This is a genomic window from Kitasatospora sp. NPDC050463 (assembly GCF_040655255.1).
In the GTDB taxonomy this organism is placed as follows: domain Bacteria; phylum Actinomycetota; class Actinomycetes; order Streptomycetales; family Streptomycetaceae; genus Kitasatospora.
Window position 1 is genome coordinate 115,344 of the sequence record NZ_JBFAJO010000004.1, and the last position, 57,671, is coordinate 173,014.

A 57,671-nucleotide genomic window follows, 5' to 3' on the forward strand; every position below is an offset into this window, starting at 1 on the left:
AGCCCGGCGTGGACGTTGCGAATCGACCCGTCGGTCTGCAGGGTCCACTTCTGGTTGTCCAGACCGCTGCAGGGCCAGATGATGACCCGGGTGCCGTCGGTGGTGCCCTGGCCGGAAGCATCCAGGCACTTGTCGCCGTAGACGCGGATCTCGCCGCCGGCCCACGTGGTCCACAGCTGGTTGGCGGCGGTGTGGCAGTCCCAGATCAGCGTCGTCGTCCCGGCCGTCGTGGAGGCCCGGTCCACGTCCAGGCACCGGCCGGACCCGGTGCCGCGCAGGCGTGCGGTGGTGGAGGCCAGCGGGCTGCCGCCGGTCATCTTGAACACGGCGACACCGTGTGCCGGGACGCTCGCCGATATCTGGCCGGACGTGTTCGACGTGCCGCCGGTCCACAGGTCGGTGAGGGTGAACGGCCCTCCGGTGAGGCCGACCTGCGCGGCCGTGGCGGTGACGGTCGCGGTGCCGCTCCCCCGGTTGAACAGGCCCACGGCGACCGAACCGTCGGACAGGGGCTTGGCGAACACCTCGGTGTCGCCGTCGTCGCGCACCCGGCGGCCGCCCGCGCCGAGCGCGTCCTGGTTCACCGCCAGCAGGCGGGGGTTGCGCAGGATCGCGCTCACGTCGCTGGACATGGTCCGGATGTCGTTGCCCGCGATGAGGGGCGCCGAGAGCAGCGACCAGAGGGCGAAGTGGGAACGGGACTCGGTCAGTGACAGACCGGGGCGGCCGACCACGAGCATGTCGGGGTCGTTCCAGTGGCCACGGCCCGACTGAGCGGCCAGCGGCGCGTCGATGTCGAGGACGTTGCCCACGCCCATCGGGTAGCTGTTGGTGTTGCCGTTCTGCCAGATGTCCAGCAGGTCCTCGGTCGTCCGCCACAGGTCCGCGACCTGACCCCAGTTGTACGAGGAGCCGGTGATGGCGTGCAGGCTGTTGGGGTTGATGCTGTAGACGATGGGACGGCCGGTGGCGCGGAGGCCGTCGCGCATGAGGGTGAACCGTGCGACCTGCTCCTCCAACGTGCCGCTGGAGGAGCACCAGTCGTACTTGAGGTAGTCCACGCCCCACGAGGCGAAGGTGGTGGCGTCCTGGGCCTCGTGGCCCTTGCTGCCGGTGGAGCCGGAGTAGGAACCCACGGCCTGTGCGCACGTGCGCTCGTTGGGCGCCTGGTAGATGCCGAACTTCAGGCCCTTGCTGTGGATGTAGTCCCCGAGCGCCTTCATGCCGCTGGGGAACTTGGTCGGGTTGGACCGGAGGTTGCCCGCGCCGTCACGCTGCGGGTCGAACCAGCAGTCGTCGACGACGACGTACTGGTAGCCGGCGTCCTTCATGCCCGAGGACACCATGGCGTCGGCGGCCTGGCGGACCTGTGACTCGTTGACACCGCACCCGAAGCTGTTCCAGCTGTTCCAGCCCAGCGGCGGGGTGAGTGCAGGGCTGCCCGGTGCGGTCGCGGCGGTCGTGGAGGCCTCGGTGGTCGCGGCGGTCTCGGCGGCTTCGGCGGTCGCGCCGGTGGCTGCGGTGACGCAGGCGGTGAGCATCAGTGCGGTGGCTGAGAGAAGACGCAGCCGTCGTCCGTGGGACCGTAGGGAGAGCATGGAGGGCTCTTTCCTGGAAGGCGCCCGGCCGCAGGTGGGGACCGGCGGCCGGGCGGGGCGGGGGGTGGTCAGGAGGCGGTGCCGGTAACGGTGTTGCCGGACTTGGTCACGTGGTAGGTGAGGGTGGCGCCGGTCCAGAAGCGGAAGGTGAGCGTCACCGGGGCGTCGTCCTTGAGCGACTTGAGGAAGTCGGCCTTGACGGTGGTGGTGTCGGCGCCGTAGTCGGCGCGGTAGTTGTCGAACGACTGGAACGTGGTCCAGGAGGCCGGGCCCGCCGCGGTGCCGTCGGCGTAGGTGGACTCCACGTTGGCCATCAGGTCACCGTTGAACCGGGTCGGGATGGTGAGCCCGTCGGCCGTTCCGGTGGCGTCGGACAGCGCCGGCTTGTCGTACGAGCGCACGAAGAGCTTCCAGGGGACGCCGTCGGAGTACCGGATCTCGATGGTCGAGTTGAGCCCGTGGGCACGGTCGCCGGCGAGCCGGGTGAGGGCGTCCGCCGTCAGCGTGAGCTGGTCGCCGTTGAGGGTGTAGTCGAGGTACGGGATCAGCGGGCGATCGCCCTGCCACAGCCCCGTGAACCAGAGCCCGTTGCGGTTCAGCGTGACGGTCTGCGCCGTGATGGGGCCGGAGGCCGGCAGGAAGACGTTGTCGGTGGAGGCGGTGCCCGAGCGGGTGGTCCAGGAGGACTTGATCAGCGCCTTCATCTCGGGGACCATCCACTGCATGGTGCCGCGGTTCAGGAAGTCGTTGGCGGCGTCCCAGACGGCGGAGGTCATGCCGTTGCGCCGCGCCTCGTAGTTGACGTGCTCGAAGTACTTGAGCATCTCGCCGCGCTCGACCACGCCGGAGTAGGGCGAGGTGAGCAGGCCGTACTCGCCGAGGTAGACGGGGATGCCCTTGGCGACGAAGGTGTCGTGCACCCGGGCGAAGCCCTCGGTCAGGTCCGACTGGGCCTTCGCGTCGTAGGTCGGGCCGTTCGCGATGTTCACGCTGAACGGGTACCAGCTGTAGTAGTGCACGGTGGCGACCAGATTGCGGTCCTTCAGCGAGCTCATCGTGGTGGACAGGTCGTCCAGCCAGTGCTGGGCGTTGTTGGTCTCCTCCGAGGGCAGGACGAGCAGGCGGTCCTTGTTCTGCCCGCCGGAGTTGCGCACGATGCTGTGGAACGAGGTGTTGAGCTCGCGCAGGTACTGGGTCTTCTGCGCGTCGGTCGCGTTGTCGAACTGCGGCTCGTTGATGCTCTCCATGAGCAGCGCGCGCGGCTCGTCCTTGAAGGTGGTGGCGATCTGCTGCCAGGTCGCGTTGAACCGCGTCACGATGTTGTCGTGGTCGGTGGACATGTACTTGATCCACTGCCACGAGTCGTGGTGGACGTTGATCTCGACGTAGAGGCCGGTGGAGAGCGCCATGTCGACCACCTGCTTGACCCGCGTCATGTACGCCGGGTCGATGGTGTACGGGGCGGTGGCGGACTGGTGGGTGTACCAGGTGACGGGGATCCGGACGCTGCGGAAGCCCTGGGCCCGGAGGCCGTCGAACGTCGCCTTGGTGGTGAGCGGGTTGCCCCAGGAGGTCTCGTCGGGGATCGCGTCGAGGGTGTTGCCGAGGTTCCAGCTGGGCTGCATCTGGGCCACGGCGGCCATCGGGTCGCTCGGAACCCTGACCGCCTGTGCCCCGCCCCGGGCCGGGGCCTGGTCGGCCGGTGCGGCGACGGCCGTGCCGCCGGCGACACCGCCCACGGTGACCAGCGCCACCAGGAGGGCGGCTGTCCGGTGGAGACGGCGGCTTCGCGGGCGGGCGGTCTGCTGTGCGTCGTTCACGGGTGTCCCTTTCGTGTGAGACGGGGTGCGGATCTCCGCTGACGGGTGGTCAGGGAAGCGGGAGCGGCTCGTAGTCGAACCGGTCGAAGTGGACGGTGCCGGTCGCGGCGTACATGCCGATGACCCGGCCGGTGAAGCCGCCGGCGACCTCGGTGGACAGGTAGCGTCCGGCGAGGGTGGCGAGCACGGTGAACGTGCCGTCGGTCTCCTCGATGCCGAAGGAGAGGGTGTCCGGCCCGGTCCGCGCGCCACGTGGGGGTTCCGGAGCGATCTCGACGCCGAGCACCACCGCCCCGGCGGGCACCGGCCGGACGGCGACCTCGGTGCGCAGCGGGCCGATCCGGGCGAAGACCTTCACTTCGCCGTCGGTCGCCTCGATCTCGTAGTGGTGATCCTCGTCCAGGCGGACGGCCAGGCCGCCGCTGCCGTCGGCGGGGTCGATCAGGGTGCGGGCCCGGCAGGCGAGGTGCTGCTGTCGCCGGCCGACGAACACCGCGTCGTTGTCGTCCAGCGAGGCGCCGACGGCGCGCAGGGTGAGCCAGCCGGATCGTTCCTTCGTGGTGCACGAGCCCTCCGGGCGCTCGCGCACCGAGACCCACCGGGGGTGCAGTTCGGCCTGGTCGAAGTCGTCCCGGACCGGTACGGCGGGGGTGGGGTGCAGCGGCCAGGCCGGGCCGGGCAGTTCCGAGGTCACCTCGCCGACGACCGGCCAGCCGTCCACCCACTCGACGGGGGCGAGGAAGGTCTCCCGGCCGAGCACGTACCAGCCCGGGGTGCCGCCGCGCGGCCGGACCGCGAGCAGCACCATCCACCAGGAGCCGTCGGGCGCCTGGACGAGGTCGGCGTGCCCGGTGTTCTGGATGGGGCTGGCGACACCCCGGTGGGTCAGGACCGGGTTGGCCGGGCACGGCTCGAACGGGCCGGAGGGCGTCAGGCCGCGGGCGATGGAGACGCCGTGGCCGCGTTCGGTGCCGCCCTCGGCGATCATCAGGTACCAGTAGTCGCCGATCCGGTACAGGTGCGGGGCCTCGGGAGCCATCGCGCCGGGGGTGCCGGACCAGATCCGGTACGGTTCGCCGTCGGTCTTGCCGGTGTAGGGGTCGAGGCGGACCTGGGAGATCCCGGCGACGGTGCACCAGCAGGTGCCGTCCTCGTCCCAGGCGAGGTCCGGGTCGATGCCGGGGACGCCGGGGAGCCGGACCGGATCCGACCAGGGGCCGGCCGGGTCGGTGGCGGTGAAGAGCATGTTGCCGTCGTCGCCGACGTTGGTGACGATCAGCCAGAACCGGCCGTCGTGGTGGCGCAGCGTCGGCGCGAAGATGCCGCGGGAGGAGGGCATGTCGCGCGGCAGGCGCAGCTGGCTGGGCCGGTCCAGGGCGTTGCCGATCTGGGTCCAGTTGACCAGGTCGCGGCTGTGGAAGACCGGGATACCGGGGAAGTACTCGAAGCTTGAGCAGACGAGGTAGTAGTCCTCGCCCACGCGGCAGACGCTGGGGTCGGGGTGGAAGCCGGGGATCACCGGGTTGGGGACGGTGCCGCCCGGCTGGGGCTGGTCTGACACGTGGTCGGGTTCCTTTCGGTGGTTCGCGCGGGTGGTTCGCGCTGGAGGGGTGCCCCGGACCTCGGGGAGTCCGGGGCACCACCGGCTCATCGGTCAGCCGATCGCGCAGGACGCGCCGTTGAACCAGAAGGCGGGGGGACCGGCGTCGCCGGTGGACCAGGTGGCCCTGAAACCCCACTGGTCGCTGCCGCCCTGCGGGACGGCGGCGTTGTGGGACACGTTCCCGGCGGTGCCGGGCCGCGGCGGCCTGCCCGAGTTCCCTCTTCGGACTGGTCACATAGGTGAGCCGGGGTGAGTGCTGCTCGGCCAGCGGGTCGGGGCAGATGGGGACGACCGCGGCGTCCTCCGGGACGGTCCGTCCGCTGGCGCGCAGCAGGCTCAGCAGCGGGCCGATCGCGTCCTCGTTCTGCACGACGAACCCGGTGGTGTCCGGGCGGTCCGCGATGATCCTGGTCGGCCCGCCTCCTTCCAGACCGCCTGGGAGGTGAGCAGCAGCGCGAAGGTGTCCGGGTCGGTCGCGATGTCCCAGGTGCGGATGTCGTGCTGGCGCAGGAACTGGTTGAGCATGCCGGCGCCGCCCGGCATCTGCTGGAAGATCGTGATCGCCGGCACCCACGAGAAGAGGTGCGCCAGGTGGACGACGGACTGGAAGAGGTTGCGGATCCTGTCGCTCCACGGAGTTGAGCAGCAGGGCCAGTGCGATCGAGATCGGGATCGGGGAGAAGAGGATCAGCTGGACGAGACCGAGGTACAGGGTGTTCTTCGACTCCGCCGGTTGAGCCGTGCGGGGCCGACCGGGCGCTCCGGTGCCCCGGTGCTCACTGGCCGGTGCCGTACTTGTCGAGGACGTTGTCGGTCATCCACTGCTTGAGCCGGTCCCCGGGGCCGGAGCGCCAGCTGGCGATGACCTCCTGCACCTCGGAGACCTTCTTCTTGCCGTGGTAGCAGTCCGTGATGGCGTCGTTGACGCTCGTCGCGGCCGCGGCCGAGGCGATCGCCTGCGGCATGCTGAGGTTCATGCCCCAGAAGGGCGGCTTGGTGAGGTACTTGACGTTGGCGGCCGACCAGCTCGAGTAGTCCTTGGTGATCTGCTCGCCGCCCGGGTTGCTGATCACGGAGGCGGAAGCGGCCAGGAACGGGTAGGTCGTCGCCTGAACGTCCTTCTTGCCCTCCTCCGTGAAGGTCGGCACGCCGTTCACCCGGGTGTGGTGGACGCCTTCGACCCCGAAGTTGACCAGGGTGTACTCGGCCGTGCCGTAGGGGGCGGCGAGATAGTTCGCGACGGAGAGCAGTTCCTCGATCTGCGCGGGCTTCAGGTCGGCGTTGAGGTAGCTGATCATGCTGGCGGCGGCGCCCATGTAGATGACGGGCGTGCCCGTGCCGCCGGCGGTGATGGCGTTGAACGCGCCGCGCCGGTAGTTCGGGTCCGCGGCGGTGCCGGACTGGTGGTCGGACAGGTTCCAGGCGCCCAGTCCGCCGCCCGCGATGAGCACCTTGCCGCTGTAGAAGCGGGTGGCCCCGTTGGCGACGTCACCGGCGAGCGTGTCCGGGTGCATGTAGCCCGTGGCGGCCAGGCGGTTGTGCCAGTCGAGGGCTTCCAGGAACTCCTGGGTCTCGAACGGGTGGACCAGCTTGCCGTTGTCGACCCTCCAGTTCATGGGGACGTTCCAGGCGGTCTGGAGGTAGGTCCACACGTCGTCGAAGGCCCACACACCCCGCTTGGCGGCGGTCAGTTCCTTGCCGAGGTTCATCAGGTCGTCGGCGGACTTGATCTGGTCGGCCGTGATGCCCCGGGCTTCGAGGATGTCCCGGCGGTAGAAGGTGGCGCCGGGGATGCCGAAGCTGGTGGAGAAGCAGGGGATCCCGTACAGCTTGTCGCCCCAGACCCCGTTCTGCCACGCGCCGGTGGGGAGGGCGGCCAGGTTGGGGTACTTCTTGATGTTGTCGCCGGACAGGTACGGCGTGAGGTCCGCGAGCTGGGTACCGGCCAGCCCACCGGTGTTGAAGCTGCTGTTCAGCCAGGACGGCAGGTTGATCCAGTCCGGCAGTTTCTTGGCGGCGGTCATCGTCGGGATGATGGTGCTGTAGTTGATCCCGTCCGCCGGCTTGACGGTCAGGTCGATCCCGAGGGCCTTGTTCATCGCCTGGTAGAAGGAGTTGCCGACGGGCGGGTTGGTGCCCCACATCGGGGTGATCGCCGTGTAGCTGCCGCCCTTGCCCGGAACGCCGGAGACGGTGACGGGCGGGGAGGCCGGGTAGGAGAGGAAGGCGGGGTCGGTAGCGGCGCCGGACCCGCCCTGCACGGGGGCAATGTCCGGCTTGACCGCGTTGCCGTTCGGCACATAGCTCGGCAGCGCCGCCTTCAGGCCTTCTCCGGTGTTCGCACCGGACTTCTTGGTCGAGCCGCTGCCGCAGGCGGACAGGAGCGGTGCCATCGCGGCGGCCCCCGCGACTGTGGCGGCAGTGCTCAGGAAGCTCCTGCGGTTCAAGCCGGATCTCATGGCGCGGGCCCTCTCCGTCGAAGTGTCGAAGCGGTTCTATGTTGCGGCGAGACTAACGACGCGTTACCAATTAAGCAAGAGACTGAACAAATGCAAATTCTCCTGAACGCCTGGGTAGTTGATAGGCCCAATGGGGAGCGTGTCAGCGTCGAACCGCTTCGACGAACGCCACCGCGCCCGCCGCCCGACGGGTTCTCCGTCGACTTCCCGTTCCGTGTCCGCAGCCGAGCTGCATCCGTTCCGCGACCCGGATCCGGAGGAGGCCCCGAAGAAGGGCCACGACAGAGAGGAACCCCAGTCGACGCACGACTGGGGTTCCTCATGGTGGTGAGTATCGGTCAGCAGGTGGAGTCGCCCACGCCGTAGACCCCTCGTCTACGAGCCGGCGGACCGCACCACGTCGCGATCACCGTGGATCTGGCGGGTCAGCGCTGCAGGCTGAGGAGGCCCGGCCGGTACGGCAGCTTCTCGTAGGGGGTGGTGTCCCCCGGCGCGCCGGGGGTCCTGCCCTGGTAGAGCAACTGCAGGTTGCAGGCGTCCACGGTCATGGTCTGGTCGGGGTTGTTGCGGACCAGGTCGCCGTGGCTGATGTCGTTGGTCCAGGTGGCGCCGCTGTTGGCCTTGCCCGCGAAGGGGTTGGACTCGGTGGCGGCCTGCGGGGTCCACGTACCGTCCAGGCTGGAGGCGGTGAACGAGCGGAAGAAGCGCTGCTCGGACGCGCCCCGAGCCTCGACGATCATGAGGTACTGGTTCTGGCCCTGGACCTTGTAGACCTGCGGCGCCTCGAACAGGTTCTTCTCCGTGTCGCTCATGATCGTCGTGTACGACGAGCCGAAGCTGCTCGGGAAGTTTCCGATCGGCATGCTCGCCCGGTAGATCTTGCCGTTGTCACCGGCGAAGAACAGGTACATGTTCTGGCCGTCGGCGATCAGGGTCGGGTCGATCGGGACGCCGCCCTCGCCGGCGGGGAAGCTGGCGGTGAACAGGTTCTGCGGCGCGGACCAGCCGTTGGGGTTGGTGGGGTCGCTGGACGTGCGGTAGGTGAAGGTCCAGTTGGTGCCCCACCCCAGGGAGGCCAGTACCCAGATGTTCTTGGGTGCGAAGTAGAACAGCTGGGGTGCCACCGCGCCCTGGTTCATCTTGGTCTGGGTGGCCGTCGCCATGTCCGACCAGTTCGTGAAGGGGCTGAAGCCCATCGAGCCCCAGTTGCCGTCGGAGTACGTCGCGTAGACCAGGTGCTTGCCGTTGTACGTCGTGGTGGTGAAGTCCTTCAGCGCGGCCCACCCGTTCGCCGGCTGCGCCAGCGCGCCGGTCGAGCTCCACCGGTAGGTCGACGGAAGCGAGCACGTGGTCGTGGACAGGCCGGTCCACTTCTGGTTGCCGGCGCCGGTGCAGTTCCAGAGCTGCACCGCCGTGCCGTTGGCCGTCCCGGCGCCCGAGACGTCCAGGCACAGCCCGGACTCCACGGCGACGATCGTGCCGTCGGCGTTCGCCCGCCACTGCTGGTTCGTCCCGCCGCTGCAGCTCCAGATCGCCACCCGGGTACCGGCGGTGTTGGCGTGGCCCGGGACGTCCAGGCACTTGCTGCCGTACACGGTCAGCTGGTTGCTGTCCGTCAGCGTCCACTGCTGGTTGGTCGCGCCGTTGCAGTCCCAGATGTTCAGGAGCGTGCCGTCGGTCTGGCTGGCGCCCGGCACGTCGAGACACCGGCCGGAAGCCACACCGCGCACGGCGCCGGTGGTGGCCGCCTGAGCCGGGCCGGCGGCGAGCATCGCCGCCAGTGCGGCCAGGACCGCGAGGGCGGCGGCGAGCACCGCGAACGGATGTGTGCGGCTGACATCAGGTCTGAACATGGTGAACTCGGCATCCTTGAGCAAGCGACTCGGGTGGGGGAGGGGAGGCCGCGGCAAGATGTTAGCGCTAACAAATTGCGGCAGGGGAGAGCAGTGGTGGGGTGAGGGGTTGATTCCACGTTTATAGACCCGGCGCCTCGATCATGTCCAGGGATGTGCACGCGCTGTCTTCGGTCCACTTCCTCGTGCGGGCCGGCGGTTGCGGCAGGTGTTGCCGTCGCACCGGCCGGGCGGCGGCGGTGAGTGCCACGTGACGTGGGGGCGCGCAGTCGCCCTCGTGGATCCGGCCTCGCCCTTGCTCGCGTCGGATGCCGTGAACGCTCGTACGGTCTCGGAGTCCTGCGGCCGCCTCAGGCGCCGGCTGGTGCCGAGGCCCGGCCTCCTGCCGAAGCCATCGGCAAGCTCGCCGCCTGGCGGGCGGGGCCCGCCTCCACCGGCATCGCGACAGACGGCCGTACAGCCGGATCGGCGAATGCGCGCGCTAACAATCCGTCCATGCGCGATGTCTTGACCGCGCCCCGACCTCTGGCCATAGTGATGGCCATTGCGACGCGACCGAGGTGTCGGCTCCACGCTCACGGCACACCCCTCTTCTCGGTCACGATTGTTAGCGCTAACAATGAACCGCCTTCCTTCTTCCACCCCGCGAAGGACCGTTCATGACCATGCGAACGTGGCTGCTCCGTGCCCGGCGGGCGCTGCTGGCGGCGGGAACGACCGCTGCGCTCGCCGCCGCCCCCTGGAGCTGACCGGCGGCCCCGCGCCGGGGCGGGTGCCGAAGACCGCCGAGTCCGCACCGGCCCTCGGGGGCGTCAACCCGACCCGCGCCGCCCGCACGACCGGGCGGCGGGAGTTCGTCGAGCTCACCTCACACCCCACCCTGTGAAGGAGTACTTCATGAAGAAACCACCGTGGATCCGCCGCGCCGGACGCGCGCTCCTCGGGGCCGGTACGACCGTGGTGCTCGCCGCCGGCCTGCTCACGGTCGCGGCCACCACCTCGCAGGCCGCCACCCAGGGGCCGTGCGACATCTACGCCGCGGGCGGCACCCCGTGCGTCGCCGCGCACTCCACCACCCGGGCCCTCTACGCGGCGTACAACGGCCCGCTCTACCAGGTCAGGCGCGCCTCCGACGGCACGACCAAGGACATCGGCGTACTGAGCGCCGGCGGATACGCCGACGCCGCCGCGCAGGATTCCTTCTGCGCGGGCACCAGCTGCGTCATCACCGTCATCTACGACGAGTCCGGCAAGGGCAACCACCTCGCCCAGGCGCCCAGGGGCCACTTTCCCGGTCCGGCCGCGGATGGGAACGACAACCCGGCCAACGCCTTCGAGGCACCCGTCACGGTGGCCGGCCACAAGGCGTACGGCGTCTACGTGGCCCCCGGGACCGGCTACCGGAACAACAAGACCAACGGCATCGCCACCGGCGACCAACCGGAGGGCATGTACGCGATCTTCGACGGCACGCACTTCAACGGCGGCTGCTGCTTCGACTACGGCAACGCCGAGACGACCGGCAACGACGACGGCAACGGCACCATGGAGGCCCTCTACTTCGGCGACAGCAAGGGCTGGGGCTGGGGCAGCGGCAACGGCCCCTGGGTCATGGCCGACCTGGAGAACGGCCTGTTCTCCGGGGTGAACCGCGGCTTCAACGCGGGTGATCCCAGCGTCAACAACCGGTTCCTGACCGCCATGCTCAAGGGCGGCCCGAACCAGTGGGCCATCCGCGGCGGCGACGCCCAGTCGGGCAGCCTGTCCACCTACTACAGCGGCGTACGCCCCAACGCCCCCGGCTACAACCCGATGAAGAAGCAGGGCGCGATCATCCTCGGCATCGGTGGCGACAACAGCAACGCGAGCGCCGGCACCTTCTACGAAGGCGTCATGACCTCGGGCTACCCGTCGGACGCCACCGAGAACGCCGTCCAGGCCAACATCACCGCCGCCGGCTACACCAGCGGCTCGACCAGCACCGGAACCCTCACCCCCGGCTCCCGGATCTCCCTGCAGGCCACCACCGCGCCCTGCTGCACCTCCCACTACCTGCGCCACAACGATGCCGACGACAAGGTCGTCATCTCCGCCGTCAACTCCTCCAGTTCGGCGATCGACAAGGCCGACGCCACCTGGATCGTCCGCGCCGGTCTGGCCAACACCTCCTGCCTGACCTTCGAGTCCGCCAACAAACCCGGCCAGTTCCTGCGCCACTTCAACTACGAGCTCTACCTGAGCTTCGACACCGGCTCCGGCACCTTCGCGCAGGACGCCACCTTCTGCCCCACCACGGGCAACAGCGGGGTCGGCCGCTCCTTCCAGTCCGTCAACTACCCGACGAAGTACATCCGCCACTACAACTTCACGGCCTACATAGCCGGCAACGGCGGCTCCAACAGCTGGGACAGCAGCACCAGTTGGGCCGCCGACACCAGCTGGCTGGTCGACCAGCCCCGGGGCTGAGCCGCCGGGCCCCACCCTCGCGCACCGGCCCGCCACCGCTTCGCCGGCGGTTGCGGGCCGGTGCTTCGAGCCGGCTCACGGGTTGCTGCCGACTCGCCGTGGTGGGCCGGTTCCCGTCGTCGGGCGCCGTCGCCAGGGCTCGTCAGAGTCAGCGTCCGTGCCGGAATCGTGCCGGGGTGGTTCCGCACGCCTCGGTGAAGACCCGGTAGAAGCGGCTGACCGAGCCGAAGCCTGCGGCCACGGCCACCTGGCTCGCGGGAAGGTCGGTGGTCACCAGCAGTCGGCGTGCTTCGGCGAGCCGGTACAGCTTCAGGTACTCGCCGATCGTGGTGCGCACGACCTTGCGGAACTGGGTCATGGCGTACGTCGGGTGGACGTTCGCCGCTGCGGCGACGTCCGCCACCGTGACCGGCTCGCGGAAGTGACCGGCGATGTACCGCGCCATGGACACCGCCTGGCGCAGGGCGGGATCGTCACCGGCGTACCGGTGTGCCGGGTCGCCGACCGCGGCGAGCGCCAGGCGCCGGACGCGCGCCTGCACCTCCAGCATCGCGATGCGGTGCAGTTCCTCGTCGCCCGCGGCCAGATCGACGGCCCACTGGGAAAACTTCACCGGGTCGCTCGCGTCGGCGCGGGCCGCGGGAGTGATCACCGGCACCCCGGAGAGCACGCGGGCGAGGAGCGGTTGCGGCAGCCCCCAGGCCAGGAACTGGTCGAAGGGCACGTGCAGCCAGTGCACGCGAGTCGCCCGGCTCGCCACCAGCTGGTGCGGGATCGCCGCCCAGAACACGGCGAGGCCACCCGCCTCGACTTCGAGGAGTTCGCCGCCGTAGAGGTAGAGCATCGACCCGCCGTCGGCCACGAAGTTGATCTCCAGGTCGTCGTGCCGGTGCGCCGTCGACATCAGCACCGGGCGCCCGGACCAGACGCGCAGGTATGACGGTTCGTCGATCAGCGTGCCCTGAGGATCCAAGAAGTTCTCGCTTCGAAACGGTGCAGACGTCGCATCTGCTCGGATCCTATCGTCGTGGGCAGTGCCGGTACTCGCGCCGTCCTGCGATCGGCAGCAGCTCACATCCCCTCTACCGTTCCTCTGGAGCTCCGCGTGTTCTCACTTGGCATCGTCGGTGCCGGCCAGTTCGCCGGTTCGTTCGCCAAACTCTGGCACCTGCACCCGGACGTCGGTGACATCAAGGTCACCGACCTGATCCCGGAGCGTGCCGAGCAACTGGTCACCGACTACGACCTCGCCGGCACGGTCCCCTCGTTCGAGGACATGCTCGATTCCGATCTCGACGCCATCGCGCTCTTCACCCAGCGCTGGACGCACGGCCCGCTCGCCGTGCGGGCACTGCGCGCGGGCAAGGACGTCTACAGTGCGGTGCCCATGGCCGTGACCGAGGCCGAGATCGCGGACATCATCGCCGCGGTCGAGGAGACCGGTCGGATCTACATGATGGGTGAGACGAGCCACTACCACCCGGCGACGGTCTACGCGCGCGCCCAGATCGCCGCGGGAGCGTTCGGTCGGGTCTTCTACGCGGAGGGCGACTACGTCCACGACATGGACTGGGGCTTCTACGACGCGTACAGGTACAGCGGCGGTGAGAACTGGAAGTCCACTGCCAGCTATCCTCCGCTGCTCTACCCCACGCACTCGATCGGCGGGGTCCTCGGCGCCTGGCAGACCCACGCCGTGAGCGTCTCGGCGATCGGTGTCCCGGACGAGCGCGGCGATGGCGTGTTCGACCGCGAGATCAGCCAGTTCGACAACGACTTCTCCAACGCGACCGCATTGTTCGAGGTCGCGGGCGGCGGGAGCTTCCGCACGAACGAGTTCCGCCGGGTCGGATACATCGGCAAGGAGTCGCGCTTCCGCTTCTTCGGCACGGAGGGAGTCTTCGAACAGCTCGGTTCGGTGAGTCTGTGGCAGGACAAGAAGGGCGAGTACGACCTCACCGAGCACCTGCACCCCGCACCCACCCTGGCCCCGGACGACCCGACCCTCGCCCACGTCGCCCCGGAACTGCGCGGCGCCTTCGCCTCCGGCACCGCACCGGTCCACGACCGCTCCCGGCTGCCGCGAGAGTTCGAGCACGCCCCCAACGGCCACGAAGGCAGCCATCACTTCCTCGCCGACGACTTCGCCGTGGCGGTCACGACGCGAACGCCCCCGGCGCTGCACGCCTGGACCGCCGCCCGTTACACGCTCCCCGGCATCATCGCCCACCAGTCCGCCCGCCAAGGTGGAGCGCGCCTGCCCATCCCCGACCACGGAGACGGACCCCGGACCGCGTAGCACCACCGGACCCAGGTGTCGGCGCACTGATCCGGGGAGGCCGGTGCCGTCGGGTGTCGCAGGTGGCACCGGCCACCGTGGCCGTGGCACCCGCACGGCATGCGTCCGGGCGGCCGAGACGAACAGAGGAACAGACCCTTGTCCTACAGCATTCGCGCGGGCGCTCTGGAGCGGCACACCGCGGCGGAGATCCTCCGCATCGAGCCCTGGGGACCGGACGCCGTCCGGGTGCGGGCGTCGTCCGGGACCATCGACCCCGCCGCCCCCGGCGCGCTGGAGAGCCCCCCGCCCTGCCCGCCCGCCGAGCTGTCCGTGTCGGACGACGGCTGTGCCCGGCTGGTCAACGGCGGCCTGGCCGTCGAGGCCTCGGCGGACGGCCGGCTGAGGTTCCGCCACGCCGTCTCGGGCCGCGAACTCCTCGCCGAGCGGGGCCCGTACGCGCATCACGACGGCTCGCGCGTCCACGCGGCGGGCGGCCGGACGGAGCAGTCCTTCGAGGCCTACGACGGTGAACGGCTGCACGGTCTGGGGCAGCACCTGCACGGGCGCCTGGACCAGAAGGGCTGTGTGATCGACCTGGTCCAGAGCAACACCGTGGCGGCCATCCCCTTCCTGCACTCCTCGCGCGGCTACGGACTGCTGTGGAACAACCCCGCCACCGGCCGGGTCGAACTGGGCGCAGACACCACCCGGTGGACCGCCGACGCCGGCGGACGCGTCGACTACTGGATCACCGCCGGCGACACCCCGGCCCGGATCCTGGACTCCTACACCCGGGCCACCGGCCGCCCGCCCCTGCTGCCCGAGTGGGCGTCCGGCTTCTGGCAGTCGAAACTGCGCTACCGCACCCAGGACGAACTCCTCTCGGTGGCACGGCAGTACGAGGAGCTCGGACTGCCGCTGTCCGTCATCGTCTGCGACTTCTTCCACTGGCCGAGGATGGGCGACTGGCGTTTCGAGGAGAGCGAGTGGCCCGACCCCGCGGCCATGGTGGAGGAACTGGCGGACCTGGGCGTGAAACTCGCCGTCTCGGTGTGGCCCACCGTCGAGCCCGGCAGCGACTCGTACGACGAGCTGCGCTCGGCCGGACACCTCGTACGGGACGCCGGCGGCGGCCTGCTCACCTATCCGTGGCCGTCCCGGCACAGCGGGCACGCGCTGATCCGCCCCATGGCCTACTACGACGCCACCCACCCCGGCGCACGCGCCGCACTGTGGCAGCGGCTGGACGACAACTACCGTTCGCTGGGCGTGGCGTGCTTCTGGCTGGACGCCTGCGAGCCCGACCTGCCCCGGGACCTCGCCGAACGCGCCGTCTACGCGGCCGGGCCGGCCGCCGAGGCCGCGAACCTCTACCCGCTGCAGCACACCCGCGCGGTCGCCGACGGCCTGCGCGCGGCGGGCGAGGAGCGGCCGCTGTCGCTGGTCCGCTCCGCCTGGGCGGGCAGCCAGGCCCACGGGGCCCTGCTGTGGTCGGGCGACATCCCCACCACCTTCGACTCCCTGGCCCGCCAGATCAGGGCCGGGCTGAACGTCGCGATGAGCGGGATTCCCTGGTGGAACACCGACATCGGCGGCTTCTTCGGCGGCGACCCGGACGATCCGGCGTACCGCGAGTTGCTGATCCGGTGGTTCCAGTACGGCACCTTCTGCCCCGTCATGCGGCTGCACGGGGACCGCGCGCCCAATCACCCCGCCTTCTCGGCGGACATGACCGGCGGGCCGAACGAGGTCTGGTCGTACGGGGAGGAGGCGTTCGGCATCCTGCGCGACCACCTGCTGCTGCGCGAGCGCCTGCGCCCGTACCTGAGCAGGCTGTCCGAGGACGCCCACCGCACCGGTGCCCCGCCGATGCGCCCGCTGTTCTTCGACTTCCCCGAGGACGAGCGCGCCTGGGAGGTGGACGACCAGTTCCTGCTCGGCCCGGACGTGCTGGTGGCACCGGTGTACGAGGCGGGCACCCGGACGCGCCGGGTGTACCTGCCGTCCGGCGCGCGTTGGTCCGACCCGGTCACCGGACGGGTGGTGGAGGGCGGAACGACGCACGACGCCGAGGCCCCGCTGGAGCGCATCCCGGTCTTCGTGCGGGAAGGGGCCGACGTCGCAGCCCGGTTCGGCTGACCTCGCCCGAAGCCTTCGGCGCAGGGCCGAGCATCACGTGCCCGGACGGATCGGCGATGCCGTGCCCTCGGGCCGGGGCCGTGCGGGAGTGCCCGGCGGGAGGTCTGCCGGGCCCGGGTGGTGCGCGGCCCGACCGCCTGACGCGGCGCGCGGCTGCGCCCCGTGGAGCTATGGCTGGTCGAAGGTCCAGACGAGCACCACCTGCTTGTCTTCCAGGGTGCCCCCGGCGCGGCTGTACGTCGCCCGTGCCGCCACGTTGTCCTCGTCCGTGATCACCCACATGCCGTAGCAGTCGCGTTCGCGTGCCAGGTCTGCGAGCGCCGACGCCAGAGCCCGGCCGACACCGCGCCCGCGGAACGACTCCTCCACGCCCAGCTCGTACAGGAACATCTCGGTGCCCTTGTCCGGGTGGGTCATCTCGACGCCGGTGACCATCCCCGCCGGGACGTCGTCCACGTAGGCGATCAGGAGGTGATGGCGCTCGTCTGCGAGGAACTGCCCGGTCGCCTCCGGCCGAGGAGGCGAGTCGAACAAGTGCCCGGCATCCGTGACGGCTTCGACCTGAGTGATGCGACGGATCTCCATCCGGGGATCCTGACAGGTCCCGGCACGGAGGGCACCGGGTTTCTCCCTCATGCCGTGATCACCGACCAGATCCTCCCCGCCCCCGGCAGCCAGGGCGTCCGGCTGCCGGAGGCGGCTCCGCACGCCTCGACAGCCTCGGGCCCCAGCACCTCGGTTCCTGCCCGGGACGGCTGAAAGCCCCGTGCGGGGCGGGCCCGAGGGGGCCCGCCCCGCACGGACGAGGACCGTCATCAGCCATGAGGTGATCGCCCCGAACGGCCGCGAGCCGCGCACGGCTGATCCGGGTCACCGCGACCGGTGCGCACGCGGTGTCATCCCAGGGTCCACTGCTGGTTCCTGCCGCCGCTGCAGGTCCACAGCTGGACGGGCGTGCCGTCGGTGGTGGCCAGGCCGGCCACGTCCAGGCAGAGGCCCGACTGCACTCCGGTGACGGTGCCGTTGGAGTTCAGCTGCCACTGCTGGTTGGGCTGGCCGTTGCAGGACCAGACGATCGCCTTGGTGCCGGCGGTCGTACCGTGTGCGTTGGCGTCCAGGCACAGGGTGGTGCCGCCCACGGTCACGGTCAGCTGGTTCGACGGAGTGCGGGTCCAGGTCTGGTTCGCACCGCCGTTGCAGGCGTAGATCTGCTGCTGTGTGCCCGGCGTCGTGTTCGCGTCCGTCAGGCACTTGCCCGCAGCCACCGCGTGCAGCGGGCCGGTCGTACCGCTGCCGGAGGACCCCGCGTCCAGGCCCATGAAGTGGATCGCGTCGGCGGCCATCGCGGAGCCCTGTACCGGCAGTTGGTGTCCGGCTCCGGCGATGCTGTACGCCTCGACCTGGGTGGTGCCGGCGCTGTTGTTGTACCGAGTACGGGTCCAGTTGGCGACGGGGGTCTCCGTGGTCGACGGGGTCTGGCCCACACCGAGGACATCGGTCCACTGCTTGATCTCTTCGCCGAGGTTGTTGTGGCTCAGCGTCGTGTCGGCGGTTCCGTGCCACAGCTGCACACGCGGACGCGGACCGGTGTAGCCGGGATACGCCGTGCGCACCAGACCGCCCCACTGCTGCGGGGTCATGGCGACCTTGCCCTGGGCGCACGCCGAGTTCCAGCCGCGTGCGGAGCCGGTGTAGAAGCAGTGGTACGGCACTCCCATGAATGCGGCGCCCGCCTTGAACACGTCGGGGTAGTCGGCGAGCATCACGTTCGTCATCATCCCGCCCGACGACTCCCCGGTCACGTACACGGCGTTGGCGTTGCCGCCGTAGTGCTGTTCCGTGTAGGTGATCATCGACATGAGCCCGGCCGGGTCACTGCCGCCGTTGCGGGTCAGCGCCTGATCGGAGGAGACGTCCCAGCAACTTCCGTTGGGGTTCGTCGAGGGGTAGATGACGAGGAACCCGTACCGGTCGGCCAGCGACGCGAAGTCGGTACTCGAGTACATGTAGGGCCCGTTCCCCTGGCACCCGTGCAGGGCCAGCAGGATCGGGGGGTTGGCCTTGACGTTGTTCGGCACGTACAGGTGCATGAGCAGGCCGGTCGGGTTGGTGCCGAAGTTCGTGATCTGGGTCAGTGACGCGGCGGCGGCCTGGGGGGCGGCCTGCAGGCTCAGGCCGACCGCGAGGCCGACCGCGGCAGCCAGGCCCAGCAAGCGGGACTTGAGGGAGCGTGATCGGAACATGGACCTCTCCGTCCGAAATTGTTTTTAGCGTTAATTATGTTCCGGTGGCACCGCCGAAAAGACAACACCGGTGCACGCACCCATCCCGGCGACGGTCCGGCGCGACCGTCAACCACCCAGCCCCGACCAGTCGCAGAGGCCCGGGCGCGCCGAGCTCGTGTGCGCGGACCCGCCGGCAGGCCGACGCCAAGACCGTCGGTGTCGGCACCGAGGGCCGGTCTGTGAGAAAGGTTGACCGCGGCTGCGGAGTGATGCAGGCTGCCGCCGTCGCCTTCAAGACGTCCCACCACCTTTTTGGAGGAGTCGGTCCCTTCGCGCGCTTGTGAGCGCTCACATGGCGGCCCGCGCCGGCGCGCCCCAGGCGGCGCCCCACCCGCGCCCACGAGCGTGGGTCCGCCCCCACATGATCGAACCGTTTCAACTGGCCCGCGGAGGATCCGTTGGCCGGCGCCCTGAACTCCTGTCCCCCCGCAGCGAAGGAAGAGCCCATGAAACGCAGCTCCTTACGCACCTCCGTGCCGGCCTCGATCATCGTCATCGTGGCCGCGATCAGCATCGCGCTGGGTACCGCCCTGAGCGCGACCGCCGCTCCGGTCAGCGCCGCCGCGGCCACCGGCGGCTGCGGCAAGGCACCGGCGCTGGCGAGCGGTCCCCACACGATCGCCAGCGGCGGCCAGAACCGCGGCTACATCCTGAGGGTCCCCGCCAACTACGACCAGAACCGCCCCTACCGGTTGATCTTCGGATTCCACTGGAGGGGCGGCACGGCCAACGACGTCGACTCCGGCGGCACCGACGGGTACAACTGGTCCTACTACGGCCTCAGGCGACTGGCGGACAACGAGAACAACGGCACCATCTTCGTCGCGCCCCAGGGCCTCGACAACGGCTGGGCCAACTCCAACGGCCAGGACGTCACCTTCGTCGACGACATGACCAGGCAGCTCGAAGCCGGCCTGTGCGTCGACACGACCCAGCTCTTCTCCGCCGGTTTCAGCTACGGCGGTGCGATGACCTATGCCCTCGCCTGCGCCCGGCCGACGGTCTTCCGCGCGGTCGCGGTCTACGCGGGGGCGAACCTGAGCGGATGCGGTGGCGGTACGCAACCGATCGCCTACATGGGGCTCCACGGCCTCCGCGACAACGTACTGCCCATCGCCTCGGGGAGGGCACTGCGTGACCAGTTCGTCAGGAACAACGGCTGCACCCCGCAGAACCCGGCCGAGCCGGCGTCCGGGAGTCTGACGCACACCGTCACCGCCTACTCCGGGTGCAAGTCCGGGTACCCGGTCGTCTGGGCCGCGTTCGACGGAGCGGGCCACGACCCCGGCCCGATCGACGGGTGCACCTGCGACGGCTGGCACACCTGGACCTCCGGCGAAGTGTGGAAGTTCTTCAGCCAATTCAGCTCCAGCACTCCCGCGCCCGGCGGCGGCCAGGAGATCGTGGGCCAGGCGTCGGGCCGTTGCGTGGACATCGGCAACTCCTCCACGGCCAACGGCACCCAGGCTCAACTGTGGGACTGCCAGGGCCGAACCAACCAGCGGTGGACCCCCACGGCGGGCAAGCAGCTCATGGTCTACGGCAACAAGTGCCTTGACGCCTCGGGCCAGGGGACCGGCAACGGAACCGCGGCGGTCATCTGGGACTGCAACGGGCAGGCCAACCAGCAGTGGAACATCAACTCCAACGGCACGATCACCGGAGTGCAGTCGGGCCTGTGCCTGGACGCCAGCGGCGCGGGTACGGCCAACGCGACGAAGATCCAGCTGTGGGCCTGCTCGGGCGCGGGCAACCAGCAGTGGAGTCTGCGCAGCTGAACCGGGCTCCGGGGCCGGCACTCCGCCGCTGCGGGACCGGCCCCGGAGCACCCGCCGTCCTCCGCACCGCCCCGCGAGTGCGGCCGTCGGGTTTGCCGCCGGCGCCCTCGCCCGGACGCGGGGTGGGCCGGCGTTCGGCCTTTCACGGTGACCGTCCGGCCCGCCGGCCGGACCTCGATCGTCTCCGGCGGGATGCCGGGCAGGTCGAGCGCGATCACGGAGCGGTCGTCCTCGCACCAGGCGTCCAGCGGGACCGGGGGCGGCCGCCGTCAGTGACTGGGGGCCTGGGGGAGCACCGCGATGCGGATGGACATCGTCGGACACCTCCGGCCCGGAAGGTCTTCGGGTGGGTCGCACCGGTGCGGCACGACACGAATCGCTGTACCATGTCATCCAGACGATGACATGGACCCAGTCAGCGAAAGAGTGACAATGTGGATACCCAGGACACCGGCGCGGCCGGAGCGGGCCCTGTCTCGTTCCTGGCCGCCGCTGCCGCGCTGGGCATGATGGACGCCGCCGCCCGCACCGCCTGCGACGCACCCCCGGACGCCGCGAACCAGAGCGATCCGCAGCAGGCCCTGGCCGCGCTCCTGACGCTGCGCCACCTTCGCGCGGAACTCGCCGGCTGGGAGACGGGCCTGATCGAGATCGCCCGCGATGCGGGTGCCACCTGGGCCGACCTCGCCGAGCCGATGGGCGTCCAGAGCCGTCAGGCAGCCGAACGCCGCTACCTGCGCCTACGTCCCAACTCGGAGGTCGGCACCGAGGTGGGCAGCACCGGCGAGCAGCGCGTCCAGGCCGCCCGCGACCAGCGCGCCGCCGACCGGGCGGTGACCACCTGGGCGCGCGACAACGCCGCGGACCTGCGCCGCCTCGCCGGCCAGATCGGCGCCCTGGACGGCCTCAGCACCCAAGCGGCCCCCGCGATCGAACGCCTCCTGGACGCGCTCGGCCACCACGACGCCGCCCGTCTGCTCGCCCCGCTCGCCGAGACCCGGCCCCTCCTGGAGGCGGAGCATCCCAAGATCGCCGACCGCCTCGATCAGCTCACCGCCCGAGCCGACCAGTTGCGCGCGGACAGCGGTCGGCGGCGCCGGGCTTCCCCAGCCGGGCCGTGACCAACCCCGGGCACGCCCTGCAGGTCCGCGAGCCGCACGCTGTGGACCGGCTTGCCGTCGAGCGCCCGCCCCGGCACGCGGGACGCGAGTTGACGCCCTGACGGTCCTCGGCGTGCGGACCGCCCGTATCTTCCGGACCATGACGTCTTCCGGACCCATGACGGCCGCGCCGTCCCGGACCCCGTCCGACCCTTTCCACCACTCGAAGGAGACGCCTCCCGTGGCCAGTCCGACCCAGACGCTGGAGTTCCAGGCGGAGACCCGCCAACTGCTGCAGCTGGTGATCCACTCGATCTACTCGAACAAGGACATCTTCCTGCGCGAGCTGATCTCCAACGCCTCCGACGCCCTCGACAAGCTCCGCCTGGAATCCCTCACCGACGCCACCGTCGAGGCCTCCGACCCGCACATCGGCCTGGAGGTCGACCGGAGCGCCCGCACCCTGACGGTGCGGGACAACGGCATCGGCATGACCCGCGACGACGTCGTCGACCTGATCGGCACCATCGCCAAGTCCGGCACCGCCAGTCTGCTGGCGAAGATCAAGGAGGCGAAGGACGCGGACACGGCGCAGCACCTGATCGGGCAGTTCGGCGTCGGCTTCTACTCCGCGTTCATGGTCGCCGACAAGGTCACCCTCCGCACGCGTCGCGCCGGCACCGAGCAGGGCACGGTGTGGGAGTCCGACGGCGAGGGCACCTACACCATCGCGGACATCGAAGGTCTGCCGGTCGGCACCTCGGTCACCCTGCACCTCAAGCCCGAGGACAGCGAGGACGGACTGGGCGACTACCTGGCCCAGTGGAAGATCCGGCAGATCGTCAAGCAGTACTCGGACTTCATCCGCTGGCCCATCCGCATGGCCACCGAGCCCGTCAGTACTACTGCCGACGGCGGTGCCGAGGCCGACGGCGAGGCTGTGGGCGAGCCGGAGACGCTGAACTCGATGAAGGCGCTGTGGGCCCGTCCTCGCAGCGAGGTGACCGAGGCCGAGTACAGCGAGTTCTACCAGCAGATCAGCCATGACTGGCAGGCCCCGGCCGAGACCATCCACATGCGCGCTGAGGGTACCTTCGAGTACGAGGCGCTGCTGTTCATCCCCGCCCACGCCCCGTTCGACCTGTTCTCCCGCGACACCAAGCGGGGCGTGCAGCTGTACGTCAAGCGGGTGTTCATCATGGACGACTGCGACGCGCTGACGCCGAACTACCTGCGGTTCGTCAAGGGCGTCGTCGACGCCCACGACCTCTCCCTCAACGTCTCCCGCGAGATCCTGCAGCACGACCGCCAGATCACCGCCGTGCGCCGGCGCCTGGTCAAGAAGGTCCTCGGCGCGCTCAAGGACATGCGGACCAAGAACGGCGAGACCTACGCGAAGGTGTGGGAGCAGTTCGGCCGGGTCCTCAAGGAAGGCCTGATCGAGGACCGCGACAACACCGCCGCACTGCTGGAACTGGTCAGCGCCGCCTCGACCAACGACGCGGAGAAGCCGACCACGCTGCGCGAGTACGTGGAGCGGATGAAGGACGGCCAGGACACCATCTACTACCTGACCGGCGAGAACCGGGCGATGGTGGAGAACTCCCCGCACATGGAGGCCTTCACCGCCAAGGGCTACGAGGTCCTGATCCTCACCGACCCCGTCGACGAGGTCTGGACCGACCAGGTTCCCGCCTTCGACGGTCACCGCTTCCAGTCCATCGCCAAGGGCCAGGTCGACCTCGACGACGACGCCGACGGGGAGGGCGGTGACGAGGCGAAGGCGGAGAAGGCCCGGCGCGAAGAGGACTTCGCCCCCCTCCTCGCCCGGCTCCAGACCACGCTGGCCGAGCACGTCAAGCAGGTCCGCCTCTCCACCCGCCTGACCACCTCCGCGGCGTGCCTGGTCGGTGACGCCCACGACCTGACCCCCACCCTGGAGAAGATGTACCGGGCCATGGGCCAGGAGGTCCCCGAGGTCAAGCGCATCCTCGAACTCAACCCCACTCACCCCCTCATCACCGCCCTGCACCAGGCCCACCAGGCAGGAGCCGACGACCCGGCACTCGCCGAGATCGCCGAACTCGTCCACGGCGGCGCCCTGCTCGCCGAAGGCGGTGACCTGCCCGACCCGGCCCGCTTCACGCGCCTCCTGACCGACCGCCTCACCCGCGCCCTGTAACCCCCACGGGGTGCGGCCCGCCATGCGCCGATGAGCCCGGCCGGCCGGCCGTACCCCGCACCCCGTACCTCGCCCGAAAGTCCCCGCCCGGAGCCTCGACGCACGAGAGGCGCCGTCAGGCCCGGTCCTCGTGAGAGGCCGGGCCTGACGGCGCCGGGGGTGAGCGGCTGGTCAGTGGGAGGGTTCGACGTCGATGTCGACGCGTTCCTGGTAGAAGGCGATCAGCCCGGTCAGGGCCTCCATGCCGGGCAGCGGGGCGGGGTAGGACCAGGCGATGGCGCCGCCCTCGCCGCGCGGGGCGAGCGCGTAGTGCACGGCGCTGCCCTTGTAGGGGCAGTAGGTCTCCTCCCAGGAGGGGACGAGCAGTTCGCGGCGCACGTCCTGGGGCGGGATGTAGTAGCGGACGGGGTAGTGGCCCTCCAGGACCACGATCGGCCGCTGGCAGTCGGCGAGCACGATGCCGCCGGCGCGCACGATGATCCGGCCGCGTCCGGGCTCCAGCAGGATGCCGGCGTTGACGTGTCGCACGGGGGTGTCGAAGGCGGCGGGGCGCAGCGCGTCGGGCCGGGCGCCGTGGTCGGGTCGCAGCTCAGCCACGGGACACCGCCGGGCTCTGCGCACTGCCGGTCGCGCCCGCCGCACCGCCCGCCGCACCGCCCGCGGTCGGCGGCGGGGCTGCGGACGGGGTGCGGGCTTCGGCGATGCGCGCCCACAGCGCCACGCCCGCGCCGACCGCGCACAGCGCCGCGGCGACCAGAACGGCGTGGTCCGTCCCGGCGGCCATCGCGTAGCGCGGCCCGCGGTCGTCACCGGCCTGGCCGGCCACGGTCAGCGTGATGGCGACGCCGAGGGCCGAACCCAGGTAGCGGGCGGTGTTGTTGGCGCCCGAGCCCATGGCCGCGCGGTCGGCGGGCACGCTGCTGACGGCCAGGCGGGCGAGTGCCGCGTTGAGGACGCCGCTGCCGATGCCGGCGAGGACGAGGCCGGGGGCGAAGTGCGTCCAGGAGCCGTCGGGGGTCATGCCGTAGAGGGCGGCCTCGCCGATGCCGCACAGCAGCAGGGAGGCGGCGACCTGGGTGGTGGCGGACATCCGGTTGGCGAGGCGGCGGGCCTGGAGGGCGGAGACGACGGACAGGCCGGACCAGATCGCGAGCACCAGGGAGGCCACCAGGGGGGTTTCCCCGGAGGACTTCTGCAGGGCCATCGGCAGGTAGCTCATCAGGCCGACGATGGCCAGGCCGGTGAACAGGGCGCCGCCGCTGGAGGCGATGAAGCCGGGGCTGCGGAACAGCGCGAGGTCGAGCATCGGTTCGGCGGTCCTGGCCTCGACGAGGACGAACAGCGCGAGCAGCAGCACGCCGAGGCCGAGCAGGAGCAGGACGGGGGCGCGGCCCCAGCCGTGCCGGCCCTCCGCGAGCCCGGCGATGAGGCAGGAGGCGCCGGCGGCGAGGGTGGCGACTCCCAGCAGGTCGAGCTTGCGGGGCCGGTCGTTGCGGGACTCCTGCAGCCCGTACGCGGTGAGCGCGATCAGCAGGGCGGACAGCGCGGAGAGCACCCAGTAGACCGAGCGCCAGCCGCCGGCGCGCTCCAGCAGCGCCGCGTAGACGGGCCCGACGGCGATGCCCAGGCCCACCGAGGCGCCCCACATGCCGAGCGCCCGTACCCGGCCGGGGCCGACCGGGTAGGCGTGGCCGATCAGGCCGAGGGTGGGGGCGAGGACGGCGGCCGCGGCGCAGCCCTGGAGGACGCGGCCGATCAGGAACACGGTGGGGCCGGCGGCGGCCGCGGACACCGCGGTGGAGACCAGGAGCAGCGCCGCGCCGGCGCCGAAGATCCGTTTGCGGCCGTAGTCGTCGGCGGCGCTGCCCATGGTCAGCAGCAGGGCGGCCAGGCCGACCAGGGTGCCGGTGAGCACCCAGGTCTGGGCGGAGGAGCCGAGGCCGAGGTCGGCGGCGGTGGGCGACAGGGTGGTGAGCGGGGAGGTGTAGTCGACCAGGACGAGGAGGGTGCCGAACGCGGCGATCGAGAGGGTGAGGGCGGGGCGGCGGCCCTGGGGCGGCGGGCTGGCGGTCATCGGGGTGGTCCTCGCTGCGAGGGGAGGGGAGGGGGCCGAGGTAAGGTCTGTTCACTGAACTCAACTGAATCTATCACGCCAGGTTCGGTGAAGGAACCTTCGGCTAGACTGGTCCGCATGGCGCTGGGAACCGATTACGCACAGCAGGACTGCTCGCTCGCCCGCGCGCTGGAGGTGGTCGGGGAGCGCTGGAGCCTGCTGATCGTCCGGGACGCCTTCTACGGGGTCCACCGGTTCAACGACTTCCTCGCCCACCTCGACATCCCGCGCGCGGTCCTGACCAGCCGCCTGCAGGCGCTGGTGGCCGCGGGCGTGCTGCGCAAGGAGCCCTACCAGAGCTCGCCGGTGCGCTACGGCTACGTCCTGACGCCGGCCGGGCGCGAGCTGTGGCCGCCGATCTACGGGCTGGCGCAGTGGGGGGAGCGCAACGCCTCCACCGGCGGGCCGCGCACGGTCTTCAGCCACGCGGACTGCGGGACGCGGCTGGACCCGGTGGGCACCTGTCCGCTGTGCGGCGGTGCGATCGCGCCCGAGAACATCGTGATGCAGCCGGGGCCGAGCGCGCAGGGCCGGCTGCGTCAGGACCCGGTCTCGCGCGCGCTCGCCCGGCCGCACCGGCTGCTGACGCTGGTGTCGCCCGACGCGGACTGACCCGCCGGTCCGGCGGGGCCCTGGACCACCCGCCTGCCCGGCCCGGGGGGAGCCGGGCAGGCGGGTCCGTGGAGCGCCGGCCGCGCCGCTCGGGCGCCGGCGGCCCGGCGCGGCTGCTCGACGGGGTAGTGCGCGGCGGTTGGCGCGTGCCCCGGCCGCGGCAGGCCCGGCCGCGGCAGGTCCGGGGCACGGACGATCGCGGCCGGGCGCGGGTCGAACGCCTCGGTGACGGATGGGCAGGGGCACGCGCACGAGCACGAACAGGGGCGCGCGGGGTCAGCGGGGTTCGGCGACCAGCAGCCGGCTGTCCAGCGGCAGGTCGTGGACGGCCGCGAGGGTGAAGCCGGCCCGCTCCAGCAGGGCGGTGTACTCGGCGGTGGTGCGCTCGGAGCCGCCGGCGATGGCGAGCATGTGGACGTCGAACCAGGCGGCTAGGGACGGGGTGCCGTCCTCGGGGATGACGCGCTCGATGATCAGCAGGGCGCCGTCGGCGGGGACGGCCTCGCGGATGCGCTCCAGCACCCGGACGCAGGCGTCGTCGTCGCGCCCGTGCAGGACGCGGGAGAGCAGGTAGACGTCACCGCCGGCGGGGACCTTCTCGTAGTAGTCGCCGCTCTCGTAGCCGATGCGCCCGGCGTCGGGCGAGTGGGCGAGGTCGGTGCGGGCGGCCTCGACGACGTGCGCGGTGTCGAACAGGACGCCGGACAGCGCGGGGTGGGCGCGCAGCACGGTGGTGAGCAGGGCGCCGTTGCCGCCGGCGATGTCGACGACGGTGCGGGCGCGCGAGAAGTCGTACAGGGCGGGGACGGGTTCGAAGAAGGAGGAGCTGGCGCCCATCGCGCGGTCGAAGCGGGCGGTGAGTTCGGGGGTGCGGGCGAAGTAGGGGTACATCGCGGCGCCGTGGACGTGTTCGAAGGCGTTCTCGCCGGTGCGCACGGTGTGCAGCAGGTGGCCCCAGCCGGTGTAGAACTCATCGCCGTAGAGCAGGGCGAGGTCGCGCATGGAGCCGTGTTCCTCGGTGCGCAGGGTGCGGCCCAGGTCGGTGGTCCGGTAGCGGCCGTCGGGGTCGGTGGCCAGGACGTCGAGTTCGACGAGGAAGCGCAGCAGTCGGGTGAGGGACGGCTGGTGGGTGTCGGTGCGTTCGGCGAGCTCGGCCGCGGTGGCGGGGGCGTCGGCCAGGAGGTCGGCCAGGCCCAGGGTGGCGGCGGTGTGGACGGCCTGGGTGGCCCAGGGGCCTATGAGCAGGTCCATCATGCGGCGGGCGGCGGTGTCGGTCATCGCGGGGACTCTCCTACGGTCGGGGGTACGGGGGAACGGGTGTGCGGTCAGGCGAGGGCGAGCGCGCGCCGGCGCAGGTTCTCCACGCCGGTGTGCAGGCAGCCGCGGGCGATGGCGTCACCCTGGATGAGGGTGCGGGAGCCGACGTGGGGGCGGGCGCCGATGGCGGTGACCCATTGGACGGACTCGACCGGGGGGCCGTAGGAGAAGCGGCCGCGGTGGGCGGTGCCGCGGGTGTCGAGCAGGCGGAAGGAGACCTCGGTGACGTCGAGGCCGCCGGTGGTGTAGGGCTCGCCGTGGGCGTCGGGGATGACGTGGGGGCGGGCCGCGCCGGCGTCGAGGAGGTGGCGCAGCAGCGGGTCGGTGGCGCGGCGCACGTCGGTGAGGGCGAGGTGGGCTTCCAGGAGGGCGTCGGCGGCCAGGGGCGCCTCGTCGACGAGGGGGGAGGAGACGAGGAAGCGTCCGGTGGCCTCGTCGGCCTCGACCTTCATGCTCGGGCCGACCAGGCGTACGGTGCCGGCGCGCACGAGGGCGTCGAGCTCCTCGACCCGGGCGGTGGGGGGCCCGCTGGCGATGTAGTTGTTGAGGCCGCTGAACCAGCGGTCGACGTGGTCGCGGTAGGAACCGCCGCGCAGCCCCTGGTGGGATATCACCTGGCGGATCTCGTCGCGCAGGTCGCGCATGATGGCGGCGGTGGCCTTGAAGGGGCTGCGGGCGGGGCCCTGGGCGGACTGTTCGAGGTCCCAGCCCAGACGGCCGGCGATCCAGTCCTGGTAGGCGGCGCGGTCGGTGAAGCGGCGCTCCAGGCTGGGGCGGTCGACCTGGTCCCAGTCCCAGTGCTGGTCGGGGTCCTCGAAGCGGTCGGTGATCAGCTGCCGCATGGCGGGGGTGTCCCACTCCAGGTCGGCGTAGGCGGCCAGGAAGCGCTCGCGCTCCTCCTGGGGGGCGTCGGCGAGGCGGCTGCGGTAGTAGACGTAGCCGACCTCCTTGGCGATGTACGGCCACAGGTCGGCGCGGAAGTCGAGTTCGCCCTGGCCGGCGGCGCGGCGCAGGCGGGTGATGACCTCGGCCGTCAGGAAGCGCGGCTGGTAGCGGGGGACGACCTCCAGGTGCACCTCGGCGCGGGCGAGGTAGGGCACGCCGCGTCCGGAGCCGGCGTACAGCAGCGGTTCGCGGCCGGAGGGGCGGTAGTGCAGGCGGCCGTCGGCGTCGCGGTCGAAATGTCCGCCGCGGCCCTGGGTGAAGAGGGTGACGTAGTCGTAGAAGCTGAGGCCCAGGCCGCGCAGGACCAGGGGCCGGCCGGCGGGGAAGGCGTCGAGGTCGCACTCGGCGGGGCTGAGGGGCTCGCGGTAGAGCAGGCCGTGGCGGTCGGCGAAGTCCTTCAGATGCTGCTGGCCCTTCGTGGGGGCGACGTCGAAGTGGCCCTGGGCGAGGATCACGGCGTCGCATTCCAGGGGCTGCTCCTCGCCGTCCAGGCGCAGGAGCTGGGTGCCGCGGTCGGTGTCGTCGACGGCGGTGGCGCGGGTGGTGTGGACGTGGACGGTGACCTGGGCGGGGGCGGTGCGGATGATCTCGCCCAGGGCCCAGCGCAGGTAGGCGCCGTTGAAGGCGCGGCTGCCGTAGGACCAGGGCAGCATGCCGGCGGCTTCCCGGCGCTCGGCGTCGGTGACGTCGGTGATGCGCCCGTCGGTGACCATGCGGGCGAACTGGTACTGGGTGGGGCCGGGCAGGATGGGGCCTTCGCAGGGGACGGAGTCGTCGGTGAAGACGGTGACGTCGGAGGCGACGGTGTTCATGAGCAGGGAGCGGTCCTGGTCGCGTCGCCAGACGCGGCCGCCGCCGGCGGGGTACGGGTCGACGAGGTGCACCTCGACGGGGGTCGCGGGTGCCACCAGCGCGGCGTTGGCGCACAGCCGCTCCAGGGCGACGACGCCGCGCGGGCCGGCGCCCACGATCCCGACGCGGAGGATGGCTTGGCTGGTGGTCACAGGACGGGTTCCTTTCCCGGGGTGGTGGTGGCGCTGTCGGCGGTGGTGTTCCCCGGGGCGGTGGTGTCCTGGGGGAGTTCGCCGAACAGCAGGGGGAAGTAGTCGATGTCGCGGCGCAGGGCCTGGAAGAGGTCCGCCCCGGGCAGGCCGGTCGTGCCGGTGACGGCGCCGGCGCCGTCACCGGTGCGGGCGGGGCCGTCGAGCAGGCGGCGGTTGCGTGCGGTGCTGGCGCGTGAGAGCGGCAGGCGGCCGGCGGAGTGGTAGCGCACGGCGCCGTCGCCGTCGCGGCGGGGGATGACCTCGGAGCGGGCGTGGCGGCTGGCGCTGAAGGGGATGTCGAGGCGGCCGTCGGCGAAGGCGGTGACGATCGCGCTGTCCAGCCGCGGGGCGGCGAGGACGGGTTCGACGATCTCGGCGGTCTCGCGCAGGATCCACTCCAGTTCCTCGGCGACGGCGCCCTCGTCGACGGTGATGAAGTCGAGCAGGGGGGAGCGGGCGACGGCGGCCAGGCGCAGTCCGGCGGCGTTGGCGGCGGCGTCGGGGATGCCGTGGGCCTCCTGGTGGGTCTTGGTGATGAGTTTGGAGGCGCCGCCGAGCCGGGCGGTGAGGGCGCCGTAGAAGATCAGGTCGTCGGCGTGGTGGCGCCGGCGGGGGAAGACGCCCATGAACTCGTGGAGCACGGCGTGGACGTCGGTGCCGGCGGGCAGGTAGCGGGCGGCCAGGACGGGAACGGCCCGCAGGGCGGCGATGTCCTGCGCGAGGTGGCCGCTCTGCGGGTAGGAGACGCTGATGCAGCGCACGCCCGCGGCGGCCGCGGCGACGGCCTCCAGCACGCTGACGGCCAGACTGATGGACGGCGGGATCAGGACGGCGGTGAGGGTGCCGAACAGTTCCCGGTCCATGACGACGCCCAGGCCGGCGAGTTCGCCGCAGATGCGGTCGACCTCGGCCCAGGCGGCCAGGGAGTCGGCGAGGGGCACGTCCTTGGAGTAGGGCAGGTTGTAGGAGATGCCGCCGCCCTCGAAGGAGGTGATGCCGCAGGCCACGGCGGTGGCGAAGAGCTCGCGCGGGTCGGGGGATCCGTGTCTGATCTCCAGCGGGACGGCGACCAGTTCGTTCAGTTCCCGTCCGCGCTGCCAGCCGTGGGTGACCAGCGGGTAGCCGTTGAGGGTGCGGTGGTCGGTGCGCAGGGCCCGGGCGGCGTGCTCGAAGCGGCGCAGCCGGGTGTGCGAGTCGATGGTGAGGGTGAGCAGGTCGGGGCGGCCTTCGGTCTCCAGTTCCTTGAGCAGGAGGGCCATTTCGCGGTGCCCGCCGACCCCGCAGCGCGGCTGCAGGGCGGTGCGTCCGCTCGCCCGGGCGTGGGCCAGCACCTCGGCGGCGGTGGGCTTGCCGAGCTGGGTGATGTAGGTCGCCGACTCCGAGAGGGTGGGCGGGTCGGGGGTGGGGGCGGGGGGCACGGGGATCACCGGGCGGCGGCGGCCGGGACGAAGTCGGGCGCGGTGGCTGTGTACAGGGCGTCCAGGGTGGGGACGAGGTCGGCGGCGCTGGTGAGCACGCGGTCGACGCCCAGGTCGTAGAGGCGGGCGACGGAGGCCTCGTCCTTGACACTGCCGACCGACAGGTTTCCGCCGACCAGGACCGGGCAGTGGACGCGCCCGGAGCGCTTGGCGTCGGCGAGGTCGTGCAGGTCCTCGTGGATCTGTCCGTTGAGGCTGCCGATGAGGACGGCCTCGGCCTGCGGGTGGCGCTCGCACGCGTCGGCGAACTCGGCGACCGGGGTGCAGGTGCCGAGGTTGACGACGGTGAAGCCGTCGGCGCGCAGCGCGTGGGCGATGAGGTGGTTGGCGACGGCGTGGCTGTCGCTGGCCGCGACGCCGAGGATCACCAGGCGGCCGTCCCGTTCGGGTGCGCCGGTCGGACGGGTGGGCGTGGGCATGGGCGTGGGCATGGGAGTGGAGCCACCTTTCCGTGAAGTGTGGGCGGATACGGGTGCTGTGGGCCGGGATGCTGTGTGAGAATGAGCACACACGGAATATGACGAGCCGTCGAATACTGGCGAACAGTCAGTCGTCGAAGGCGGCGAACAGCTCGCGCTTGCTGACCGAGCGGATGCGGGCGACGTCGAACTCCTCGGGGTCGGCGACCGAGAGCGAGTCGAAGACCCGGTTGATCGCGGCGACCAGGCCCCACTCGGCGGTGTACGCGGGCCAGCCGCGGTGGCCGTCCACGAGGTCCTGCTGGCGGGCGAAGATGTAGTCGTGCCACTGCCGGCTGGCGGGGTAGCGGTGGTGGAAGTCGTGGACGACGGTGTCGCCGGTGAGCACCAGGTAGCGGGTGGGGAAGTGCACCAGCGCCATGCGGGCGCTCCAGCGCAGCCAGCGCAGCGGGGCGGTGGCGGCGGGCAGGCCGGGCGCGGGCGCCGGCTCGCCGATGAAGATCGCGTTGGTCAGGCCCCCGAAGTACTCGCGGCCGCGGCGCACGGTGGTGCCGGGAGCCGGGAAGGTGTGCTTGACGCACAGCCGCAGCGTGTTGCTGACCTGGTAGAGCGCGCCGATCGGCACGAACCAGACCACCAGCACGGCCGGCCACGCCCCCAGGAGCACGGCCGCCACCCCGCCGCCGCCGTACAGCACGAGGGCGATGGCCTTCTCGGCGGCGGCGCCGTTGTGCCAGAAGGCGCGCACCCGGGAGATCGCGAAGGCCAGGTGGAAGCGGGGGGAGAGGCACTTCAGCAGCACCCGGCGCCACATCCGCCGCCGCGTCATGCCCGGGTGCAGATCGAGGCTGATGAGGAAGGCCTGGACGGTGGGGTCGCGCAGCGTCATGTGGTGCACGGCGTGGTGGTCGGCGACGTGTTCGCGGCTGTAGCGCTCGAAGTTCTGGATCACCAGGAGGGCGGATACGGCGTTGCCGATGGCGGCGTCCAGCCGGCGGTGCCCGAACATGTTCCGGTGCGAGCACTGGTGGTAGATCATCATCCGCAGGTTGCGCTGGCCGTGCAGGGTCATCGCCCAGCCGGGCACCAGTAGGAGCAGGAACCAGGCGCCCAGGACGAAGCCGGTGGCGGAGATTGCGGCGCCGACCAGCATGGACAACGTGGCGGTGGCCAGGTGGAAGCCGGGTGACAGGGTCACGGGGCGCTGACCGGCCAGCGGGCGTCCGGTCAGGAAGGTGAGCGGCAGCTGGAGTGGGCCGGGAAGGCGCCGCATGCTCTCCCGCACGGGGTCGGCGGCCGCATCGGTGCCGTCCGGTTGTGGTGTGCCGTCGGGCTTCGGTGTGGTGGTGGTACCCGGTGTGGCGGTGGTGCGCGGTGCGGCGTCGTCGGCGGCGTCGGCGGCGGCGTCGCGCGTCGTCGGCGAGTTCGACGCGATGTTGCCGGATCTCATGGCGGGCGTGCCTTTCTGCCGGGCGGCAGCACGACGCGTCGCCCGGCCCCGCTCCAGGGCGTGCACGGGCACGGGCACGGCGGAGCGGACGGGCGATGGTCGTGAAAACCGCTGTTCGAACAGCACACAGGTCTGGACAACGGGGTGCGTGAGGGAATGCCCGGCCCACGGCCGCTCAGGCCGGATGGTCCGGGAGGAACGCGGGGGCGGCCCGAGGGTGGACGTCCCGGGCGGCGGGCGGCGGGCGGCGCGGCGCCATAGCGGCGCAACCTTGTCATGTCGCCTGCCGTCAGTGCGGCTTCACGCTAACCATGCCTATCGGATCAAGTCAAGCCGGAGTCACGAGGCGAGCGACATACCGTCAACTCTGGTCAGTCAGCACGCGAATGGGTTACGCTCGCCAGAACTGGTGAACGAACCTGACTGGCAGTCAGAGGCAGCCCCGCCGTGAACGAGGGAACACGACGGGGCCCATCCGAATGCCCGGTGGTTCGTGACGGGGACTCCCACCGGGGGGTTCCCATGGGGGGGAAGGAAGTCACAGTGCAGAACGCGCGACGACAGCCCTGCGGTCAGGTCGGATCCAGGGTCGAGGCCGGCACCTTTCACGCGTCGGCCACCAGATCCGGATGCCCCGCGCCCTCCGCCGCCGACCACAGCGTCGCCCGGCCCCGCGCCCGCGTATCCAGGGCCGGTAGACGGCGGCTGCGCAACAGCGGTGCACGCCAACGGTCATGAAGAGTCAGCAGGTCCGTGACCCGCGGCTCGTCGACGTAGGACGGTGCGCGCTCGTCATCCCCCTTCGCCCGGCACGGCCGGGCCCGGAGGAACAGCTGCACCGCCCCCTGCCCGGCATCGCCCGCCGGCTCCACCGCCCGCTGCGCCTCGGCGATCAGCGGGCCGGCCCCCTCGGTGTGCCCACCGTGCGGCCGCAGCCCGCCCGTCGCCGTCCGTGGCCGTGCCCGGCCCGCCAGGTCGTTGCGGCTTTCCGAGGTGGACGGCGCCCGGCCCATCGGCCGGTCGCTCTCCCCGGCGCGCTCCTCCCGACCTCGGGTCCCCGTGCACGTCCAGTACGCCCGCGCCGCCGGCCCGGGTGCCAACCGCTCTGTGGGTGCGCTCAGTTCGGATACCCGCCGCCCATCGCCGTCGCGCCGGGCCGCGGCCACCTCGGCCGCCGGCTCGACGCCGACTGGTCCACCATCGTCACCGCTTCACCGCCGGTACCACTCGACCGTCGTCACCGCTCTGCCACCGTCACCGCTCGACCGCCGTCCTCGCGCGCGCCGACCGCTTCCCGACAGGAGAAGACCCTCGATGTCACCACTGTCAGACGCACTCGTCATTCGCATTCCGGCTCCGTTCGCCGAAGGATCTCGGGCCCGCGCTGCCGCGGCTCCGTAGGCGCCCACGGGCACGTCCCGCGGTCGGTGGTCGAGCTCCGGGCGACCAGGAACGGGCCCGGACCGGTCCCCTGTCCCGCCGTGCGCGCCCCACGGGCGGCGCCCGGTGCTGCCGGGGGCCGTCCACGCGCCCCGTCGTTGCGACAAATTTAGGACAAGCTTTGCCAACTGGCAATGGCTGAAGCATGGTTAGCGTCATCCGAGGGTCTAGCGGCACCGGTCACGTCCTCCGCGAGGACGAGGGCGAGCAGGCCGGGGAAGAGCGCGTCGAACTCGGCCCGGCGCAGCCGGTTGTAGCGCCGGGCGCCGGCGTCGCGCTGCTCGACCAGGCCGCTCTGGCGCAGCACCGTGAAGTGGTGGCTGCGGGTGGCCTTGCTGACGCCGAGTTCGAACGTGCCGCAGGCGCGGCTCCAGTCCGCGCAGGCGGCCAGCTCACGCACGATCGCGCGGCGCACCGGGTCTGCGAGCACCTGCAGTGCCTCCTGCAGCGTCACCTCGGACGGGTCCGTGTGCTCCAGGCCACGCGCACGCCGGGAGCGACCGTCACCCGTGGGAGGCACCGTACTTGACGAATCGTCACAGATGCGACTTTCATTCATGGTGATCGACCTCCATCGAACACTATAGACCGCGAAGGCCTTCGCGGAACAGGACCACGACTTCCCGACGACTTCCACCTGGACGGGGGCTGCCTGATGAGTGAAGCCATCGAGACCCCCGGTCGCGCCGTGCCACCGCACCGCCGCTCCGGCGCCTCCGCGCGCCGGCCCGGTACGGGCGGGCCCGGCACCTCCGGGCCGGGTGCGGCCGCCCTCGGCTCGGTCTGTCTCGGCTTCTTCATGGTCCTGCTCGACGGCAGTGCCCTCAATGTCGCCCTGCCCGACCTCAGTGCCGAATTCGGCGGCTCACTGGCCTCGTTGGAGTGGACGGTCAACGCCTACACCGTCGCCATGGCCGCCTGCCTGCTCGGCGGCGGTGCCCTCGCGGACAAGCTCGGCGCCCGCCGCCTCTTCCAGGCGAGCCTGCTGCTCTTCGTGGCCGCCTCCGCCGCCTGCGCGGCCGGCCCGACCATCGGCGCCCTGATCGCCGCCCGCGTCGTCCAGGGCGTGGCCGCCGGCGGCCTGCTGCCGGCCTCGCTGGCCGTCATCGCGCACATGTACCCCGAAAGTGCGGCCCGTGCACGGGCCTTCACCGTCTGGGGCGGCATCAGCTCGCTCGCCCTGGTGGCCGGCCCGGTCGTGGGCGGCGCACTGACCGCGGGCGTCGGCTGGCGGGCGATCTTCCTCGTCAACGTCCCCGTCGGACTGGCCGCCGCTCTGGTGTGCCGGCGCAAGGTCGCCCCCTCACCGGTGCGCGCCGCCCGCCTGGACGTCCTCGGCCAGCTCGCCACCGCGGCCCTGGTCGGTTCCGGGATCGGCACCCTGGTCCAGGCCGGGGTCCTCGGCTGGAGCGCGCCACTGACCCTGGTCCTCGCCGCCGCCACCCTCGTCGCCTCGCTCGCCTTCGTCGCCGTCGAACGCGGCGCCGCCCACCCCGTCCTGCCCCTGGACACCTTCCGCCGCCCGGGCTTCACGCCCGCCCTCACCGTCGGCGCGCTCTACCAGTTCGGTGCCTACGGGGCCCAGTTCGCCATCTCCCTGCACCTGCAGCACCAGTGGGGACGCGACGCGCTCGGCGCCGGCCTCGCCTTCGTCCCCTTCGCGCTGTGCTGGAGCCTGGCCTCCTTCGTGCTGGCCCGTGCCGTCCACCGCATCGGGGTGCGCGCCCTGCTGACCGCCGGTGCCGCCACCGCCGCCGCGGGCGCCCTCACTCTCCTGCCGCTGGCCGCCGCCCCCGAGTGGTGGCTGTTCACCGCCGGCAGCTGCCTGCTCGGCCTCGGCGCCGGCCTCATGGGCCCCTCCCTGCCCACCCTGGCCCTGCGCGCCCTGCCCCCCGACCGCTCGGGCCTCGCCTCCGGCTCCCTCAACGCCTTCCGCCAGATCGGCGGGGCGGTCGCGATCGCCCTGTTCGGCCCGATCCTGGCCGCCACCGGCGCCGGCGGCCTGCGCGTCTGCCTGGCGCTGGTCGCGGCCGGTTTCCTGGCCGTCACCTGGGCGGTGCACCGCAGCGTGCGCTGACTCCCCCCGCCACCCCCGGCCCTCCCGACCCGACCTTCCCCATCCGACCCGTCCGACCCGTCCGACCCATCCGACGATCCGAGGAGAACGAGCACCCATGCGCGCAGTGGTGGTCCACCAGCCCGGCGGCCCCGAGGCCCTCACCCCCGCCGAACACCCCGACCCCGTCCCGGGCCCCGGCGAGGTCCTGGTCCGCGCCGGCGCCATCGGCGTCAACTTCAAGGACGTCTACGAACGCGAAGGGCGCACCGGCGCGGTCGCCCCGTTCATCCCCGGCTGCGAGGGCGCCGGCACCGTCATCGCCACCGGCCCCGGCGTCACCTCACCCGCCGTGGGTGACCGCGTCGCCTGGTGGGCCGCCCCCGCGAGCTACGCCGAACTCGTCGTGGTCCGGGCGGGTGCAACCGTGCCGGTGCCCGACGACATCCCCGACACCGCCGCCGCCGCCGTCCTCCTCCAAGGCCTCACCGCCCACTACCTGACCACCACCACCTGGCCGGCCCGTAAGGGCGCCACCGCCCTGGTCCACTCCGCCGCCGGCGGGCTGGGCGCCCACCTGACGCGCCTGCTCTCCGCAGCCGGTGTCAGGGTGATCGGCACGGTCTCCACCCCCGCCAAGGCCGCCGCCGCCACCGCGTCCGGCGCCGAGGAGGTCATCGTCCGCACCCAGGAGGACTTCGCCGCCCGGGCGCGCGAGCTGACCGGTGGCCACGGTGTGGACGTCGTCTTCGACGGCATCGGCCGCGACACCTTCGAGGCCGGCCTCACCTGCCTGGCCCGTCGCGGCACCTTCGTCCTGGCCGGCGCCGCCTCCGGCCCCGCCCCCGCCCTCGATCCCCAGTCCCTGGCGGCCCACGGCTCGATCTTCCTCACCCGCCCCACCCTGGTCGACCACGCCACCGACCCCGCCGAGCTGCGCGCCCGCGCCGCCGACGTCTTCGACTGGCTCCGCGAGGGCCGCCTCACCCTCACCATCGCCGCCCACCACCCCCTCGCCGAGGCCGCCACCGCCCACGCCGCCCTCCAATCCGGCCGCACCGCCGGCAAACTCCTCCTCCTCCCCACCCCCTGACCCCCCGGCCCCAAGGGGGAGGGGCAGGGGGGTCGCCCCCCACACACCTTGTGCGGATCACCGTCCGGGCCGCCGCCGTCCTGAAGAAGAGGAAGACGTGAGGGGTCAGTTCGGCGGCGGGAAGCCGTGTGAGGCGGTGTGAGGCGGTGAGACGCAGGCGGAACCGTCCGGGGCGGACGAAACTACGTGCCCATGATCCTCGCGAAAGTCGCCGGATCGGCATCGAAGCCGTAGACGCCGGGCCGGAATTCCCAGGCGCCCGAGCTGTCCCGGACGAATTCCGCGACCCTCGCGGCCGTTGCCTCGCCGGCGCCGGTGAAGTCCACCGTCGCGAACTCGTCGCGCCCGTTCCGGATCCTCACCACGGGGTTCGCTATGTCTCCGAACGTCAGCCGGCCGGCGTTCTGCTGGATGGCGACGCCGACGACGACCCGGAGGTAGCGGGGCGCCAGACGGTCGAGCTCCAGGACCAGCCGCTCGTCGACGCCGAGGCCCTTGCCGTCGCGGCTGTCCCTGGTGAGGGTGATCGTGCCGTCGGGAGCGCGGCTGTCGAAGTGGACCAGGTAGGCGGGGGCGCCGGACGGGGCGTCGGCGGTGTACGTCGCGGCGACGAGGTCCAGATCGTGACGCGGCGAACCTGCGGGACTCGGATCCCACAACAGGCCTACGTCGATGCGTTCCAGACCCTTGTTGAGACTGCTCACCGGACTCTCCCTTCGTCATCGCACCGACCCGGCATGGTGCCGATGCGGACTGGTTCGTGCTGGGCAACGATAGGGCACTGGCATGTAATTGACATGAAATCAGTCCGCACGCCCGGCTGACTCTAGGACCGGGGCGACCCGGACGCGCCGGTCGAGCCGCGCCGGGGCGGTGGCCGGCCGTCCGGGGCGGCGAGGTCTCATCCCCGGGCGGTGCCGTAGCGGCGTTCGAAGCGTTCGACGCGGCCTGCGGTGTCCAGGACGCGGGACTTCCCGGTGTAGAAGGGGTGGCTGGCGGAGGAGATCTCGACGTCGATGACGGGGTAGGTGTTGCCGTCCTCCCATTCGACGGTGTCGGGGCTGGTGACGGTCGACCGCGTGAGGAAGGCGAGGCCACCGGCCTTGTCGCGGAAGACGACGGGGCGGTAGGCGGGGTGGATTCCGGGCTTCATGGCGGGTGTCCCTTCGGCGGTGGTGGCGGTGGTGGCGCGGGTGGTCGGCGTCAGCGCTCTTCGCGGAAGTCGACGTGTCGCCCGGCGACCGGGTCGTACGTGCGCAGGACCAGCCGGTCGGGGTCGTTGCGACGGTTCTTGCGGTCACGTACGTGTAGCCGGTGCCGGCGGTGGAGCGGAGCTTGATGATGGGGCGCAGTTCGTTCCGGGCCATGACGTCCTTCCTGGGTCGGTGGCGAGGACCATAGCAAAATGAAATCCGTTTTCATCTAGAGTAGTGTGCGTGCTGCTCGGCGGGACGGACGCTCCGCGCCTGCCGGGCGGTCCCGCGTGCTCGCCCTGAACGGAGTCCTGATGTCCGCCCACTGCCAACTGACCGGTCGCAAGCCGGGGTTCGGCAATGCGATCTCCCACTCGCACCGCCGCACCCCGCGCCGCTTCGACCCGAACATCCAGCGCAAGCGCTACTGGCTGCCGAGTGAGGGCCGATATGTGCGCCTCACGCTCAGCGTCAAGGGACTGAAGACCGTCGACGTCATCGGCATCGAGGCCGCGGTCGCCCGCGTCCGCGCCCGTGGGGAGAAGGTCTGATGGCCAAGCAGAGCAAGATCGCCAGGAACGAGCGGCGCCGCGCTGTCGTCGCCCGCTACGCCGAACGCCGCGCCGAGCTGAAGGAGAGCGTCACCAGCGCGTCCAACACTCCCGAGGTGCGGGCCGCCGCCCAGCGCGAGCTGGCCCGGCAGCCGCGCGACGCCAGCGCCACCCGGGTCCGCAACCGCGACAGCGTCGACGGCCGCCCGCGCGGCTACCAGCGGGCCTTCGGCCTCTCCCGGATCAACCTGCGCACCATGGCCCACGCCGGACAGCTGCCCGGTGTGCGCAAGTCGAGCTGGTGAGCGCAGTGCCCGGAGCCGTCAAGCTCCCGGTCGTGGTGGTGGCCGGCCTGCACCGCGCCGAACGACGGCGGGCCGTCCAGGAGTTGCTGGACGGCTGCGTGAACGCCGTCGTCCTGCACCACGACCTGCGGGACGCCGGGCGCGGCACCGTCCACCGTGAACTGCGCGACGGCGACGGCCCGTACGACACGGCCGAGCTCCCGCTGGCCGAGGACTGCGCCTGCTGCGCGCTGCGCGAGGACCTGCTGCCCGAGCTGGCCGGGATCGCCGAGGCCGGGCGGCACGGGCTGGCGATCGTCGAGCTGTGGGGCGGCAGCGACCCGCACCCGGCGGTCGAGGTGATCGCCGGCGGCGAGGCGGACGGCCGCCCGATGGAGGAGGTCGTCGAACTCGCCGGTGTGGTCGTCGCGGTCGACCCGGACCGGCTGATCGGCGAACTGTCCGTCTCCGACGATCTCGTCGAGCACGGCGAGCACACCTCCCCGGACGACGCCCGTACCCGCGCCGAGGCGCTGGCCCACCAGATCGAGTACGCCACCACCGTGGCCGTCGCCGACCGCGGCAAGGTTCGCAGTCGCCGGGTCACCCGGCTGACCGTCCAGCAGCAACGGGCGGTGTCCCGGGCGATCAAGAACGCCCGCGAGATGGCCCTGCTGCCGTACACCTCGACCACCCGATAGGAGCTCCCGATGGCAGTCCCCAAGCGGAAGACGTCCCGCAGCAACACCAGGCACCGGCGCGCGCGGTGGAAGGCCGCCGCCCCGCAGCTCGTCCCGGTCACCGTCGAGGGACGCGAGCGGCTCGTCCCCCGCAACCTCGTCCGGGCCTACGAACGCGGGCTGATCAGGATCTGAACGCGGTCGGGGCCGCAGCGTGCGCTGCGGCCCCGACCGGCCGGAGCACGATCAGGCCGACGACGAACCGCCGCCGCGAACGGGACCAGCACGGCGGCGATGGTGCGGCGCAGGTGGGCGGAGACGGGCGCGGCCGGCCCGTGGGCGTGGCTGTGCCCGGGTGCGTGCGGTTCCTCGTCGGGGTGGTCCTGATGGCGTCACTGCTCCTCGCGGCTGGTCCGGGCGCGGCTCGGGCGCGCTCCGATCATCGGGCCCGCCCGTGCGGCGGCCGACGGGCGCGGGCCGACGGGCGTGCCGACGAAACGTGGGTGGTGCCGGCCCCCCGGGGCACCCCGGCCGGTCCTCAGCGCGACGGGCCGAACCCTCCCCAGACGGACGCGGAGCCGCCCGCGGACTGGGCGTCGACCCGGTAGCCGTCGTTCGCGGCGCTGCGCGTGCCGGTGGCGTGGTTGTACTGGCCGGCGAACTCGTGCTGTCCGGTCGGTACGGTGCGGCCCGGCTTGAGGACCCAGCGGTAGACCAGCGCGCCACCGGACTCCTGGACGGTGAGGGTGAAGTCGTCGCTCGGCAGGGTCCGCCAGTTGCCGGTGTCCCGGACGTCGCCGTTCTGCGCGATGCGCAGTTCCACGGTGAGCGAGGTGAGCGGCTGGGTGGTCTTGAGGGTGAGGTTGCTCTGCGCCCAGTAGACCGTGCTGTGGGAGTCGATCGACCCCTCGGACGACAGCGGCCCGTTCTGGGCCCGGACGCTCGCCGACGGCGTTGGCCGCGGAACGGCCGGTGTGGTGGTGGCCGGCGCCGGGGCGGCGGCGGTCGGGGCGGCGGCGGTCGGGGAGGGCAACGGCGTGGACGTGGGAGTGGTCGTCGGGGAGGGAGCGGCCGGCGCGGTGGTGGCGGTTTCCGGTGCCGGCGGAGTCCGGATGATGCCGGCGACGGCGAGACCGCCGGTCGCCAGGATGCCGCAGGCGGCCAGGGCGGCGATCGCGGCCTTGGGCCATGACCTCAGGCCCGACCGGGTGCGGTGGCGGGCGGGAGGGCCGGCCATGCCGCGTTCCACGCGGGCGAGCATTCGTGCGCGGTCGGGGTAGTGGGTCTCGGCGGCCTCGCGCAGCCGCCGGGTGATGTCCTCGTTCACCGGTTCCTCCTTCCTGTCGCCAGTTCGCCGACCGCTCGGGCGCCGAGTAGCTGCTTCAGCTCGGCCATGCCCTTCGAGGTCTGGCTCTTCACCGTACCGACCGATATGCCCAGCGCCGCCGCGACGTCCTTCTCCGACAGGTCGAAGGCGTGCCGCAGCACCACGCACGCCCGCTTGCGGAACGGCAGCCGGGCGAGTGCCGTACGGACGTCCAGCACGCCTGCCACGTCGGGGCCGTCGGTCCGCTCCGGGCTGCGGGACCAGAACAGCAGGACCCGGCGTCTTTCGCGGACCGCGCTGCGGATCCGCTCCCGGGCCATGTTGGCGACCACTCCGCGGGCGTAGGCGAGCGGATGGTCGGCCGCGCGGAGCCGGTCCCAGCGTTGCCAGAGGGCGATCAGGGCGTCCGCGGCGAGGTCGTCGGCCGCGTCCGCCTCGCCGGTCAGGAGAGCGGCGAGACGCGCGAGTTCGGCGTAGTGGCGTTCGAAGAAGTCATGGAACTCCGCGGACGCGTCATCGAGGAGCATTTCCCCCGGTCGCCCTCTCCCTGCAATGTGAGCGTTAACAACCGGCACGAGCCTAGCAGTGCCCGTTTCCGGAGCGGCGCGGCGGTCGCCCCGGTGGGGCGCCACCGGCGGCCGACGGGCGAGCAGCACGGTCAATGCCGGGCGAACTGGACTCGGGTCGGCTGCGCGACGTCCGGGCGCAACGCGATCCCCTCCACGGTCAGTTGCTCCCCGTAGATGTCGGTGACCCGGATCGGCCCGCCGCATCCGCCGCCGTCGGGGGAGAGGAAGTAGTTGTAGTCGGTGCGGGACAACCGCCGCCAGTCACCGCCCGAACGGACCTCCAGCGTCGCCACCGGGTTCCGGTGGCCGATCACCTGGATCCCGCACCACCACTGGCTGGACCCGGTCTTGTACCGGATCGACATCGTGTCCGGTGCCGTGCCGGGGCTCAGCAGCGTCCAGGTGATCGGCAGGCGGCCCACGGAGAGGTCGGCGAGCTTGGCGAAGGCCTCGTGGCTGAGGTCGAGCTGCCCGGGCGCGCAGGGCAGGGGGCACTCGTTGACGATCCGCACCGTGATGCTCGCCCCGTTGGCGGCGCGGACCAGCACCGACGCCCCGCAGGCCTTGGACAGTTCGTAGTCGGTGTGGTTCATCGCCGCGACCATGAGATCGCCGGACGGCCCGAACGAGCAGGCCCCGTTGCCGTCGGCCGCGTCGTAGGAGGTCGCGACGCCCTGGTAGCCCGTTCCGGGCTTGATCCGGCCGGCCAGCTCCGCCGTGGACGGTGCCGTGCGGGAGCCGCCGCTGGTGGCCGGGGCCGACGGGGTGGCCGTGGTGGCCGAGGGCTGCGGAGCCGTGGTGGCCGACGGTGACGGGGAGCGGGTGGCGGACGGTGACGCGGTACGGGTGGCCGAGGGCGACGGGCTCGTGGCCGACGGCTGCGCCGCCGAGGGTGTGGCGTCGGCCGGGCTGCCGGTATCGGGCGGCGTGCTCGGTCCGGCGGCCCCGGCGGCCCCGGCGGCCCCGGCGGCCCCGGCGGCCCCGGCGGCCCCGGCGGTCTCGACGGACGCGGCGGCCGGCCCGACGCCGGCACCGGAGTCGCTCCCGTTGCCCGTCGGAAGCGCGACGGCCAGGCAGACCAGGGCCCCGGCGGCCACCAGGGCCAGCGGAACGCCCATGACCAGCCCTCGCCTGCGCCGCGCCCGCGGGACGGCGTGCTTCATTGCCCTCATGCCCATCCAATTCGGTAGATCGAGTCGACGTTGCGGTACTCAGTGGCCGCCGGTGGACGGAAAGGTTGCCGGCCGGCGCGGATTTCCTGCCGCTTCCTTCCGTTCACGCCGGGGTGTGCCGGCCGCGACCGTCCGTCGTGGGATCCGTCTCGTTCATGGGGGGCTACTCCTGGCTTCGGCCCTGCCTCCCGCACCCGCCGGGATCGGCGGTGCGCGGTGGCACGCGGCGGTGGATCGGACAACCCGTGGGGCGTTTCGCCCTCGGTGTTGCCCGTCAGTTGCCGCTGGTGCGGGAAAGGTTGCCGCCCGCTCGAAGAAGTTCGGCGACCGGCCCGTCGCGCGGCGGTGCTCCCCGTCGGCCTCGGCTCGGTGGTGCTCGGGCGGACGCGTCGCCCGCCCCGGGTACCGCGGCGGGACAGCAGGACGGGCACGGTGCCGAAGCACCGTGCCCGTCTGTGTTCGCCTGCGCCGCCGTCGGGTCAGGACCCGGCGCGGCGCTTGTTGTAGACGTCGAAGCCGACGGCCGCGAGCAGCACCAGGCCCTTGATCACCTGCTGGTAGTCGGTGCCGACGCCGACCAGCGACATGCCGTTGTTCAGCACGCCCAGGACCAGGCCGCCGATGATCGCACCGAGGACGGTGCCCACGCCGCCGCTGGCGGAGGCGCCGCCGATGAACGCGGCGGCGATCGCCTCCAGCTCGAAGTTGATGCCGGCCTGCGGCGTGCCGGCATTGAGGCGCGCGGCGAAGACCATGCCGGCGAGCGCCGCGAGGATGCCCATGTTGGTGAAGGCGAGGAAGACGACCCGCTTGCTCTTCACGCCGGACAGCTTGGCCGCCGGCTCGTTCCCGCCGACGGCGTAGGTGTGCCGCCCGATGATCGAGTTGCGCATCAGGTAGCCGAAGGCGACCAGCAGGGCGCCGAGGATCAGCAGCACGATCGGCACGCCGCGGTAGCTGGCCAGCAGCAGGGTGAAGACCAGCACGGCCGTGGTGATCACGGCGAGCTTGGCCAGGAACAGCCCGAGCGGGAGCACCTCCAGCCCGTACGAGGCGGTCTGCCGACGACCGCGCAGCTCCTGGAGGATCGCGACGGCCAGCACCGCGAGGCCCAGCAGCAGGGTGAGGTTGTGGTAGTTGGTGTGCGGTCCGACCTCGGGGAGGAAGCCGCTGCTGATGCTCTGGAAGCCCTTGGGGAACGGGGCCACCGACTGGCCCTGCAGGATGATCTGGGTGCCGCCGCGGAACAGCAGCATGCCCGCCAGGGTGACGATGAACGAGGGGATCCCCAGGTAGGCGATCCAGAAGCCCTGCCAGGCGCCGGCGAGGGCGCCGATCACCAGCGCGGCCGTCATGGCCACGGGCCACGACACGTGGTGGTCGACCATCATCACCGCGGCGGCGGCCCCGACGAAGGCGGCCAGGGAGCCGACCGAGAGGTCGATGTGCCCGGCGATGATGACGATCATCATGCCGATCGCCAGGATGAGGATGTAGCCGTTCTGCTGGATCAGGTTGGTGATGTTGAGCGGCTGGAGCAGGATGCCGTCCGTCCAGACCTGGAACAGCAGGACGATCAGCGCGAGCGCGATCAGCATGCCGTACTGGCGCACGTTGCCGCGCAGTGCGCGGGCCAGCACGCCGCCGACGGAGGGGCTAGGGCCGGCCTCCGGTGCCTTCGGGGACGAATCCGGGATGATCTCGGTCGGGGCCATGCCTCACACCTGCTCGTTGCTGGATGCGGCGCTCATGGTCATGAGCCGCATAAGGGATTCCTGGGTGGCGTCGGCGCGGGCCACCTCGCCGGTGATCCGGCCTTCGGCCATGGTGTAGATCCGGTCGCACAGGCCCAGGAGTTCGGGGAGTTCGGACGAGATGACGAGCACCGCCTTGCCCTGGGCGGCGAGCTCGGCGATGACGGTGTAGATCTCCGCCTTCGCGCCGATGTCGATGCCGCGGGTGGGCTCGTCGAGGATCAGCACCTCCGGCTCGGCGAAGATCCACTTGCTCAGGACGACCTTCTGCTGGTTGCCACCGCTGAGCGTGCCGGTCCGGGTGAACACCGTGGGGGCCTTGATGTTCATGGTCCGCCGGAACGACTCGGCGACCCGGGTCTCCTCGTGGTGGTTGACCCGGCCGTACCGGGCGACCTTGCCGAGCGCGCTCAGCGAGATGTTCCGGCTGATGTCGTCGATGAGGTTGAGGCCGAGCTGCTTGCGGTCCTCGGTGACGTACGCGATGCCGTGGCCGATCGCCTCCGGCACCGTCCGGGTGCGGATCTCCCGACCGTGCAGCAGCACCCGGCCGCCGGCCCGGCGCCCGTACGAGCGGCCGAAGACGCTCATCGCCAGCTCGGTGCGCCCGGCGCCCATCAGTCCGGCGATGCCGACGATCTCGCCGCGCCGTACGTTCAGCGAGGCGCCGTCCACCACGGTGCGCTGCTGGTCGACGGGGTGCCGGACGGTCCAGTCCTCGATCTCGAAGGCGAGCTCGCCGATGTCCCGGGTGCGCTCCGGGTAACGGTGCTCCAGGTCCCGGCCGACCATGCCGCGGATGATCCGGTCCTCGGAGATGCCCTCGGAGCCGATCGCGATGGTCTCGATGGTCTGCCCGTCGCGCAGGATGGTGACGGAGTCGGCGACCCGGGCGATCTCGTTCAGCTTGTGGGAGATGATGATGCAGGCGATGCCCTGCGCCTTGAGTTCGAGGATCAGGTCGAGCAGCTTGCGGCTGTCCTCGTCGTTCAGCGCGGCGGTCGGCTCGTCCAGGATGAGCAGCTTCACCTTCTTGGCGAGCGCCTTGGCGATCTCGACCAGCTGCTGCTTGCCCACGCCGAGGTCGACGATCCTCGTGTGCGGGCTCTCGTCGAGGCCGACCTGGCGGAGCAGCTCGGCAGCGTGGGTGAGCGTCCGGTTCCAGCTGATGACGCCCCGGGTGGCGTGCTCGTTGCCGAGGAAGATGTTCTCGGCGATGGACAGGTACGGCACCAGCGCCAGTTCCTGGTGGATGATGACGATGCCGCGCTGCTCGCTGGCCCGGATGTCCTTGAACCGGCAGGGCTCGCCCTCGAAGAGGATCTCGCCCTCGTAGCCGCCGTGCGGGTAGACCCCGCTGAGCACCTTCATCAGGGTGGACTTGCCGGCACCGTTCTCACCGCAGATTGCGTGCACCTCACCGGCGGCGACGGTCAGGTTCACGGCGGAGAGCGCCTTGACGCCGGGGAACGACTTGCTGATCGACCGCATTTCGAGAACGGGTCCAGCCATGGTTGTGCGTCCGTATCGTTCGGGGCGGTGCGGTGGGGGAGCCGCGGGCTCCCGGGTTCCTCGTCGGAGGAACCCGGTCGCCGCACCGCCGGTTCGGCACAGGGCCCGTCGAGCGGGCCCCGCGGGCTACTTGAGCTGGTCCGCGGTGTACTGACCGCCGTCGACCAGGACCGCCTGGTAGTTGTCCTTGTCGACGCTGACCGGCTGGAGCAGCTGAGCCGGGACGACCTTGACGCCGTTGTTGTACTGGGTGGTGTCGTTGACCTCGGGCTTGCCGCCGGTCAGCAGCGCGTCGCCCATCTGGACCGTGACCTTGGCCAGCTGGCGGGTGTCCTTGTAGACGGTCTGGGTCTGCTCGCCCGCGATGATGGACTTCACCGAGGCCAGCTCCGCGTCCTGGCCCGTGACGACGGGAAGCGACTTCCCGCTGCCGTAGCCGACGCCCTTGAGCGAGGAGAGGATGCCGATCGAGATGCCGTCGTACGGCGAGAGGACGGCGTCGACGTGGGCGGAGGTGTAGGACTTGCTCGCCAGGTTGTCCATCCGGGACTGGGCGACCCCGCCGTCCCAGCGCAGCGTCGCGACCTGGTTGAAATCGGTCTGGCCGCTCTGCACGACCAGCTTCTTCTCGTCCATGTACGGCTTGAGGACGCTCATCGCGCCGTTGAAGAAGAAGGTGGCGTTGTTGTCGTCCGGCGAGCCGGCGAACAGCTCGATGTTGAACGGGCCCTTGCCGTCCTTGAGGCCGAGCTTGTCGACGATGTAGCTGCCCTGGAGGACGCCGACCTTGTAGTTGTCGAAGGTCGCGTAGTAGTCCACGTTGCTCGTGCCGCGGATCAGCCGGTCGTAGGAGATCACCGGGATGTGCGCGTCGGCGGCCTTCTGCAGGACGTTGGTGAGGGAGGAGCCGTCGATGGCGGCGATCACCAGCAGCTTGGCGCCCTTGGTGATCATGTTCTCCACCTGGGAGACCTGGTTCTCCACCACGTTGTCGCCGTACTGCAGGTCGGTCTTGTAACCCTTGCCCTGGAACTCCTTGACCATGTTGTTGCCGTCGTTGATCCAGCGCTCCGACGCCTTGGTCGGCATGGCGATGCCGATCAGGCCGCCCTTGGCGTCCCCCTTGGCCGCGCCGTCGCCGACGCCGTTGGCACTCTGGCCACAGGCCGCCAACGAGAGCACCAGGCCCGCGGCCACAAGGCCGGCCGAAATCTTCCGCACAGTTCCTCCAGTGATGTTCCGCGACCGGTACAGAACGCCTCCTGACTGGGCGACTGGGGAGCGGTCGAGCGGCGCCGGCCGGGAGTGGTCCCTCAAACTGCGGAAAGTCGGGGCGGCGAGGCTCCGGCCTGGCGTGACACGAGTGTTAACGCTCACAATCGAACCGTCAAGGCCCTGGGATCACGGTTCGGTGCACGATGTTCCGGAGCGTCGGCAGGGGAGCGGGTTTCTGTCGGATTCCGCGGGCTACGCTCCGCTACGGAACCGGTCGCGTACTGTGGCCCGAAATCAAGGAGGGAGCTTCTCGTGGGAACCGAGGACACCGGGACGGAGCAGCGCCAGCCCGTCATGGCGGACGTGGCCAAACTGGCGGGGGTGTCCCACCAGACGGTGTCCCGGGTGCTCAACGGTGCCCCGCACGTGCGGCCCGACACCCGTGACCGGGTGCTGGCCGCGATACGGGAGCTCGACTACCGGCCCAACTCCGCCGCCCGCGCCCTGGTCACCCGCCGGTCGCAGACCCTCGGCGTGGTGAGCTTCGACTCGACCCTCTACGGTCCCGCCGCGATGCTGGACGGCATCGAGCGGGCCGCGCGCAGTGCCGGGTACTTCGTCAGCGTGACCAGCCTTCGCTCGCTGGACGGCCGTTCGGTCCAGGAGGCCGTCGACCGGCTGCGCGATCAGGGGGTGGACGGCGTCGTCGTGATCGCGCCGCAGACCTCCGCCGTCAGCGCGGTGGCCCGGATCTCCAGCTCCGTGCCGCTCGTCGCGGTCGGCTCGGGCAACCAGGCCCAGGTGCCCATGGTCTCGGTGGGCAACCGCTCGGGTGCCGAGGCGGCCACCCGGCACCTGCTGGACCTGGGGCACCGCACCGTGCACCACCTGGCGGGCCCGGCCAACTGGCTGGAGAGCCAGGACCGGGAGGAGGGCTGGCGCCGCACGCTGGAGCATGCGGGAGTCCCCGTGCCGGGCGTCGAGCGGGGCGACTGGAGTGCGCGGTCCGGTTACCGGGCGGGCCTGCGGATCGCGGAGCTGAGCGACGTCACGGCCGTCTTCTGCGCGAACGACCAGATGGCCCTCGGCCTGCTGTGCGCGCTCCACGAGACCGGGCGTTCGATCCCCGGCGACATCAGCGTGGTCGGATTCGACGACATCCCCGAGGCCGCCTACTTCACCCCGCCGCTGACCACGGTGCGGCAGGACTTCGGCGAGCTCGGCCGTCGCGCCCTGGAGCTGCTCATCGAGGAGCTGGAGGGTCTCGCGCACGCCGGCACCCACGACTTCATCGCGCCGGAACTGGTGCTGCGCCGCAGCGTGGGTCCGGCCGTCCGCCGCTGAGCCGACGCCAGGTCACACTGGTGTGACTCCGGTGTGAACGATTCCTTGACAGGTCGATTGTTAGCGCTAACAATTCCGTTGAGCGTTAACAAGACGCCCCCTACTCCGCCGGCGGGCGCTGGCACCCGCTTCTCTGCGCCCGCCGGCGGCCACTCGTTCCGGCCTCTTGAGGGAGAGGCGAGGAACGGCCCCTGTCGCCGGTGCGCTCCGCCCGCCCGGACTGGATCCGCACCGGCGACAGGGCGACCACGCCGCCACACGAACGATGAGGAAGTGACCGTGATTCCTGCCGCCCGGGACTCGGAGTCCGCGAGATACGTCGTCGGCGTCGACTACGGCACCCTCTCCGGCCGCGCCGTGGTCGTCCGCGTGCATGACGGCGAGGAGGTCGGCACCGCCGTCCACCACTACCCGCACGCGGTCATCGAGAGCGAGCTGCCCGGCACCGGCCGCCCGCTCCCGCCCGACTGGGCGCTGCAGCACCCCGAGGACTGGCGCGAGGTGCTGCGCACCGCCGTCCCGGCCGCGCTCGCCGCCTCCGGCGTCGACCCCGCCCACGTCATCGGCATCGCCACCGACTTCACCGCGTGCACCGTCCTGCCGACGCTCGCCGACGGCACCCCGCTCGCGGAGACGGCCGAGTGGAGCACGCACCCGCACGCCTGGCCCAAGCTCTGGAAGCACCACGCCGCCCAGGGCCAGGCGGACCGGATCAACGCCCTGGCGCACGCCCGGGGCGAGAAGTGGATCTCCCGGTACGGCGGCCGGATCTCCGCCGAGTGGCAGTACGCCAAGGCGCTCCAGTTCCTGGAGGAGGACCCGGCCGCGTACGCCGCGTGCGAACGCTGGATCGAGGCCGCCGACTGGATCGTCTGGCAGCTCACCGGCACCGAGAGCCGCAACACGTGCACCGCCGGCTATAAGGGCATCTACCAGGAGGGCGGGTACCCGAGCGAGGACTACCTCGCCGCGCTCCACCCGGACTTCGCCGACTTCGCCCGCACCCGCCTGGAGCACCCGCTCTCCGCGCTCGGCTCCCGGGTCGGCTCGCTCACCGAGCGGGCGGCGGAGTGGACCGGCCTGCCCGCGGGCATCGCGGTCGCCGCCGGCAACGTCGACGCCCACGTGGCCGCGCCCGCCGCCCGGGCCGTCGAGAACGGCCAACTCCTCGCCATCATGGGCACGTCCACCTGCCACGTCGTCAACGGCGCCACCCTCGCCGACGTCCCCGGCATCTGCGGCGTGGTCGAGGACGGCATCGTCGCCGGCGCCTACGGCTACGAGGCCGGCCAGAGCGCCGTCGGCGACATCTTCGCCTGGTGGCTGCGCCAGGGCGTGCCCGCCGACTACCTGGCCGAGGCCGAGGCGAACGGCGAGGACCTGCACCAGCTGCTCAGCCGCAAGATCGCCGCCCAACCCGTCGGCGCGCACGGCCTCGTGGCGCTCGACTGGATGAACGGCAACCGCTCCACGCTGGTCGACCACCACCTCTCCGGCGTGATCGTCGGCCTCACCCTCGCCACCCGCCCCGAGGAGATCTACCGGGCCCTGCTGGAGGCCACCGCCTTCGGCACCCGCGTCATCGTCGAGGCCCTGGAGAAGGGCGGCGTCCCCGTCACCGAGTTCGTCGTCACCGGTGGTCTCAAGAAGAACGCCCTGCTGATGCGGATCTACGCCGACGTGCTGCGCCGTCCGGTCTCGGTCGCCGAGTCCGAGCAGGGCCCGGCCCTCGGCTCGGCGATCCACGCCGCCGTCGCCGCCGGTGCGTACCCGGACGTGCGGACCGCCGCCGCCGCGATGGGCCGGGTGGACAAGGGTGCCTACCAGCCGGACCAGGCCGCCGCCGACGCGTACGACCAGCTCTTCGCCGAGTACCGCGCCCTGCACGACCACTTCGGCCTCGGTACCGACAAGCTCCTGCACCGCCTGCGCGACATCCGCAACGCCGCCCTGACCAAGACCAGTGAGGCACAGTGAACGCGACCATCAACCAGATCCGCCGCCAGGTCAGCGACCTCCACCAGGAACTCGTCCGCTACGGCCTGGTGGTGTGGACCGCCGGCAACGTCTCCGGCCGCGTCCCCGGCGAGGACCTGTTCGTGATCAAGCCGAGCGGCGTCTCCTACGACGAGCTGACGCCCGGGAACATGATCCTCTGCGACCTGGACGGGAACGTGGTGGAAGGCGACCACGCGCCCTCCTCCGACACCGCCGCGCACGCCTACGTCTACCGTCACATGCCCGAGGTCGGGGGAGTGGTCCACACCCACTCCACCTACGCCTGTGCCTGGGCGGCCCGGGGTGAGGCCGTGCCCTGCGTCCTCACCGCCATGGCCGACGAGTTCGGCGCCGAGATCCCGGTCGGCCCCTTCGCCCTGATCGGCGACGACTCGATCGGCCGGGGCATCGTGGACACCCTCAAGGGGCACCGCTCGCCCGCCGTACTGATGAAGAGCCACGGCGTCTTCACCATCGGCAAGGACGCCAAGGCCGCCGTCAAGGCCGCCGTGATGTGCGAGGACGTGGCCCGCACCGTCCACCTCTCCCGCCAGCTCGGCGAGCCGCTGCCGATCGCCCAGGCCGACATCGACAGCCTGAACCACCGCTACCAGAACGTCTACGGCCAGAAGTCCGTGGACCGGTAAAAGGAGTCACCCCATGACCACGCCGCCGCTCGCGGGACGTGAAATCTGGTTCCTGACTGGCAGTCAGGGCCTCTACGGCGAGGACACGCTGCGCCAGGTCGCCGACCAGTCCCGGCAGATCGCCGAGGCGATCGACGCGGCCGACCCGGTCCCGGTCGCGGTGGTCTGGAAGCCGGTGCTCACCGACGCCGACGCGATCCGCCGCATCTGTCTGGAGGCCAACGCCGACGACCGCTGCATCGGCCTGATCGCCTGGATGCACACCTTCTCCCCGGCGAAGATGTGGATCGCCGGCCTGGACGCCCTGCAGAAGCCGCTGCTCCACCTGCACACCCAGGCCAATGTCGACCTGCCCTGGCGCTCCATCGACATGGACTTCATGAACCTGAACCAGGCCGCCCACGGCGACCGCGAGTTCGGCTACATCCAGTCCCGCCTCGGCGTCCCCCGCAAGACCGTCGCCGGGCACGTCACCGACCCGTCCGTGGCCGAGCGGATCGCCTCCTGGGCCCGCGCCGCCGCCGCCCGCGCCGAACTGCGCGGCCTCAGGCTGGCGCGCTTCGGCGACAACATGCGCGACGTCGCCGTCACCGAGGGCGACAAGGTCGAGGCCCAGCGCCGCTTCGGCGTCTCCGTCAACACCTACGGGGTGAACGACCTCGTCGCCGCCGTGGACGCCACCGCCCACGGCGACGTCACCGAGCTGGTCAAGGAGTACGAGGCCATCTACCGCCTCGCGCCCGAGCTGCGGGCCGGCGGGGAACTCCACGCGTCGCTGCGCTACGCGGCGCGGATCGAGCTCGGCCTGCGCGGCTTCCTGGAGCAGGGCGGATTCGGCGCCTTCACCACCAACTTCGAGGACCTCGGCGGGCTGCGCCAGCTGCCCGGCCTGGCGGTCCAGCGGCTGATGGCCGACGGCTACGGCTTCGGCGGCGAGGGCGACTGGAAGACCGCCACGCTGCTGCGCACCCTCAAGGTGGCCGCCACCGGCCTGGCCGGCGGCACCTCCTTCATGGAGGACTACACCTACCACCTGGAGCCCGGCCGCGAGCTGATCCTGGGCGCGCACATGCTGGAGGTCTGCCCGAGCATCGCGGCCGCCACGCCGTCCTGCGAGATCCACCCCCTGGGCATCGGCGGGCGCGAGGACCCGGTCCGCCTGGTCTTCGACGCCGAACCCGGCCCGGCGGTGGTCGTCGGCCTCGCGGACATGGGCGACCGCTTCCGGCTGGTCGCCAACGAGATCGACGTGGTCGCGCCCCCGGCCCCGCTGCCCAACCTGCCCGTCGCCCGCGCCGTCTGGAAGCCGCGTCCGAACCTGCGCACCTCCACCGAGGCCTGGCTGACCGCGGGTGCGCCGCACCACACGGTGCTCTCCAGCGCCATCGGCGCCGAGGAGCTCGACGACCTCGCCGAGATGCTCGGCGTGGAACTCCTGGTGATCGACGCCGACACGACCATCCGCCGGTTCACGAAGGAGCTGCGCTGGAACCAGGCCTACTACCGGCTTGCCCAGTCGCTGTGACCCCTGTCCTCCCCGGACCGATGACGCCCGCCTCCCCGGCGGGCGTCGCCCATTTGCCGTACGACGTCGAACGGAGCAGCGCCGTGTCCAGAGACTCCCTCGTCTCCCCCGGTGATCTGACGGTGAGCCAGGAGACCGCCGCGGGACTACCGGACGGGCGGCGCATCACCCGCTGGACCTTCGGCTCCCCGAAGGGCGTGACGGTGGAGGTCCTCAGCCTGGGCGCCCGGCTCCAGGCCGTGCACGCGCCGGACCGGGCCGGCCGGCAGGCCAACGTCGTCCTCGGCGGTGAGAGGGCCGAGGACCTGCTCGGGGAGGCCGCCTTCTTCGGCGCGACGGTCGGCCGCTACGCCAACCGGATCGCCGGTGGGGTGCTGCCCCTCGACGGCACGACGCACCACCTGGCGGTCCAGCCCACCGGCCACACCCTGCACGGCGGGCCGGAGGGATTCGCCACCCGGCTCTGGGACGGCGTGCCGGTCCGGGCGGACCGGCGGGTCGGCGTCCGATTCCGCCTGCGCAGCCCGGCCGGCGATCAGGGCTTCCCCGGCGCCCTCACCGCCGAGGTGACGTATCTGATCGATCCCGTGGGGGAGCTCTCGATCACCTACCGCGCCGCCACGGATGCGCCGACCGTCGTCAACCTCACCAACCACGCGTACTTCAACCTGGCCGGTGAGGGCCGGGGCACGGTGCTCGACCACCTGCTCCGCGTCGAGGCCGCCGGCTACCTCCCGGTGGACGGGGACCTGATACCGATCGGCCCGGTCGAGCCGGTCGCCGGCACACCGTTCGACCTCCGCAGTGCTCGGAGGCTCGGTACCTGCGTCACCGAGCAGGACGGGCAGATCCGCCGCGCCGGCCACGGCTTCGACCACAACTGGGTGCTCGACGGCACCGGGTACCGGCGCGCGGCCGTCCTGAGCCATCCGGCCAGCGGCCGGTTCGTGGAGTGCCTGACCACCGAGCCGGGCCTCCAGGTCTACACGGGGAACCACTTCGACGGCTCGCTGACCGGCCGTTCCGGCGGCCGGTACGCGAGGCATGCCGGCGTCGCGCTGGAGACCCAGCACTTCCCGGACTCGCCGAACCGGCCCGACTACCCCTCCACGCTCCTGCGCCCGGGGGAGCGGTACCAGTCGAAGACGGTGTACCGCTTCGGCGCGGAGTAACGAGACAGGGGGCGGCGGTCCGGCGGGTCCGCCGCCCCCGTCATTTCTCAGGACCCGACGAAGACCCGCACGTCCCAGGCGCCGAGGTGCACCGGGCCGCCGGCGGGGACCGGGGTGCCGTCCAGCACGTCGGTCAGCCGCGCGGGCGCCTGGGCCTCGGCGGGCTGCCAGCTCCAGTTGTGCACCACGTGGACGCGGCGCCCGTCCGGCGAGGTCCCGGTCGTCGCGGTGACCGACCCGGGCAGGTCGCGCCAGCCGCTGCGGGGCGTGGGCGCCAGCCAGGCGGCCAGCGCCTTCGCGAGGTCGCGTCCCGGAACGGTGCCGACGCAGGTCACCCGGCCCGCACCGTGGGCGCGGGTGGTGACGGCGGGCCAGCGGCCGAAGTGCGGGTGGTCGTACTCGGCCAGCACCGTGGCGTCCGCGACGGTCAGCCCGTCCACCCACCGGGTCGCGGTCGCGTCGGCGGGGAGCGCCAGCGCACCGCCGGGGACGGCCCGCAGCGGGAGGGCCGCGGACAGATTGCTGAACTCGTCGTAGGACACGCCGGCGGCCGCCACCAGACGTGCGGGAGCCGGCTCGTGCCGCGCCCGGGCCTCCTGGTCGGCGTAGCCGGTGCGCGGGCCGAGGACGAGGTGGCCGCCGGCCTCGGCGTAGGCCGCGAACCAGTCGAGCAGGGAGTCCTCGGCGAGGTACAGCCCGGGGACGACCAGCACGGGGTGGCGCCGCGCGGCCGCGTCGGGCGACAGGCCCTCGCGTTCCCCCCGGGCGTCGTGCAGCTGGCGGGCGTGCAGGATCCGCACCTGGCGGCCGGCCTCGAAGGCGCCGCGGTAGAAGGGGTCGAGGAGGCCGTGGTAGGCGGCTCCGTCCGAGCCGCCGTTCCCGCCCGCCAGCGGCGGGTACTTCTGCATCAGCCACTTGCTGGGCATCGAGTAGACCATCGCGATGTCGGCGTCCGGCTCGATCCCGGCGACCAGTGCGCCCGCGGTCTCGAACTCCGCTCCGAGCCGGGCGAGTTCGGCGTAGATGCGGCCGGGCCGGCCGCTGTGCGGCAGGATGCCGCCCCAGTACGTCTCGGCGCCGAAGTGCAGGGTGTGCCAGTGCCAGTACTCGATCATCCGCGCGCCGCGGGAGACGAGCGCCCAGGCGGCCTGCCGCCACTGGCCGTCGAAGGCGGGCCGGTTCTCCTCCGTGCCGCCGACGGCCTGGGCGTTGGTCTCGGTGATCAGGAACGGCTCCTGCCGGGAGGAGAAGATCCGGTCGGCGCCCTGGTACAGCGCCCACACGCCGGCGGTCTTCCACCCCTGCACGTGGTCGTCGGGCGTGGGGTCGGGCAGCGCGAGGGCGTCCTGCATGTCGTAGTACGGGTTGCCCGCGGTGACGTCCAGCGGGTCGGTCAGCTCGTCGTCCTCCAGCGCGGGGTGGTTGTAGTGGAGGCAGGTGGTGACGAACTGCTCCGGGTGGGCGTACTCGCGCACGATGTCGGCCTGCCAGGCGATGAACTCGCTGGTCTGGCGAGCCTGGAACGCCCGCCAGGCGACGTCGTACTGCGGCTGGGCGTTCCCGTCGGGCGTCCACAGGTCGGACCAGGTGGTCAGCCGGTGGGACCAGTAGACCAGGCCCCATTCGCGGTTGAGGGTCTCCACGTCGCCGTACTTCTGCCGCAGGTCGTCGACGAAGCGCTCGAAGACGCCCCGGTTGTGCGGCAGCCGGCAGCCGGGCTCGTTGTCGACCTGGTAGCCGATCACGGCCGGGTGGCCGGCGTAGCGGGCGACGATCTTCCGGACCACGCGTTCGGCGTGGAAGCGGAAGGCGGGGTGGCTGAAGTCGACCTCCTGGCGGCCGCCCCAGCGGCCGGGCTGCCCGGTGCCGTTCTCGGCGGCGATCTCGGGGTACTGGCGGGCCAGCCAGGGCGGCACGGCGTAGGTGGGGGTGCCGAGGACGACCGCGATGCCGCGTTCGTGGGCGGCGTCCAGGACCGGCTGCAGCCAGTCCAGGTCGAAGCGGCCGTTCTCCGGCTCCCAGGTGGACCAGACCGACTCGCCGACCCGGATGACGGTGAACCTCGCCTCCGCCATCAGGTCGAGGTCTTCCTTGAGCCGCTCGTACGGCTGGTACTCGTGGTAGTAGGCGGCGCCGAACAGCACGCGCGGGGGCAACTGGACCATGGGTGAACCTCGGAACGTGAGGGGGCCCCGGCCGCCGGGAGATCCGGCGGCCGGGGCGTGATGTGACGTGAGGTCAGGCAACGGTGCCGGTCACCGTGGTGCCGGACTTGGTGACCTTGTAGGTGGCGGTGGCGCCGCTGTAGAAGTGGAAGACCAGCGTCGCCGGATCGCCCTCGCGGAGCGACTTCAGGAAGTCGGGGGTCAGGACGATCCCGCCGTTCGGGTAGTCCGGCGAGAAGGCCACGTTGAACTCCTGGTACGGGTTCCAGCTGAGCGGGCCGGCGTTGGTGCCGTCGGCGTAGGTGGAGTGCATGGCCGCCAGGTCGTCACCCCGGTACTGGGTGGGGACGGTGAACGACTCGTTGGTGCCGGTGGCGTTGGTGAGCACCGGGGTGTCCTGGGTGACGATGTCGATCTGCCACGGCAGGCCGCGGGTGAAGCGGGCCTTGATCGTGGAGTTGACGCCGTAGGCACGGTTGCCGGCCAGCCGGGTCAGCGCCTTGGCGGTGAGGGTGAGCTTGGTGCCGGAGACGGTGTAGTCCCGCCCCGGGAGCAGCATGGTGTTGCCCTGCCACAGCCCCAGGAAGCCGGTGCCGTTGAGGTTCAGGGTGAGCGACCGGTCCGCGATCGGGCTGGACTTCGGCACGTAGATCTTGTCGAAGGAGGCGGTGCCCGAGCGGGTGGTCCAGCTCGACTTGATCCAGTCGAACAGGGCCTGGTCACGCCACTTGAGGGTGTCGCGGTTCAGGTAGGCGAATGGGTCCCACAGGGCGGTGGTGACGCCGGTGACGCGCGCGGTGTAGTTGAGGTGCTCGTAGTACTTCAGCGCCTCACCCCGTTCGATCCGGGAGGGGTGGAAGTGGTCCGGCCAGGCGAGCAGGCCGTACTCACCGAGGTAGACCGGGATGTTCTTGGCGACGAAGGTCTTGTGGATGTCGGCGAAGGTGTCGTCCAGGTTCTGCCGCGCGGCGGCGTCGTAGAGGGTGCCGCCCGCCGCGTTCACGCTGAACGGGAACCAGCTGTAGTAGTGCAC

The 57,671-nt window shown here is 71.6% G+C and carries 46 protein-coding genes and 4 pseudogenes (2 of these 50 cut by a window edge); 18 read left to right on the forward strand and 32 right to left on the reverse strand.

Annotated elements, in window-relative coordinates; genetic code table 11:
• From AB0J08_RS04395 to AB0J08_RS04430, 8 genes and pseudogenes are all read right to left on the reverse strand, one after another.
• A protein-coding gene (locus AB0J08_RS04395) for a ricin-type beta-trefoil lectin domain protein (protein ID WP_360626677.1) crosses the window boundary here: on the reverse strand, positions 1 to 1,598 show its 5' portion. Its footprint begins 100 nt before the window's first position; the window shows 1,598 of its 1,698 coding nt (coding positions 1-1,598); it begins with the start codon at positions 1,596 to 1,598; the stop codon falls past the left edge of the window.
• 68 nt (positions 1,599 to 1,666) lie between these two features.
• On the reverse strand, positions 1,667 to 3,418 hold the full coding sequence (locus tag AB0J08_RS04400; RefSeq protein WP_360626679.1) for a cellulase family glycosylhydrolase: 1,752 nt from the start codon (positions 3,416 to 3,418) through the stop codon (positions 1,667 to 1,669).
• A gap of 49 nt (positions 3,419 to 3,467) precedes the next feature.
• Entirely contained in the window at positions 3,468 to 4,979 is a 1,512-nt protein-coding gene (locus AB0J08_RS04405; RefSeq protein WP_360626683.1) for a glycoside hydrolase family 43 protein, read from the reverse strand.
• A 93-nt stretch (positions 4,980 to 5,072) separates the two neighbouring features.
• Positions 5,073 to 5,201: pseudogene (locus tag AB0J08_RS04410) on the reverse strand (hypothetical protein); the annotation flags it as partial.
• 19 nt (positions 5,202 to 5,220) lie between these two features.
• Positions 5,221 to 5,430 (reverse strand): annotated as a pseudogene (locus AB0J08_RS04415) (substrate-binding domain-containing protein); the annotation flags it as partial.
• Positions 5,358 to 5,591 (reverse strand): hypothetical protein, encoded by a 234-nt coding sequence (locus tag AB0J08_RS04420; protein ID WP_360626686.1) that lies wholly within the window; start codon positions 5,589 to 5,591, stop codon positions 5,358 to 5,360. The gene AB0J08_RS04420 and the pseudogene AB0J08_RS04415, both read right to left, overlap by 73 nt.
• Positions 5,592 to 5,797: 206 nt before the next feature.
• Positions 5,798 to 7,468 carry a Tat pathway signal sequence domain protein gene (locus tag AB0J08_RS04425; protein ID WP_360626689.1) on the reverse strand — a complete coding sequence of 557 codons (1,671 nt, stop codon included), beginning with the start codon at positions 7,466 to 7,468 and terminating at the stop codon, positions 5,798 to 5,800.
• A gap of 437 nt (positions 7,469 to 7,905) precedes the next feature.
• Positions 7,906 to 9,333: a non-reducing end alpha-L-arabinofuranosidase family hydrolase gene (locus tag AB0J08_RS04430; RefSeq protein WP_360626692.1), complete on the reverse strand. Its 1,428-nt coding sequence runs from the start codon at positions 9,331 to 9,333 to the stop codon at positions 7,906 to 7,908.
• Positions 9,334 to 10,230: 897 nt separating this feature from the next.
• Between AB0J08_RS04430 and AB0J08_RS04435 the strand changes: the two genes are divergently transcribed.
• Entirely contained in the window at positions 10,231 to 11,799 is a 1,569-nt protein-coding gene (locus tag AB0J08_RS04435; RefSeq protein WP_360626695.1) for an alpha-L-arabinofuranosidase B, read from the forward strand.
• Between the two features lie 148 nt (positions 11,800 to 11,947).
• On the opposite strand, the gene AB0J08_RS04440 is transcribed toward AB0J08_RS04435, so the two are convergent.
• Entirely contained in the window at positions 11,948 to 12,772 is an 825-nt protein-coding gene (locus AB0J08_RS04440) for a helix-turn-helix domain-containing protein (protein WP_360626698.1), read from the reverse strand.
• A gap of 132 nt (positions 12,773 to 12,904) precedes the next feature.
• On the opposite strand from AB0J08_RS04440, the gene AB0J08_RS04445 reads away from it, so the two are divergent.
• Both AB0J08_RS04445 and AB0J08_RS04450 read left to right on the forward strand, forming a co-directional pair.
• Positions 12,905 to 14,098: a Gfo/Idh/MocA family oxidoreductase gene (locus tag AB0J08_RS04445; protein ID WP_360626701.1), complete on the forward strand. Its 1,194-nt coding sequence runs from the start codon at positions 12,905 to 12,907 to the stop codon at positions 14,096 to 14,098.
• Positions 14,099 to 14,236: 138 nt separating this feature from the next.
• On the forward strand, positions 14,237 to 16,219 hold the full coding sequence (locus tag AB0J08_RS04450) for a glycoside hydrolase family 31 protein (RefSeq protein ID WP_360626704.1): 1,983 nt from the start codon (positions 14,237 to 14,239) through the stop codon (positions 16,217 to 16,219).
• Positions 16,220 to 16,387: 168 nt separating this feature from the next.
• On the opposite strand, the gene AB0J08_RS04455 is transcribed toward AB0J08_RS04450, so the two are convergent.
• Entirely contained in the window at positions 16,388 to 16,804 is a 417-nt protein-coding gene (locus AB0J08_RS04455) for a GNAT family N-acetyltransferase (RefSeq protein ID WP_360626707.1), read from the reverse strand.
• Positions 16,805 to 17,115: 311 nt separating this feature from the next.
• Complete coding sequence (locus tag AB0J08_RS04460; protein WP_360626710.1) at positions 17,116 to 18,462, reverse strand: PHB depolymerase family esterase; 1,347 nt, start codon at positions 18,460 to 18,462, stop codon at positions 17,116 to 17,118.
• A gap of 488 nt (positions 18,463 to 18,950) precedes the next feature.
• On the opposite strand from AB0J08_RS04460, the gene AB0J08_RS04465 reads away from it, so the two are divergent.
• From AB0J08_RS04465 to htpG, 3 genes are all read left to right on the forward strand, one after another.
• Complete coding sequence (locus AB0J08_RS04465) at positions 18,951 to 20,282, forward strand: ricin-type beta-trefoil lectin domain protein (RefSeq protein WP_360626713.1); 1,332 nt, start codon at positions 18,951 to 18,953, stop codon at positions 20,280 to 20,282.
• Between the two features lie 434 nt (positions 20,283 to 20,716).
• Positions 20,717 to 21,403: a type III effector protein gene (locus tag AB0J08_RS04470; protein ID WP_360626716.1), complete on the forward strand. Its 687-nt coding sequence runs from the start codon at positions 20,717 to 20,719 to the stop codon at positions 21,401 to 21,403.
• 220 nt (positions 21,404 to 21,623) lie between these two features.
• On the forward strand, positions 21,624 to 23,564 hold the full coding sequence (gene htpG / locus AB0J08_RS04475) for a molecular chaperone HtpG (protein ID WP_360626719.1): 1,941 nt from the start codon (positions 21,624 to 21,626) through the stop codon (positions 23,562 to 23,564).
• Between the two features lie 171 nt (positions 23,565 to 23,735).
• Here htpG and AB0J08_RS04480 read toward each other — a convergent pair whose 3' ends face one another.
• The gene (locus tag AB0J08_RS04480; RefSeq protein WP_360626722.1) at positions 23,736 to 24,161 is read right to left on the reverse strand and encodes a DUF427 domain-containing protein; all 426 of its coding nucleotides are present in this window, start codon (positions 24,159 to 24,161) and stop codon (positions 23,736 to 23,738) included.
• Positions 24,154 to 25,638, reverse strand: coding sequence for an MFS transporter (locus AB0J08_RS04485; RefSeq protein ID WP_360626725.1), 1,485 nt, complete (start codon positions 25,636 to 25,638; stop codon positions 24,154 to 24,156). The genes AB0J08_RS04480 and AB0J08_RS04485 overlap by 8 nt, the downstream gene beginning before the upstream one ends.
• A 117-nt stretch (positions 25,639 to 25,755) precedes the next feature.
• Between AB0J08_RS04485 and AB0J08_RS04490 the strand changes: the two genes are divergently transcribed.
• Positions 25,756 to 26,289, forward strand: coding sequence for a helix-turn-helix domain-containing protein (locus tag AB0J08_RS04490; RefSeq protein WP_360626728.1), 534 nt, complete (start codon positions 25,756 to 25,758; stop codon positions 26,287 to 26,289).
• A 276-nt stretch (positions 26,290 to 26,565) separates the two neighbouring features.
• On the opposite strand, the gene AB0J08_RS04495 is transcribed toward AB0J08_RS04490, so the two are convergent.
• The 7 genes from AB0J08_RS04495 to AB0J08_RS04525 form a co-directional block, all read right to left on the reverse strand.
• Complete coding sequence (locus AB0J08_RS04495) at positions 26,566 to 27,567, reverse strand: methyltransferase (protein ID WP_360626731.1); 1,002 nt, start codon at positions 27,565 to 27,567, stop codon at positions 26,566 to 26,568.
• Positions 27,568 to 27,614: 47 nt separating this feature from the next.
• Positions 27,615 to 29,555, reverse strand: a complete 1,941-nt coding sequence (locus AB0J08_RS04500; RefSeq protein WP_360626734.1) for an FAD/NAD(P)-binding protein — start codon at positions 29,553 to 29,555, stop codon at positions 27,615 to 27,617.
• Complete coding sequence (locus tag AB0J08_RS04505) at positions 29,552 to 31,012, reverse strand: methylaspartate mutase (RefSeq protein ID WP_360626737.1); 1,461 nt, start codon at positions 31,010 to 31,012, stop codon at positions 29,552 to 29,554. The genes AB0J08_RS04500 and AB0J08_RS04505 overlap by 4 nt, the downstream gene beginning before the upstream one ends.
• A gap of 5 nt (positions 31,013 to 31,017) precedes the next feature.
• Positions 31,018 to 31,503: a cobalamin-dependent protein gene (locus AB0J08_RS04510; RefSeq protein WP_360626740.1), complete on the reverse strand. Its 486-nt coding sequence runs from the start codon at positions 31,501 to 31,503 to the stop codon at positions 31,018 to 31,020.
• 115 nt (positions 31,504 to 31,618) lie between these two features.
• Positions 31,619 to 32,941 (reverse strand): fatty acid desaturase, encoded by a 1,323-nt coding sequence (locus tag AB0J08_RS04515; protein ID WP_360626743.1) that lies wholly within the window; start codon positions 32,939 to 32,941, stop codon positions 31,619 to 31,621.
• A gap of 605 nt (positions 32,942 to 33,546) precedes the next feature.
• The gene (locus AB0J08_RS04520) at positions 33,547 to 33,954 is read right to left on the reverse strand and encodes a hypothetical protein (RefSeq protein ID WP_360626746.1); all 408 of its coding nucleotides are present in this window, start codon (positions 33,952 to 33,954) and stop codon (positions 33,547 to 33,549) included.
• Between the two features lie 536 nt (positions 33,955 to 34,490).
• Positions 34,491 to 34,940, reverse strand: a complete 450-nt coding sequence (locus AB0J08_RS04525) for a helix-turn-helix domain-containing protein (protein WP_360626749.1) — start codon at positions 34,938 to 34,940, stop codon at positions 34,491 to 34,493.
• A 96-nt stretch (positions 34,941 to 35,036) separates the two neighbouring features.
• Between AB0J08_RS04525 and AB0J08_RS04530 the strand changes: the two genes are divergently transcribed.
• On the forward strand, positions 35,037 to 36,458 hold the full coding sequence (locus tag AB0J08_RS04530) for an MFS transporter (protein ID WP_360626752.1): 1,422 nt from the start codon (positions 35,037 to 35,039) through the stop codon (positions 36,456 to 36,458).
• A 97-nt stretch (positions 36,459 to 36,555) separates the two neighbouring features.
• Positions 36,556 to 37,530, forward strand: coding sequence for a quinone oxidoreductase (locus tag AB0J08_RS04535; protein ID WP_360626755.1), 975 nt, complete (start codon positions 36,556 to 36,558; stop codon positions 37,528 to 37,530).
• A gap of 182 nt (positions 37,531 to 37,712) precedes the next feature.
• Here the strand turns inward: AB0J08_RS04535 and AB0J08_RS04540 are convergent, their stop codons facing one another.
• From AB0J08_RS04540 to rpmG, 3 genes and pseudogenes are all read right to left on the reverse strand, one after another.
• Entirely contained in the window at positions 37,713 to 38,234 is a 522-nt protein-coding gene (locus AB0J08_RS04540) for a TerD family protein (protein ID WP_360626758.1), read from the reverse strand.
• Between the two features lie 197 nt (positions 38,235 to 38,431).
• The gene (locus AB0J08_RS04545) at positions 38,432 to 38,683 is read right to left on the reverse strand and encodes a type B 50S ribosomal protein L31 (protein WP_360626761.1); all 252 of its coding nucleotides are present in this window, start codon (positions 38,681 to 38,683) and stop codon (positions 38,432 to 38,434) included.
• A 50-nt stretch (positions 38,684 to 38,733) separates the two neighbouring features.
• A pseudogene (gene rpmG, locus AB0J08_RS04550) lies at positions 38,734 to 38,897 on the reverse strand (50S ribosomal protein L33).
• A gap of 140 nt (positions 38,898 to 39,037) precedes the next feature.
• Between rpmG and rpmB the strand changes: the two are divergent.
• From rpmB to rpmF, 4 genes are read left to right on the forward strand one after another with little or no spacing between them, the layout of a single operon-like run.
• Positions 39,038 to 39,274, forward strand: a complete 237-nt coding sequence (gene rpmB / locus AB0J08_RS04555) for a 50S ribosomal protein L28 (protein WP_360626764.1) — start codon at positions 39,038 to 39,040, stop codon at positions 39,272 to 39,274.
• Positions 39,274 to 39,579 carry a 30S ribosomal protein S14 gene (gene rpsN, locus AB0J08_RS04560; RefSeq protein ID WP_360626767.1) on the forward strand — a complete coding sequence of 102 codons (306 nt, stop codon included), beginning with the start codon at positions 39,274 to 39,276 and terminating at the stop codon, positions 39,577 to 39,579. The genes rpmB and rpsN overlap by 1 nt, the downstream gene beginning before the upstream one ends.
• Positions 39,576 to 40,259, forward strand: a complete 684-nt coding sequence (locus tag AB0J08_RS04565) for a GTP-binding protein (protein ID WP_360626770.1) — start codon at positions 39,576 to 39,578, stop codon at positions 40,257 to 40,259. Before rpsN ends, AB0J08_RS04565 begins: the two co-directional genes overlap by 4 nt.
• 9 nt (positions 40,260 to 40,268) lie before the next feature.
• Positions 40,269 to 40,433: a 50S ribosomal protein L32 gene (rpmF, locus tag AB0J08_RS04570; protein ID WP_360626773.1), complete on the forward strand. Its 165-nt coding sequence runs from the start codon at positions 40,269 to 40,271 to the stop codon at positions 40,431 to 40,433.
• 28 nt (positions 40,434 to 40,461) lie between these two features.
• Here rpmF and AB0J08_RS04575 read toward each other — a convergent pair.
• The 7 genes and pseudogenes from AB0J08_RS04575 to chvE all read right to left on the reverse strand — a co-directional run.
• Positions 40,462 to 40,600 (reverse strand): annotated as a pseudogene (locus AB0J08_RS04575) (YibE/F family protein); the annotation flags it as partial.
• Positions 40,601 to 40,776: 176 nt separating this feature from the next.
• On the reverse strand, positions 40,777 to 41,565 hold the full coding sequence (locus tag AB0J08_RS04580; protein WP_360626776.1) for a hypothetical protein: 789 nt from the start codon (positions 41,563 to 41,565) through the stop codon (positions 40,777 to 40,779).
• Complete coding sequence (locus tag AB0J08_RS04585) at positions 41,562 to 42,092, reverse strand: SigE family RNA polymerase sigma factor (RefSeq protein ID WP_360626779.1); 531 nt, start codon at positions 42,090 to 42,092, stop codon at positions 41,562 to 41,564. The genes AB0J08_RS04580 and AB0J08_RS04585 overlap by 4 nt, the downstream gene beginning before the upstream one ends.
• A 131-nt stretch (positions 42,093 to 42,223) precedes the next feature.
• Complete coding sequence (locus AB0J08_RS04590) at positions 42,224 to 43,306, reverse strand: expansin EXLX1 family cellulose-binding protein (protein ID WP_360626782.1); 1,083 nt, start codon at positions 43,304 to 43,306, stop codon at positions 42,224 to 42,226.
• Between the two features lie 479 nt (positions 43,307 to 43,785).
• Positions 43,786 to 45,021: a multiple monosaccharide ABC transporter permease gene (gene mmsB / locus AB0J08_RS04595; RefSeq protein WP_360626785.1), complete on the reverse strand. Its 1,236-nt coding sequence runs from the start codon at positions 45,019 to 45,021 to the stop codon at positions 43,786 to 43,788.
• A 3-nt stretch (positions 45,022 to 45,024) separates the two neighbouring features.
• On the reverse strand, positions 45,025 to 46,572 hold the full coding sequence (mmsA, locus tag AB0J08_RS04600; protein ID WP_360626788.1) for a multiple monosaccharide ABC transporter ATP-binding protein: 1,548 nt from the start codon (positions 46,570 to 46,572) through the stop codon (positions 45,025 to 45,027).
• 126 nt (positions 46,573 to 46,698) lie between these two features.
• The gene (gene chvE / locus AB0J08_RS04605; protein WP_360626791.1) at positions 46,699 to 47,793 is read right to left on the reverse strand and encodes a multiple monosaccharide ABC transporter substrate-binding protein; all 1,095 of its coding nucleotides are present in this window, start codon (positions 47,791 to 47,793) and stop codon (positions 46,699 to 46,701) included.
• Positions 47,794 to 48,099: 306 nt separating this feature from the next.
• Here chvE and AB0J08_RS04610 point away from each other — a divergent pair, with 306 nt between their 5' ends.
• The 5 genes from AB0J08_RS04610 (at position 48,100) to AB0J08_RS04630 (ending at position 54,473) form a co-directional block, all read left to right on the forward strand.
• Positions 48,100 to 49,131 carry a LacI family DNA-binding transcriptional regulator gene (locus AB0J08_RS04610; RefSeq protein ID WP_360626794.1) on the forward strand — a complete coding sequence of 344 codons (1,032 nt, stop codon included), beginning with the start codon at positions 48,100 to 48,102 and terminating at the stop codon, positions 49,129 to 49,131.
• Positions 49,132 to 49,404: 273 nt separating this feature from the next.
• A complete protein-coding gene (locus tag AB0J08_RS04615) occupies positions 49,405 to 51,108 on the forward strand; it encodes a ribulokinase (RefSeq protein ID WP_360626797.1) in 1,704 nt (567 codons plus the stop codon).
• Positions 51,105 to 51,776, forward strand: a complete 672-nt coding sequence (locus AB0J08_RS04620) for an L-ribulose-5-phosphate 4-epimerase (RefSeq protein ID WP_360626800.1) — start codon at positions 51,105 to 51,107, stop codon at positions 51,774 to 51,776. Before AB0J08_RS04615 ends, AB0J08_RS04620 begins: the two co-directional genes overlap by 4 nt.
• 13 nt (positions 51,777 to 51,789) lie before the next feature.
• The gene (araA, locus tag AB0J08_RS04625) at positions 51,790 to 53,301 is read left to right on the forward strand and encodes an L-arabinose isomerase (RefSeq protein WP_360626803.1); all 1,512 of its coding nucleotides are present in this window, start codon (positions 51,790 to 51,792) and stop codon (positions 53,299 to 53,301) included.
• Positions 53,302 to 53,384: 83 nt separating this feature from the next.
• Positions 53,385 to 54,473, forward strand: coding sequence for an aldose epimerase family protein (locus AB0J08_RS04630; protein WP_360626806.1), 1,089 nt, complete (start codon positions 53,385 to 53,387; stop codon positions 54,471 to 54,473).
• 47 nt (positions 54,474 to 54,520) lie between these two features.
• Here the strand turns inward: AB0J08_RS04630 and AB0J08_RS04635 are convergent, their stop codons facing one another.
• Positions 54,521 to 56,638: a beta-galactosidase gene (locus tag AB0J08_RS04635; RefSeq protein ID WP_360626809.1), complete on the reverse strand. Its 2,118-nt coding sequence runs from the start codon at positions 56,636 to 56,638 to the stop codon at positions 54,521 to 54,523.
• Between the two features lie 73 nt (positions 56,639 to 56,711).
• Positions 56,712 to 57,671: the 3' portion of a cellulase family glycosylhydrolase gene (locus tag AB0J08_RS04640; RefSeq protein ID WP_360626812.1), read on the reverse strand. 786 nt of this gene lie beyond the right edge of the window; the window shows 960 of its 1,746 coding nt (coding positions 787-1,746); its start codon lies beyond the right edge, outside the window; it ends in the stop codon at positions 56,712 to 56,714.

What these genes read in the sequence shown, in the direction of transcription:
- mmsA (WP_360626788.1), bottom strand. Translation starts at nt 46,572, where the DNA reads ATGGCTGGACCCGTTCTCGAAATGCGGTCGATCAGCAAGTCGTTCCCC.
- mmsB (WP_360626785.1), bottom strand. Translation starts at nt 45,021, where the DNA reads ATGGCCCCGACCGAGATCATCCCGGATTCGTCCCCGAAGGCACCGGAG.
- AB0J08_RS04590 (WP_360626782.1), bottom strand. Translation starts at nt 43,306, where the DNA reads ATGAGGGCAATGAAGCACGCCGTCCCGCGGGCGCGGCGCAGGCGAGGG.
- AB0J08_RS04530 (WP_360626752.1), top strand. Translation starts at nt 35,037, where the DNA reads ATGAGTGAAGCCATCGAGACCCCCGGTCGCGCCGTGCCACCGCACCGC.
- AB0J08_RS04485 (WP_360626725.1), bottom strand. Translation starts at nt 25,638, where the DNA reads ATGACCGCCAGCCCGCCGCCCCAGGGCCGCCGCCCCGCCCTCACCCTC.
- rpmB (WP_360626764.1), top strand. Translation starts at nt 39,038, where the DNA reads ATGTCCGCCCACTGCCAACTGACCGGTCGCAAGCCGGGGTTCGGCAAT.
- AB0J08_RS04455 (WP_360626707.1), bottom strand. Translation starts at nt 16,804, where the DNA reads ATGGAGATCCGTCGCATCACTCAGGTCGAAGCCGTCACGGATGCCGGG.
- AB0J08_RS04465 (WP_360626713.1), top strand. Translation starts at nt 18,951, where the DNA reads ATGAAACGCAGCTCCTTACGCACCTCCGTGCCGGCCTCGATCATCGTC.
- AB0J08_RS04435 (WP_360626695.1), top strand. Translation starts at nt 10,231, where the DNA reads ATGAAGAAACCACCGTGGATCCGCCGCGCCGGACGCGCGCTCCTCGGG.
- AB0J08_RS04430 (WP_360626692.1), bottom strand. Translation starts at nt 9,333, where the DNA reads ATGTTCAGACCTGATGTCAGCCGCACACATCCGTTCGCGGTGCTCGCC.
- AB0J08_RS04515 (WP_360626743.1), bottom strand. Translation starts at nt 32,941, where the DNA reads ATGAGATCCGGCAACATCGCGTCGAACTCGCCGACGACGCGCGACGCC.
- AB0J08_RS04520 (WP_360626746.1), bottom strand. Translation starts at nt 33,954, where the DNA reads ATGGGCCGGGCGCCGTCCACCTCGGAAAGCCGCAACGACCTGGCGGGC.
- AB0J08_RS04495 (WP_360626731.1), bottom strand. Translation starts at nt 27,567, where the DNA reads ATGACCGACACCGCCGCCCGCCGCATGATGGACCTGCTCATAGGCCCC.
- AB0J08_RS04510 (WP_360626740.1), bottom strand. Translation starts at nt 31,503, where the DNA reads ATGCCCACGCCCATGCCCACGCCCACCCGTCCGACCGGCGCACCCGAA.
- AB0J08_RS04635 (WP_360626809.1), bottom strand. Translation starts at nt 56,638, where the DNA reads ATGGTCCAGTTGCCCCCGCGCGTGCTGTTCGGCGCCGCCTACTACCAC.
- rpsN (WP_360626767.1), top strand. Translation starts at nt 39,274, where the DNA reads ATGGCCAAGCAGAGCAAGATCGCCAGGAACGAGCGGCGCCGCGCTGTC.
- AB0J08_RS04585 (WP_360626779.1), bottom strand. Translation starts at nt 42,092, where the DNA reads ATGCTCCTCGATGACGCGTCCGCGGAGTTCCATGACTTCTTCGAACGC.
- AB0J08_RS04535 (WP_360626755.1), top strand. Translation starts at nt 36,556, where the DNA reads ATGCGCGCAGTGGTGGTCCACCAGCCCGGCGGCCCCGAGGCCCTCACC.
- AB0J08_RS04545 (WP_360626761.1), bottom strand. Translation starts at nt 38,683, where the DNA reads ATGAAGCCCGGAATCCACCCCGCCTACCGCCCCGTCGTCTTCCGCGAC.
- AB0J08_RS04490 (WP_360626728.1), top strand. Translation starts at nt 25,756, where the DNA reads ATGGCGCTGGGAACCGATTACGCACAGCAGGACTGCTCGCTCGCCCGC.
- rpmF (WP_360626773.1), top strand. Translation starts at nt 40,269, where the DNA reads ATGGCAGTCCCCAAGCGGAAGACGTCCCGCAGCAACACCAGGCACCGG.
- araA (WP_360626803.1), top strand. Translation starts at nt 51,790, where the DNA reads ATGACCACGCCGCCGCTCGCGGGACGTGAAATCTGGTTCCTGACTGGC.
- AB0J08_RS04525 (WP_360626749.1), bottom strand. Translation starts at nt 34,940, where the DNA reads ATGAATGAAAGTCGCATCTGTGACGATTCGTCAAGTACGGTGCCTCCC.
- AB0J08_RS04460 (WP_360626710.1), bottom strand. Translation starts at nt 18,462, where the DNA reads ATGTTCCGATCACGCTCCCTCAAGTCCCGCTTGCTGGGCCTGGCTGCC.